Here is a 57671-nt window from a genome sequence, read left to right as displayed (position 1 = left end):
CATGGCGGCAACAGAAAGCTGATGCACGCCCACTTCAACAGGAGCACTTGCCGATGAGCCTGCCCCCGGCGATCCGCGTCGCCCTGGTCGATGACCACTCACTGGTGCGTGACGGCATCCGCGCCCTGCTGTCCGTCATGCCCGGCCTGGACGTGGTGGGCGAAGCCGAGAACGGCGCGCAAGCGATTGAAATGGTCGGTCGCTGCCAGCCGGACCTGCTGCTGATGGACATCAGCCTCAAGGACATGAACGGCCTTGAGCTGACCCGACTGCTGGGCAAGCAATACCCCAGCCTGAAGATCCTCATCCTGAGCATGTACGACAATCACGAGTACGTGAACGAGTCAGTGCGCTGCGGCGCCAGCGGCTACGTGCTCAAGAATGCGCCCTCGCGGGAAATCATCGCGGCCATCGAAGCGATCATCGGCGGCGGTACCTTCTACAGCGCCGAAATCGCCCGACGCCTGGCCACCGACCCGAACACCGATAACGAGCTTACGCCGCGAGAAAGCCAGGTCCTGCGCAAGATGGTCGAGGGGCTGAACAACAAGGAAATGGCCCGCGAACTGGACATCAGCGTGCGCACCGTCGAGACCCACCGCCTGAGCATCCGCCGCAAGCTCAACATCGATAAGCCTGCGGCCCTGGTGAAATACGCCATCGACCATGGGATCGTTTCACGCTAGCCCCCACACCACAGGTTATTCAGTTCAATCGGCGTGGTAATAGCCCGGCAACGCAAGATCATCCAACAACCCCGGGCCGCTAGGGGTCCAGCCCAGCAAAGCACGGGTGTATTCGCTGGACACCGCCATGTTCGCCCCCGCCATGTGGGCGAACCAGCCGAAATGCTCGCGCTCCCGGGATTCGACCTGCAACCCCAGGCCACGACCGATCGCCTGGGCAATGTCCTTGAACGGTACGGCCTCGTCAGCGACGGCGTGGTAGACCGATTGCGTCACGCCCTGCTCCAAGGCAAGCCGATAAACCCGCGCGGCATCCTGTCGATGCACACCCGACCAGCAATGGCTGCCATCGCCCGGATAAGCCGACACGCCGTGTTCCCGGGCGAGGCGAATCAGAATCGGCACGAACCCATGGTCGCCGAGGCCATGGACCGAGGGCGCCAGCCGCACCGTCGCCACGCGCACCCCTCGTTCGGCCAGGTCCCGGGCGGCGGCTTCGGACTTGCGGGGCGAGGCCGGGCTCACCACTTCCAGTTCATTCGCGCCGCGCGTCAATCCAAACAGACCCGACGTCACCAGCAACGGCCGGTCGGAGCCTCGCAACGCATCGCCCAACGTTTCAATGGCGCGGCGGTCCTGCTGGGCATTTTCGCCAAATCGGGAGAAGTCATGATTGAACGCCGTGTGAATCACCGCGTCCGCCGCCGAGGCTGCGTTGTGCAAGATCTCGAGATCATCCAAAGTGCCTGGAATCACCTTCGCGCCTGTTGCAGCCAGCGTGGCGCCTTTTTCTTCGCATCGGGCCAGGCCGGTGACCCGATGCCCGGCGGCGATCAGATCCTGTACCACGGACGCCCCAACCCAGCCCGTGGCACCGGTAACGAATACGTGCATAGCGACACTCCTGTTCTAAAAAACGAGACCGAAAATCTTCTATACCTCATCGAAGACTCAGGATTTGTATTGAACTTGTGCTTCCCGTCCCCTCAGCAGCATCAGGGCCACCCCGAAGGACAGCCCAACGGCAATGGCGCCGCCCAGGTAAACCGCACCGATACCCCAACCACTCGCCAACAAACCGGCCAGCGGACTGGTGATGCCCAGGGAAATATCAAGAAACGCGACGTAGGCCCCCATGGCGAGGCCGCGCGCCTGCGGTGGCGCACGCCGTACCGCTTCCACGCCGAAGCCGGGAAACGCCAGGGAATATCCGAAACCGGTGAAAGCTGCGCCCAGATAAGCCATGGTCGCGGTGTCGGCGCTCCAGATCAGCAGCAACCCAACGGTTTCGATCAATACGCAGACCAGCGCGACGCGGGCGCCGCCAATCTTGTCCGGAAGGTGCCCGAAAAGCAGGCGCGCAGCGATGAAAGCCACACCGAACGCCGTAAACGCCAAGGACGCGTTGCCCCAATCCCTGGCCGCGAACAACAGGGCAATGAACGCCGTGAGGACACCAAAGCCGACGCTGCAAAACGCCAATCCCATGCCCGGAACCCATACAGCACCGAGCATCGTATAGAACGGTGTACGCCGGGTCGCCGTAGGGGCGACAGCGCGCACGCCCGCGACAACCGCCAGGGCCAGCAGCGGAATGAACATCGAGGCCATGGCGATGCCGGTGAACCCCCAAGCGCTGTTGAACGCCACGCCCAACGGAGCACCCAATGCGTAGGCCCCGTACATGGCGATGCCATTCCAGGCCATGACCTTGCCGGCATGTTGCGCACCCACCAGGCCGATGCCCCACCCCAACGCACCGGTGACAATGAGGCTTTCGCCAATGGCCAGCAGCACTCGACCGCCCGACAAGAGCCAGACCGACGTGACAGGCGCGGCAACGAACGCCAGGGAAAGCAGATAGATCAGCCCTGAAACCGCGGTTGCCACCAGCCCGGTCATGACCGCGCGTTTACCACCGCGCATGTCAGCAAAATTGCCGGCCCAGGCCCGTGACAACAGCGCCGCGGCAAACTGTGCCCCGACCACCAGGCCAATCACCAGCGTGCCCATGCCCAGCGCGTCATGCAGATGGAGTGGCAAGACCGGCAGTTGCATGCCAATCGTGAGGAAACCGATGAATACGGTCAGTGTGAGCGGCAGCAGCTTGAGTGCCGGATTGGCCTCGACGGCTGCCTGAGGCGCTGAAGCAGCGCCAAGATGAATATTGTCTTGTGTCATAACCCTACCCACGGAAAGGGACGCGAAGTGAAGTTGAATACTGTTTGTGGCGACGACTAGAATGCGATCAATTCGTCGCATTCAAGATACGAATAATCCGTCGCATTTCCTATTCGCATTCCCTACCGAGGTTCACGCCTGCATGTCCGAACGCCCAAGCCCGCAGATTTCCTCGCGTAAACAGCCGAAACAGGCACGCTCCACCGAGCTCGTCGCAGCCGTTTTGCAAGCCGCTGTTCAGGTTCTGGCGACTCAAGGAGCGACACGCTTCACGGTGGCCCGTGTTGCCGAGCGAGCGGGGGTCAGCGTCGGCTCGGTATATCAATACTTCCCGAACAAAGCCGCGATCCTGTTCCGTTTGCAAAGTGGTGAATGGCGGCAAACCAGCGACATGCTGCGCGAGATTCTTGAAGACCACCTCAAGCCACCCTTCGAGCGGCTGCGTACCCTCGTGCGGGCGTTCATCCAGTCCGAATGTGATGAAGCCCAGATACGCGGCGCCCTCAACGACGCCGCCCCGCTCTACCGCGACGCCCCCGAGCACCATGTCGCGCGGATGTCGGTGCAACAGTCGGTGGACGCTTTCATGCTGCAAGCATTGCCAGACGCCCCGGCACAAACCCGGGCCCTGGCAGGTGACCTGGTCATCACCACGCTCAGTACCGTGGGTAAGCACTTTTCATCAGCGCCTCGCTCCCCCGTGGACATTGCCATCTACAGCGACGCCATGGCCGATATGTTCTGCGCCTACCTTGAAAGCTTGCAGCGACGCCCCTTTCAGACCGCTGTCTTCTGACAGTTCGTCAGCCATGCTCCAGTGACAGCCTGCCAACGCTTTTACTACACTCCCCGATCTTGTTTCCCTTCGCTACGAGACGTCCAATCCCTATGAAAACCCTAACAAACACGATGACGTTCTGTGGCCTGCTGGCGCTCTCCTGCGGCGCCTTGGCCGAGCCGGCACCTTCGCTGCTGGACCAGGTCCTGCAACGCGGCGAACTCAAGGTCTGCACCACCGGCGACTACAAGCCCTATACCTACAAGGCGCAAAGCGGCGAGTACGAAGGGATCGACATCGACATGGCGCGCTCGCTGGCCACGAGCCTGGGGGTCAAGGTGCAATGGGTCCAGACCACCTGGAAGACCCTGATGCCGGACATGCTCGCGGGCAAGTGCGACATCGGCATGGGCGGGATTTCCGTGACCCTGGAACGCCAGAAGAAAGCCTACTTCAGCAATACGCTGGACGTGGATGGCAAGATCCCGCTGGTGCGTTGCGAAGACCAGTCGCGTTACCAGACCCTCGAGCAGATCAACCAGCCTTCGGTGCGTCTGGTGGAACCGGCCGGTGGTACCAACGAAGCGTTCGTCCGTGCCTTTGTACCCAAGGGCCAGCTCGCCTTCCACGACAACGTGAGCATTTTCCAGGAGCTGCTGGACAAGAGAGCCGACGTGATGATCACCGATGCGTCGGAAGCGCTCTATCAACAGAAACTCAAGCCCGGCCTGTGTGCGGTCAACCCGACCCACTACCTGCAATACGGTGAGAAGGCCTACCTGCTGCCACGGGATGACATCTCCTGGAAAATGTACGTCGATCAGTGGCTGCACCTGAGCAAGGCGAACGGCAGCTATCAGAAGGTGATCGGCCAGTGGTTGGCGGTTCCCGACGCTCAGTGAATGGATTGACCCGATAGCGGCTCGCGGTTCCATCACCCGCCAGCCGCTTGAGCGAAAGTACAGCACAACTTCCTTAATTAACTAGCTACGCTGTTTGTGAGTGCCATGGCGCGCATCGACATGAGCAACTTGATAGACACTCAATTAAATTGAACTTTTCCGCACTTTTGTAACTTCGCAGCTCACACTGCAACTCCATGCCAGCGCCTCGACAATATACAGGCGCCACTCCGATGACACCCTTACTCTTACCAAAAAAACTCTGACGACAAGCGTCAGAAAACCGACAGTGCCATTAATATAATATTAAATAGCCTTCACATAGATATTTTTTATCTTAATAAACAGTTATAAATCAACAAATTACTGATACTAGCACGCCACCAGAACAGCACCCTATTTCGCTCTAAAACCCCTAGAAAATACAATCTTTGATACTTCACAATAATAAAACTTTGCGAAGTAAAAATTTAATGCTATTAATTTGACGGGGTAGATCGTAAGTGCGGCTACATCAGACTCCTGTAAGCCCGCCTCTGCCTGACTTCGGATTATCCAACTTTAACCGCTTGCCCGCCCAGTCATGTAATGTGCCTGGAGGGCAGTTGTGCGGCGCAGAAAGCTGCGCGAGGAAGACTGTCATCGCTACGCAAAACCCAAGGGGCAGGATCCTTTCGATCTTCGGTACCCGTCCGGAAGCCATCAAGATGGCGCCGCTGGTCAAAGCCCTCGCAGCCGAACCGGGCATTGAGTCGCTGATCTGCGTCACCGGTCAGCATCAAAGCATGCTCAAACAGGTCTTGGACCTGTTCGAACTCAAGGCCGATTTCACCCTTGACGTGATGACGCCACATCAAACGCTCAACTCGCTGACTGCCGCCCTCTACAGCGCCATCGACCCAGTCCTTGAACAGACCCGGCCGGACCGGGTATTGGTGCATGGCGACACCACCTCGGCCATGGTGGCTTCGATGGCCGCCTTTCACCGGCGCATCCCCGTCGGTCATGTGGAAGCCGGGCTGCGCACGGGTGATATCTACAGCCCATGGCCGGAAGAAATGAACCGTCGCTGCATCGACCTCAGCGCCGACCTGCTGTTTGCCCCTACCGGACAATCACGCGATAACCTGCTGGGCGAACGCTTGCAAGGCCGTTGCGTGGTGACAGGCAATACGGTCATCGACGCGCTGCAATTGACTGCCCGGCGCATCAATGACGACGCCGCGTTGCGCAGCGAACTGGACCACCAGTTCCCGTTCCTGCAAACCGGACGCAGGCTGCTGCTGGTGACCGGTCATCGTCGGGAGAACTTTGGCGAGGGCTTCCTTGATATCTGCAAGGCCTTGCGCGACCTGGCCCGGCGCACGGATATCCAGATCGTCTACCCGGTGCACCTCAATCCCAACGTGCTGGGGCCGGTGACCGAGCAACTGGGTGATCTGCCCAATGTGCATTTGATCAAACCCCTGGATTACCTGGCGTTCGTGCGCCTGATGCAACACGCCCACGTCATCCTGACAGACTCAGGTGGTGTGCAGGAAGAAGCGCCGTCCCTCGGCAAGCCGGTGCTGGTGATGCGCGACGTCACCGAGCGCCCCGAAGCCGTGGCTGCAGGTACCGTGCGCCTGGTTGGCACCTCTCCGGCCTCGATCATCGCTGGCGTGAACGCACTGTTCGACGACGAGGCCTTGTGGCATCGGACCTCTCAGGCGGTCAACCCCTATGGCGATGGCAAGGCCAGCCAGCGCATCGTCGACACCCTGATGGGACGCTCGGTCGATGACTTTGTCGCAGGCCAGGCCCAGTTGTCTCACCAACCGGTGCACGTGCCACTGTCCAAGCCGCGCGAGTTGCTCTGCGACCTCGCCTCATAACTGCTCCCACCCCTATCAGATCGAGATTTGCCTGTATGAAGTCTTCCGTTGCCGTCCCTACGGGCGCGCTCAGCGCCCTTGTCTGTGGCCTGAGCCTGCTCACGCTCCTGCCGAATTTTGCCCTGGCCGCGGATAGCCCGCTCACCCAGGCCATTCATCGACTTAACGCCGATACCCACCAGGAACGTGAAGTTCGCTTGCGGGACCTGGGCATCACTGCGCCGATCCTGCTGAGCGCCAGCGACGCGCGACGCGAACTGTATTTGCCTGTACCCGCCGGCGTGCCCCTGAACAATGCGACACTGCAACTGGACGCCAGCTATCTCAATGGCGAAGGCGGCCGCAACACCTTGCTGCTGTCGCTCGATGGCTACCCCGTGCGCGCGGAAGGACTCAGCGAGGCACAGGGCGATGCCAGCGTCAAACTGGGCGTAGACCAGGCCCCGCGGGATAACGGCCTGGTGCGCCTGGGCATTGCCTGGTCCTCGCAGGTCTCCCGGCCGCTGTGCGAAGAAGAACGGATCATCGGCAATGTGTTGCGCATTCAGCCTGACACCCGCCTGAACTACAGCTACGACGCCGGGCAACTGCAGGATGTTGGCACGGCCTGGGCGACGCTGCCCACCCGTCCGGGCATCCTGGTCGCGCCGGGCTCGCTGTCCGCCGGCAGCTACGATGCCGCCTGGCGATTGGGCGTGGCCCTGGCGCGCACCGGCAAGCAAAGCCACATCCTGCCCTTCCCTGCCGTGCAGGACAGCGTGGACCTGAGCAACCTGCACATCCCTGCCGAACTGCTTGGTATTCCCGCCTTCGCCAGCCTCAATGGCAAAGGTCAGCACACCCTGGCCAACCCGGCCGAGATCGGTGCGTTGCTGATGCTTGGCCAGACCGCGAACGTACAGGCCGACCTGGCAATCAACGACCCGGAACTGCTCAAGGCCATCAACCAGTCCCTGGATGCCTTGCAGGGCCAAATCCAAGGCGTCGACACTGCGGCGGTCGCGGCCTTGACCCAATGGCGTAACGAGCACGTCAACGCGGCCATGGTGAGTACCGGCCCTGACAACGTGCGTCTGGCGCTGCTCGGCACTCGCCCGGTGCTGATGATCGCCCCGGATGCAACCGGTAAAGCCTTGTCCTTGCTGGGTTCTGCATGGAACAAACTGGCGCGCAACCGCCAATTGACGGTGAACGAAGCACAAACGCCATTGAGCGACGATGGCCGTGTGGCCCTTTCGCGGCTGGGCGGTGCGCCCGGGACCTTCGATGTGGCATCGCGATTCGACTGGAGCACCTCGTTCCCACTGGGCAGCGTGGCGTACGACGGCCGCCTGCCCGTTACTGCGGTGGTCGACATCTCCGCTGCACCCGGCGCTTCTGACACCGCGCCGGTGGCTTCGCTGTTTTTCAATGACTTCCTGATCGGAGCCCAGCAACTGAGCACCGACGGCGAACCGCAACGGATCCAGGCTCACATCCCCCGCTACGCCTTGGGGTCGAAAAACGTATTGCGCGTTTCGTTCCAGCGCCAGCCGGTCAGCGACCGGTGCCTGGAAACACCCCAGGCGTTTCCGGTGTCCGTGCTGCCCACCAGTCACGTCGTGCTGGAAAAGACCTCGCTGGATGACGGTTTCCCCGGCATGGCCGCACGCTTCGCCATGGACACGCAGGTGCTCGTTCCTCAGGCGTACCTTGACCACCCGGCCAGCAGCCTGACCCAGGTGATTGCGGTGGCCGATGCCGCCGGTGTCTCGCCGCTGCGCGCGCAGCTGAAAGTCAGCGCCGATCCAAAAGCGGTCGTCAGCCCGGACAAAGCCTTCCTGGCCTTCGAGCTGCCACTCAAGGACAGCCACGAATCGGTCCAGGTCGATGAGCAGGGGCATCTGCGGATCAACCACAAGGACCAGGTGATGCTGGATGTGCAGCGCCTCAACCAACTGGCTTCATTGCAAGTGGTGCAGACCTCCGGCCAGCACGGCCTGGTCTATCGGGCACTGGGCGAGCAGCCCCCGAGCCTGGCCAAGCCGGTTGTGCTGACCCGAGGCGATGTGGCGATTCTGGGCGACAGCGGTGCGGTGGCGATCTTCGATACCCAGGATCCCAACGGCAACCAGTTGATCGACCGGGAAGAACCCAAGGGGCTGGCGGCCTGGCGCAAACCTTCACTGCTTTGGCTGATCCCGGGTGGCATTGCCTTGTTCCTCATCTTGTTGCTGGCCGGCCGTAGCGCCCGTCGCAATCGCCAGTAACGGTAACCTGTGATGACGTCGCTCTATTGGCCCTATTGGCTGGCCCACTACTATAACTACCTGGAAATCTCGACCATTGTGGTTGCGGTATTGATCCTGATCTCCAGCCTGGACGATCTGATCATTGACCTGTGGTACTGGGCTCGTCGCCTGTACCGCAAATTCACCGTGGGCCGGAAATACCGGCCGCTGACCGCCGAGCAGCTCCTGGCGCGGGATGAACAGCCTCTGGCAATCATGGTGCCGGCCTGGCTGGAGTACGACGTCATCGCGCCGATGATCGAAAACATGGTGTCGACGCTCGACTACCAGAACTACGTGGTTTTCGTCGGCACCTACGTCAACGACCCGCGCACCATCGATGAAGTCGAGCGGATGCGCCGGCGCTACAAGCAACTGCATCGCGTGGAGGTGCCCCATGCCGGGCCGACCTGCAAGGCTGACTGTCTGAACTGGGTGATCCAGGCGATTTTCCTGCACGAAAAGACCCATGGCATGACCTTCGCCGGGGTCGTGTTGCACGACAGTGAGGACGTGCTGCATCCGCTGGAGTTGCGCCTGTTCAATTACCTGTTGCCGCGCAAGGACATGATCCAGCTGCCGGTGGTCTCGCTGGAGCGCAACTGGTACGAATGGGTAGCGGGCGTCTATATGGACGAGTTTGCCGAATGGCACGGCAAGGACCTGGTGGTGCGTGAAAGCATGACCGACACCGTGCCCTCGGCCGGTGTCGGCACCTGTTTCTCCCATCGCGCCCTGCGAGTCCTGGCCGGCGAAACCGAAAACCAGCCGTTCAACACCGATAGCCTCACCGAGGACTACGATGTCGGCGCGCGACTGGCCAAGGTCGGCATGAACGCGATCTTCGTACGCTTTCCGGTGCAGTTCCGGGTGCTGCGCAAATCCTGGTTCCGCAAACCCTACGAATCGACGCTGACAATGCCGCTGTGCGTGCGCGAGTTCTTTCCCGACACCTTCCGCACCGCCTTTCGACAAAAGGCTCGCTGGACCCTCGGCATCGGCCTGCAAGGCTGGGAACAGATGGGCTGGAGTGGCTCGTTGGCCAACCGATACCTGCTGTTTCGCGACCGCAAGGGTGTGGTGACGGCGTTCGTCAGCATCATTGCCTATGTGATCCTGGTGCAACTGCTGGGCCTGATCATCCTGCGCAACAGCGGCTTGTGGGACGTTAACTTCCCGACGCCTTTTGAAAGCAACGGCGTGATCAAGTACCTGCTGGTGGCCAACGGAGTGGCGCTGGCCTGGCGGATCGTGCACCGCGTTTACTTCACCACGGTACTGTACGGCTGGCAACACGGCCTGCTGTCGATCCCGCGCATGCTGGTGGGCAACTTCGTCAACTTCATGGCCGCTTCCCGGGCCTGGCGCATGTTCCTGGTGGGCAAGGTGATGAACCGCAAGCTGGTCTGGGACAAGACCATGCACGACTTTCCGTCCACGGACCTGGTCGCCACCGCCCCCCGCCGCCTGGGGAGTGTATTGCTGTCCTGGCAGGCCATTACCGACACCCACCTGCAGAGCGCCCTGGACGAACAGCAGTCGCGCAATGTGCCGCTGGGTCGGATTCTGCTCAATAACGGCTGGCTGGACGACGAAACGTTGGCCGAAGCGATCGCGTTCCAGAACGACTTGCCTCGCGTCTTCGACGTGGCCGAGAAAGCTAAAACCTCAACGTCGTCACTGGGCAGCGAGTATGCGTTGCGCTGGCGCGCCATCCTCCTGGGACGCAATGGCGAAGGGCGTGAACAAATCGCCGTCGCCAACCCGCTTCCCGCTGAAGGACTGCAACAGATCAGCGCCGCTTTGGGCAGCGAGCCCGTGCAACTGATCGCCAGGGAAAGTGAAATTCTCGCGCTGTTGCGCCAGCTGCCTGCGAACAACGGCCGTGCCGTGCCAGATGCCCGTGCACCGCTGCTGGGCGACCTCTTGATCGAAATGGGCCTGCTCGATCGCAGTCAGTTCAGCGGCGCCATGCTGCACTATCGTCCACAGCATCACGGCAGGATCGGCGATTACCTGGTCGACAGCGGCGTGCTGCCCCGGGAAACGATTGAACAGGTGGTGGCACGTCAGCACAGCCTCTACCCAATGGAGCTTCCGGCATGAACCGCCCCCTTTTCACTCTCCTGGCTACGGGGCTGGGCCTGATTCCGGTGCTGGCGCCAGCCGAGACGTTACCGCTGCCCTTGACGGGGCCGGCCTACACCGCAGCCAACGAGGCCTACAGCGCCTACGAGCGCAAGGACTACGACCTGGCCATCGCCAAGGCACGCGAAGCGCTGCGCCAACGCGCCGACGTGACGCGCCTGAACACGCTGATCGAGTTGGCCGAACGGGACAAGAAGCTGCGCGACCAGCCGCAGACAGCACGCTCATCGCGCGCAGCCTCGCCGGCACCGGGCTTCGCTGCCGCGTCCCAGGGATTCAAGGCCTATGATCGCGAACAGTTCGACCTCGCCGCCCAATCGGCCCGCAAGGCAATCGCCCAGGCGCCACGTCGTCGTGAATACCGATTGCTGCTGATCGATTCCCTGCAGCGCCAGCAGCAACTGGACGCCGCCGATCAGGCCACCACCGATGCACTGGGGGCCTTCGCCAACGACAAGGCATTGTTGATGCGCCGTGCGGCGATCCGCCGTCAACTGGCGGCGCCGGTGGCGGCCCAGGGTTACCGTGCCCTTGAGCAAGGCAATGCAGACATTGCCGTTGAACAGGCCCGAAAAGCCGTGGCCTGGGCTCCAGACGCTTCCGCCAACCAACAGTTGCTGATCAGCGCCCTGCTCGCGGCCAAGGATTACCCCGCCGCCGAACAGGCCGCTACAAGCGCCCTGGCGCTGGACGACAGCAAGACCGCACCGTGGGTCCTGCGCAGCTATGCCCGCGAGCGACAGGGCAAGACGCAGATGGCCCAGGCCGACCTGAGCCGTGCCCTGGCCCTGCCTGGCGTCACGTCCGGCGAGCGCCAAGACATCCGCCTTTTTGCCGTCGACGCGGCGCTGGCCCGGGGCGAACCTCAGCAAGCGCTGGATCAATTGCAAGCCCTGGGCAACGACGCCAGTGATGACGTGACTCGTCGACGGGTCACCGCCCGAATGGCGCTGCGCCAGAAAGACAACGGCGTCGCCACCGCCGTCCCATTTGCGCCACCGGCCCTGGATTGCCAGGAAAGCGAGTTCGGCCTGACCTGTGCGATCTGGCCCGGCAGCGCCCATGATGCGGGCACGGCCCTGGCCTCCCAGGCCTACGCCGCCCTCGCGCGCAAAGACCCGGCAACCGCGGTCACCCTGACGAACCAGGCCATTGCCCGCGCGCCCCGGAATCCGTCCTACCGGCACCTGCTGGTCAGCGCCCTGATAGACCAGAAACGCCTGCCCGAAGCCATCTCGGCAGCCAGCCAAGGTTTGCAAGCCCAAGGTGATGACGCCCGACTGCTGGTCATGCGTGGACGCCTGCGCCAGCAGACCGGTGACGATGCCGGCGCCCGCGAAGACTTTACCCGTGCCCTGGCGCTGGGCACCCTGCCGGCGTCCGAAGAGGCCGGGCTGTATGCAGCGATCGGCCAGCGCCGCACGGCCCGCGAGCGCCTGCAAGAAGCACGTACCAGCGGCGAACTGGCCTCGGTCAGTGACCTGCAGCTCGCGTACCTCTCGATGCAGGCCGGCGACGACGAGGCGGCCCACGAGGCGTTCCGCAGGGCCGACGCCACCACGCCACTGGCCCCGTCAGCGGCTCAGGACGCGGCCTACAACGCCATGCGTGTCAATGAAGACGAAGAAGCCGTGGCGTATTTCAAGCGTGTCATCGACGGACAGAAAACCACCGAGTCGCCGATGCCCGCACAGCCGATGTTCGACACTCGCCGCGCCGTGGCCGACGTCTCGCGCACCTGGGGCCTGGTCAGCACCACCAGCTACCGAGGCAACAGCTCCAGTGGCCTGAGCGCCGCCCCGAGCACTGGAGGAAGCGGGAGCCAAAGCAACGACTTGCTGCAAAACAGCACCGAGCTGTCCTGGCGTCCGTTGGGTTATCGCAATGCCCGCTTTGTCGAACTCTACGGACGCATCACCGACACCCTCTGGAGCAAGAACAGCGATTCGGACACGGGCGCGGATGCCTTGCAAGGGGCGCTCGGCGTACGGGTCAAGCCGTTCAGCACCGTCAACGTCATGGCCGCCCTTGAACGCACGTTCCCTCTCGGCTCTTCCAACGTCGACGGCGACTGGCTGGCGCGCCTGGGCTACGGTTCGAGCATCGGTACCGATCTGCGGGTCGATGCGCCGAGTTGGTGGACCTCGCAGTTGTATGCCGAGGTCGGCCATTACATCAACGACTCGCGGGATTACTTCAACAGCGAATGGCAAGTGGGACGCAGCTATGCGATTGGCGGCACCGGCTCGCGCTGGGTGACCTTCCCCCATATCGTGGCGGCGATCGACTACGATTCGAAAATGAAGAGCGAATCCGACGGTGGTTTTTCGTCCGGCGAGGCCGGGGGCCTGGGGATAGGAAACAACGTCCGGTATTGGTTCCGGGAAGATGCCTACAACGCCCCACGCTCCTACGTGGACCTTTCCCTGCAGTACCGGGCCAGGGTGTTTGGCGAGGAGCGCGCCAAAGGCGTGTTCGCCCGCCTGACCTATTCCTATTGAGGGCCTTGACGTGACAAGGGATTCATCGCTACGAAAAGCGTCTCGACCGGCCGATCCGCGACTAGACTGCACCGGAAAGGGGCTTGTTTGAAAAGCTTCGTCCATGCAGTCAATCGCAAGATCGCCGCGGCGCTGTTACTGGTGGCGGCCATCGGCCTCGGTACAGGGACGTATTGCATAATGACCACCACAGCACCTGTGAACATCGTCGGCATCGTCTGGCAGCCTGACAACCCCACCATCGGCATCAACGGCACCTGGGAAAAACTCGGGGTGCACGAGCTGCTGGTGCAGTGGACGGTGGTGGACGATCAGGCGTTCGTTCCCGGTACCGGGTTGCCCAGCGTCCCGGTGCAGCCGGATTGGGCACGCATCGCCAAAGCGCCTTGGGCCCAGGATGTCATCCTGGGCCTGGCCGGCTATTTCAGCGAAAACCGCTCGCGGGATAATATCGAGCAATTGGCCGCGGTGTCGGAGCGCATTGCAGGCTTGCCAACGCCGCTGCATGTCACCGGTTGGTACTTTCCCGCCGAAGTCGACCCCAGTTGGTCCCGTGCCACAGAGCTACCCGCCTTGCTGGCCAAGCTGCCACGCCCGCTCTGGATCAGTGTCTACGACGGCGCCAATATCGGTCCGGCCGCCACCGCCGACTGGCTCAAGCAATGGCTGCCGGACGACATTGGCGTGTTTTTCCAGGATGGGGTCGGCGTCTACGCCCGCACGGCGCCGGTCGCTCGACACTACGCCGACGCCCTGCGTGATCGCCTGGGCAAGCACCGCGTGCGGATCATCGTCGAGGCCTTTCGTCCCAAGTACGGCGGGGGCTTTCGCTCAGCCACCGTCGCCGAACTCAAGCCGCAACTGGCGGCCTATGAAGGTTATCCGCTCTACCTGTTCGACGGGCCGCATTACATGACGCCTGCGTTGGTGGACGCGCTGAAGCAAACCCTCGCCAACCCTTGATCAGGGCTTGATGTTTTTCAGCTCATTGAGCAGCACCAGCAGTTGCTGCATTTTTTCCTCGCCGAACTGCGCTTCGATCCGCCGGTAGTTGCCCTCCATCCCTGCGCTCATCGACACGAAGCATTGCTGGCCGCGTTCGGTCAGGCTAACGAATACCCGACGCTGGTCCTGGCTGGATTTCTGTCTGCGCACCAGGCCATCGCGCTCAAGGCGGCTGAGCACGCCGGTCATGCTCGGCTTGAGGATGCAGGCCTGCTGGGCGAGCTGGTGGCTTTCCAATTCACCCTGCTGATGCAGGATGCGGATCACCCGCCATTGCTGCTCGGTCAGGTCGTGCTGGTTCAACGCGGGGCGGAAAAAAGCCATGGCGGCTTCGCGGGCTTGCAACAGGGTCAGCGTCAGCGAGGGTCTGGGGTTGGCCATGTTCGGACTGCTTGGATGGACGAGTGGGCAGCTTAGTGGCGCCGACAAGTCGCTGCAACAAGCACAGCCCCTTGGTCGACCTCGCCACAAAAGGTATTCAATAGAACGAGCGCTCAGCGCAACCCTGACTGCCGCTGGCGATACTCCCCCGGGGTGAGCTGGGCATAACGCTGGAAGAACCGGCTGAAATAGGCCGGATCCTTGAACCCGAGCTGGTAGCAGATTTCATTGGCCGAGCTGCCGGTAAACAACAGCAGGCGCTTGGCCTCCTGCATCAGCCGCTCCATGATCAGCCGCTTGGAAGGCAGGTCGGCGATGCGTCGGCACACGTCGTTGAGGCGCGCTTCGGTCACCCCGATCCCTTCGGCGTAACGCGACAGCGGCCAGTGTTGCAAATAGTGGGCTTCGATCAGCTCGTTGAAACGGTGAAAGATCTTCAGGTCTTCATGCCGCGCCGGCCTGGCCTCCAGGGAATTGGAGCACAGCCGCAGCAGGCTGATCATGATCAACCGCGTCAAACCGTCCAGCGCCACGCTGCGCCCCGGTCGCCCGGCTGTCACCTCCTCGCTCACTTCCTCGAACAGGTATTCCAGCCGCTGCACTTCCCCGGCCTGCTCCGGCCCCAGTTGCGCCAGCGCCACACAGGCTGCGGGCAGTTGCATACCGGCTGGCAGCTCCTACTGCCAGGTCCTCAACCGCACGGAGTATCCCGATGCCTGAATCTCGCGCCGTGATGATTACCGGCGCAGGCACCGGCATCGGCGCCGCCTGCGCCCGCTTGCATGCCGCCGAGGGCGCCCACCTGGTCTTGATCGGCCGACGCCGCGAGCCCCTGGAGCAACTGGCCGGGGAAATCGGTGGCCTGGTGCTGGTGGGCGATGCGGCGCGTCATTGGCGGCGGGGCCCGAGGTCTGCGGCTACACCACTGCCAAGCACGCGCTGTTGGGTCTGAACCGCTCCCTGGCGCGGGACTACGGTCCCAAAGGCGTACGGGTCAACGCCGTCTGCCCCGGCTGGGTGCGTACGCCGATGGCGGATGAGGAGATGCAGGTGCTGATGCAGTTTCATGGCGAAACACTGCAGCAGGCCTATGACCGGGTCTGCGCCGATGTGCCGTTGCGCCGACCGGCCAGCGCCGAGGAAATCGCCCAGGTCTGTCGCTTCCTGGCCTCCAGGGACGCGTCGATCATCACCGGCGCGACGCTGGTGGCCGACGGCGGTTCCAGCATCGTCGACGTGCCGACCCTGGCCTTCTGTCGAATGGAGACATCCCATGCGTGATGATCTGGATTTCAGCGGTAAAACGGTGCTGGTGACCGGCGGCGCCCAAGGCATTGGCCGCGCCATCGTCGAAGCCTTCGCCTGGCACGGGGCCCATGTGGTGATTGCCGACATGGGCTTGGCGCGGGCCGAGGCACTTGCCGGTGAGTTGACTGCCGACGGTTATCAAGTGGAAGCGGTGGGCGTCGACCTCGCTGACGCCACGGCGATCGCCGCGATGACGGCCGAGTTGGAGCAACGCCGGGGACGGCTGGATGTGCTGGTGCACAACGCCGGCTACTTTCCGCTGACGCCTTTTGCGCAGATCACACCGGCGATACTGGAGCGAACGCTGGCGGTGAACCTGTCGGCGCTGTTCTGGCTGACCCAGGCGGCGCTGCCGATGTTCCGGCGCCGGGGCCAGGGCTGCGTGCTGGTGACGTCATCGGTCACCGGCCCGCGGGTGGCGTATCCAGGGCTCAGCCATTACGCCGCGTCCAAGGCCGGGGTCAATGGCTTCATTCGTAACGCGGCACTGGAGTTAGCCGCTGAGAATGTCCGCGTCAACGGCGTCGAACCGGGCATGATCGCGACACCGGCCATGGCCAACCTCGGCGATGATGACCTCAACCAGGACATCGCCCGGCGGGTCCCTTTAGGGCGACTGGGCAAACCGACCGACATCGCTGGCGCCATGTTGTACCTGGCCTCGGACCTGGCCGCTTATGTGACCGGGCAAACCCTGGTAGTGGACGGCGGCTCGACCCTGCCGGAGGTTTGAGAGAGGCCCGTTGCGTGGTGGCAGCACCACCGCCATCGCGAGCAGGCTCGCTCCCACATTTGAAACGCATTCCCCCTGTGTGCGAGCCTGCTCGCGATGGCGATCCATCTGTCACAGGGAGATTGGATGTTGTCCAAAACCAAACCCTCCCGCAGACTTTGCTTCCCGCAAAACGCTGCCAGGTTCCCGCCGTGAATGAATGCCAACAAGTCATCAAAGCCAGGATCGAAGCCGCAGTGGCCACCCGCAAATCCGACACCATCGACTATCAGTCAGAGTGGACCGGCTACATCCCATTCGGGGTCTATCACTGGGTAGAGTGCCAAGGCGAATGCGTTTCCAGCGACTTCCCCTTCGGATGGTCCCTTGAGGACCTGGCGGCCCTTGAACAGATCGGGTTCCTGCAAGTGCTCGAAGCCTACGAGAATCCCGAAGACAGATTCGATCGCCAGATCAAATATCTCGTCTGTGGCAAGACCACGGTTTGAAGCTGAACTTCGCCAAGACACGGCAGTTCTTCTAGTCGGGACAACCGTTGGTCGGGACAGGACCCGCCCAATAAACCACACAAACTTCATGGTCTAGTATCAACGCAGGTTCAGCTGGAGATACACCATGTCGTTGGCTGAGGAACGCAAACCTGAACGCCGCAAGGAAACCCGGCTATTCGTTTTTCTTGTGGTCTGCCTGTTTCCCCTGCTCTCAGTCGCCATCGTAGGCGGCTACGGTTTTCTCGTCTGGTTTTTCCAGATGCTGTACGGCCCGCCCGGTCCCCCCAACTGACGGATGGCTTTTTCTTAAAGGCTATGGAGCCCGTTCATGGACGAAGCCCTGCACATTGCCAGTCTTGTCGTACTCGCCCGACCGTCGCTGCTCGATGCAGTCAAGGCGAACCTGTGCCTGTTGGATGGCCTGGAAATTCATCAGCAGAGTCCTGCCGGAAAACTGGTGGTGGTGCTGGAAGCCGTGGATGAAAACCGGATTCTTCAGCGCATCGAACAGATCAACAACCTGCCCGGCGTGCTTAACGCTGCGCTGATCTATCACGAACGCCTCGAGCCCGAAGGAGATACCGAATGAGCCTGACCCGCCGAGAATTCGTCAAGTCCCAGGCCGCCGCCATTGCCGCCGCCGCGGCCGGCCTGCCGATCGTGACGTCCGCCAGCAACCTGATAACCGAAGCCGACATGGTCACCCTGGACTGGAACAAGGCGCCCTGCCGCTTCTGCGGCACCGGCTGCAGCGTCATGGTCGCGACCCGTGGCAACCGCGTGGTCGCTACCCATGGCGACGTCAAGGCCGAGGTCAATCGCGGGTTGAACTGCGTCAAGGGCTATTTCCTGTCGAAAATCATGTACGGCGCCGACCGCCTGACCCAACCGTTGCTGCGCATGAAAAACGGTCAGTACGACAAGCAGGGCGAATTCCAGCCGATCAGTTGGGAGAAAGCCTTCGACATCATGGAGGCGAAATTCAAGCAAGCCTTGAAGGCCAAAGGTCCCGGGTCGGTTGGCATGTTCGGGTCCGGACAATGGACAGTATGGGAAGGCTACGCCGCCAACAAATTGATGAAGGCCGGCTTTCGCTCCAACAACATCGACCCCAATGCCCGTCATTGCATGGCCTCGGCGGTGATGGGCTTCATGCGCACGTTTGGCGCGGACGAGCCGATGGGTTGCTACGACGACATCGAAGCCACCGACGCCTTCGTACTCTGGGGCTCGAACATGGCCGAGATGCACCCGGTGCTGTGGAGCCGGGTCACCGACCGGCGCCTCAGCCAGCCGAATGTGAAAGTGGCGGTGTTGTCCACCTTCGAGCACCGCAGTTTCGAACTCGCCGACATCCCCATGGTGTTCAAGCCGCAAACCGACCTGCTGATCCTCAACTACATCGCCAACCACATCATCGAAAGCGGTGCGGTCAACCAGGACTTCATCAGCAAGCACACCCGCTTCGCCAAAGGCGCGGACGACATCGGCTATGGCCTGCGCCCCGACGATCCACGGGAAAAGAACGCCGCCAATGCTGCCAAGGCCAATACCTGGACGGATATCTCGTTCGAGCAGTACGCCGCCTTCGTCAAACCCTACACCCTGGAGCGCACCGCCAAGGAAACAGGCGTGCCCGCCGAGCGGCTGAAAAGCCTGGCCGAACTGTACGCCGACCCCAAGCGCAAGGTCGTCTCGTTCTGGACCATGGGGTTCAACCAGCACACCCGCGGCGTCTGGGCCAATAACCTGATCTATAACATCCACCTGCTCACCGGCAAGATCAGCGAACCGGGCAACAGCCCCTTCTCGCTGACGGGCCAGCCGTCAGCCTGCGGTACCGCACGGGAGGTCGGCACGTTCTCCCATCGCCTGCCCGCCGACATGCTCGTGGCGAACCCCGAGCACCGCGCCACCGCCGAGAAAATCTGGAAGCTGCCGACCGGCACGATCCAGGAAAAACCCGGTTTCCATGCGGTCGAGCAGAGCCGCATGCTCAAGGACAGCGTGCTCAATGTCTGCTGGACCCAGGCCAGCAACAACATGCAGGCCGGGCCGAACATCATGCAGGAAGTCCTGCCGGGCTGGCGCAACCCGGATAATTTCATGATCGTCTCCGATGTCTACCCGACCGTTTCCGCCCAGGCCGCTGACCTGATCCTGCCGAGCGCCATGTGGGTGGAAAAGGAAGGCGCCTTCGGCAACGCCGAACGGCGCACGCAGTTCTGGCATCAACTGGTGACCGCGCCGGGCGACGCCCGGTCGGACCTGTGGCAACTGATGGAATTTTCCAAGCGCTTCACCACCGATGAAACCTGGCCCGCCGAGCTGCTCGCCCAGGCGCCTGAGCACAAGGGCAAGACGCTCTTTGACGTGCTGTTCAGAAATGGCCAGGTCGACCAGTTCCCTGTCGATCAGATAGACGCCGGCTACAAGAACGATGAAGCCAAGGCTTTCGGGTTCTATCCGCAAAAAGGCCTGTTCGAAGAGTACGCCCAATTCGGTCGCGGCCACGGCCACGACCTCGCCACGTTCGAGCGCTACCACAGCGAACGCGGCCTGCGCTGGCCGGTGGTCGAGGGCAATGAGACCCGCTGGCGCTATCGCGAGGGCCTCGACCCTTACGTGGAGAAAGGCAGCGAGGTGCAGTTCTACGGTTACCCGGACAAGAAGGCGATCATCTTCGCCCTGCCCTATGAGCCACCCGCCGAAGCCCCGGACGCTGACTACCCGTTCTGGCTGTCCACCGGCCGCGTCCTCGAACATTGGCACACCGGCAGCATGACCCAGCGTGTCGAGGAGCTGCACAAAGCCGTGCCCGATGCGCTGGTCTACATGCACCCCGATGACGCCAAGGCCTTGAAGGCACGGCGCGGCAGCGAAGTGAAACTGATCAGTCGACGCGGGGAAATCCGTGCCCGCATCGAAACCCGCGGCCGCAACAAACCGCCCCAAGGGCTGGTCTTCGTGCCGTTTTTCGATGCCAACAAGCTGATCAACAAGGTCACGCTCGACGCCACCGACCCGATCTCCAAGCAGACCGACTACAAGAAATGCGCGATACGCATCGAGTTGATCAGCGTGGCCTGAGGAGAACCGTCATGTTTTTTCGAATCTTGCCGTTGCTGCTGCTCGCAGCCCTTGGCGTCGCGATCGCCGCCGAAGTCGACTACCCGCTCGATGCACCGGCGCCAGACGGGCGCCGTCCCGGGGGCGTCCTGACCCAGAACCGGCCTGCGCCGCCCATTGCCGAGGAAGAAAACAAGGACCTCAAGCGCGAGCGCAATTACCCCGACCAGCCGCCGACCATTCCTCACACCATCCGTGGCTACCAGATCGACAAGAACGGCAATAAATGCCTGGCCTGTCACAGCCGCGCCAACAGCGCGCGGACCCAGGCGACGATGATCAGCATCACCCACTACATGGACCGTGACGGCCAGGCGCTGGCCGCCGTGGCGCCGCGCCGTTACTTCTGTAACCAGTGCCATGTGCCGCAGACCGACGCCAAGCCGCTGGTGGAAAGCACGTTCGAGAACATCGACAGAATCCTGCAAGACGACGCCAATGCGGCGGCGCGCAAGAGGCCCTGAGGAGGCAACATGAAAGCACTGTTCGCCCTGCTCAAGGACTACTGGGGTGTCCTGCGTCGTCCAAGCCTCTACTACAGCCTGGGCTTCCTGACGCTCGGGGGCTTTATCGCCGGGATCATCTTCTGGGGCGGTTTCAACACTGCGCTGGAGGCGACCAACACCGAAACGTTCTGCGTGTCGTGCCATGAGATGCGCGACAACGTCTTCGTCGAACTCAAGGACACGATCCATTACACCAACCGCTCCGGCGTGCGCGCCAGTTGCCCGGACTGCCACGTCCCCCACGAATGGACCCATAAGATCGCGCGCAAGATGCAGGCGTCGAAGGAGGTCTGGGGCAAGCTTTTCGGCACCATCGATACCCGCGACAAATTCCTCGCCATGCGCCGTGAACTGGCCGAACACGAATGGGACAGGCTCAAGGCCAACGATTCGCGCGAATGCCGCAACTGCCACAACTTCGAGTACATGGACTTCACCCGTCAGGGCAAGCGTGCAGCCGCCATGCACTCGACCTCACTGGCCAACGGTGAAGCGACCTGTATCGACTGCCATAAAGGCATTGCCCACAAACTGCCGGACATGAGCGGCGTCAAGGGCTGGTAGGCATCAAAAGATGCGCAAATCCTGCCCGGGAGCCAGTACCCTATACCGAGGAATTCTGCGACGATAAGCAAAAAACGCCAGGGACACAGGCTTTACGATTCAAACCTATGGCGGCCTACGATGTATTTCTCTTCCTTTAAAAGTTTACGGGCGCGATTCGCAGTCGCTTTGGCGTCGGTCGTGCTGGTGCTCAGCTGTCTGTTTGGCGCTGCCATTGGTGAGTCCTCCATCTCCAGGCTCAAGGAACACAACGGGCTCCAGTTGAGTGAGTTTGCGTACTCGATGATTGATCGCCTGGATCGGGACATGAATAGCCGGTCAAAGGAACTCACGGTCCTTAGTCAGCTGGAAGCCTTGCGCGACCCGGCGGAGACAGCCGAAGCCCAAGCGCTGCTCAATCACCTCAGCGATCAGTTCCCGAGCTACTCCTGGATTGGCCTGACTAACGCGCGCGGCACGGTGGTTGCCGCCACCGACGGAGTGCTTGAAGGCGCAGACATCTCGCCGCGGCCGGTCTTTACCCAGGCCCAGGAAACGACCTTTATCGGCGACGTGCACGACGCGGTGATGTTGGCGAAGTTGCTGCCCAACCCCTCCGGCGAAGCGATGACGTTTGTCGATATCAGCATGCCGGTCCGGGACCAGACCGGCCATCTCGTGGGCGTGCTCGCCACGCACCTTTCGTGGAAATGGGCGGCCGAAATTGGCCGGTCCTTGTTCGAGCCCCTGCAGAAGCGCCTGCCTGGCCTGGAATTCCTGGTGGTCAGCAAGGACGGCACGGTGCTGCTGGGCCCCAAGGAAATGATCGGCAAACCCCTGGGCATCAGGCTCGATCAGGGCATCGGGCAAAACTGGTCGGTGGAGCGCTGGCAGGACGGTAAGCTGTATCTGGCCGGCTTTGCCCAAAGCGTCGGCATTGACGATTATCCTGGCCTGGGCTGGACGATCATCACCCGACAACCTGCCGAGCTGGCCTTCGCCGAAGCTCACCAGCTGCGCAATGAAATACTGGTCTGGGGCAGCGTCTTCTCCATCGTATTTGCGCTGCTCGGCTGGTTTGTGGCGGGCATCATTACCGGCCCCGTGAACCAGATCGCCGACGCTGCCGCCCGCCTTTCCGAAGGGGCTGACGTACGCATCCCCTTGCTCCAGGGCAGCCGCGAGGTCGAAACGCTGAGTCTCGCGATTCGCCATCTCGTCGACAGCCTGACCCGCAAAAGAAGCCAACTGGCCGTGGTCGAAGGCATTGCCTACCGCGATATCGTCACCGGGTTGCCCAACAGGGCGGCGCTGGATCAATACGTCGCGGCAGTGGCCAGCGAAAGCGGCAGCCAATCCGATTTCGGCGTCCTGTGCCTGGACCTTGACGGGTTCAAGCCCGTCAACGACCGCTTCGGCCATGCCGTGGGCGACGCGCTGCTGCATGAAGTCGGCAATCGGCTCCTGATGGCGGTGCGTGAAGGCGACATTGCCGTGCGCCACGGCGGCGATGAGTTCGTGCTTCTGCTGCGCCTGCGTACGGGAGAGTCCCTGACCAACGTACAAGGCGCCGCCCAACGCATCGTCGCCAAGCTGGCCGAACCGGTCGTGCTGGCCGGGGAGTCAATCCAGATCGGCTGCAGCATCGGCGGGGCATTGTGGGCCGGTGGCGCGTTTGCCGAAGCGTTGGCCCAGGCTGACGAAGCGCTTTATCGCGCCAAGCGTGCGGGTAAATCCCAGGCGAAATTTCATGAGACGTTGGGGGCTGCGATGGCAAGCGTTGAGGCTGAGACCCAGAGGCTGTAAGGGTTTGTGTGTTCTGCTGGGATCCGCTTAACTGACTGGGACTAACTTGCCTGCCGAGGAGGCCGATCCCATGACTGATTCACTGCAGCGTTTCGTCCAGGCTCAAGCCTCCACCTTTGAAACCGCCATGAGAGAACTTGAGCACGGACGCAAGCAGAGCCACTGGATATGGTTCATCTTTCCCCAGCTACGCGGCCTGGGTCACAGTGAAAACGCCGCCTACTATGGCCTGCGAGACCTTGAAGAGGCTCGCGATTATCTGCAGCATCCACTCCTGGGACCGCGCCTGGAGCAGGCGACCCGCGCCGTGCTGGATTCGCCAGTGCCGATCCAGCAATTGCTGGGGGAGCTGGATGCGATGAAATTCGCGTCGTGCATGACGCTGTTTTCCATCGCTGCAGGAACGGACTCCTTGTATGCACGGGCGCCGGAAGGCAAGGTGAGTGTCGATTTACGAACACTGGAGATGCTTCAGAAGCAGAGCAACGATATCTAACTTCGAAGCGCGGACGTTAGGGACTCTGTAGGATCGAAAGCACAAACCGACATTCACCCTCGGCCTTGTCGCCAGCAGCCAGTTTCTCAGGCCTGAACCCGCACCGCTCAAGCACCTTTCTTGAACCCACGTTTTCGGTATAGACGTAAGCCACCAACTGCGTCAGCTTCCAACGCCGCCCTGCCTCCTGGATCAGGTGTCGCAAGGCCAATGTCGCCAGCCCCTGCCCGCAGGCTTGTTGGCCGATCCGGTAGCCCACCTCCGCGCAATCGCGCGGTGAGTGGATGTTCTTCAGGTTTGCTCGACCCACGATTCGTCCGCTGGAGTCCTCAATGACCAGCAGATGCCAGGCGCCCAGTGCAAAATCGGACAGGTAGCCCTCTATGTGCTCCGCCACGCCTTGCATTGAGTAGAAAGAAGGGTCGCGGGGATCGATATGGGATTCGAACCAGACGCGGTTATCGACTTCGAATGCCAGCAGCGCTTGAGCGTCGGTCATTTTCAGCTCGCGAATATTGATCGGGTTCACGGATGACCTCTCCTTAGGTTCGGGTGGCAATCGTAAGGGCGAATGTAGGGTTATGGCCAGTCAATATCCTCCTTGGCTGATCCATCGCCATCGCGAGCAGGCGCCCTCGTCACGGGTCCATGGTCAGCCCTGACGAAAATGCCCCGTACCTTTCGATACGGGGCATTTTTTTGCAGCGGGAAACGCTACCTATCTGTTACCAAGCCCTTCAGGGCTGCTGGTTCCAGGGACGGTCTCCGTGCTCATCCTTGATGCGGGTCGGCAGGCCCATCACGTCCAGCGCCTCGAGGAACGCCTCGGCTGGCAGCTCCTCGACGTTGACCATGCGCTGCACGTCCCACTGGCCACGGGCGACCAGCAACGCGGCGGCCACGGGTGGCACGCCGGCGGTGTAGGAAATGCCCTGGCTGTCGGTTTCGGCAAACGCTTCCTCGTGGTCGGCCACATTGTAGATGAACACTTCGCGCGGCTGGCCGTCCTTGACACCCTTGACCAGGTCACCGATGCAGGTCTTGCCGGTGTAGCCCGGCGCCAGCGAACTCGGGTCAGGCAGCACGGCCTTGACCACTTTGAGCGGCACGACTTCCAGGCCTTCGGCGGTCTTGACCGGTTGCTCGGAGAGCAGGCCGAGGTTGCGCAGCACGGTGAACACATTGATGTAGTGCTCGCCGAAGCTCATCCAGAAACGCACGTTGGGCACGTTGAGGTTCTTCGACAACGAATGCACTTCGTCGTGGCCGGTCAGGTACAGGTTCTGCGAGCCGACGACCGGCAGGTCATCGGTGCGCTTGACTTCGAACATGGTGTTGCTGGTCCACTGGCTGTCTTGCCAGCTCCACACCTGTCCGGTGAACTCGCGGAAATTGATTTCCGGGTCGAAATTGGTGGCGAAATACTTGCCATGGGAGCCGGCATTGACGTCGAGGATGTCGATCGAATCAATGCGGTCGAAATGTTGTTGCTGCGCCAGGGCTGCGTAAGCGTTGACCACACCCGGATCGAAGCCGACGCCGAGAATGGCGGTGATGTTCTTCTCCTGGCACTCTTGCAGATGGTTCCACTCGTAGTTGCCGTACCAGGGCGGCGTCTCGCAGACCTTGCCCGGTTCTTCGTGGATGGCGGTGTCCAGGTAGGCCACGCCGGTGTCGATGCAGGCGCGCAGCACCGACATATTGAGAAACGCGGAGCCGACGTTGATGACGATCTGTGACTCGGTTTCGCGAATCAGCGCCTTGGTCGCTTCGACGTCCAGGGCGTTCAGTGCAAAGGCCTTGATGTCGGCGGGTTGCTTGAGGCTACCCTTGGCCTTGACGCTGTCGATGATGGCCTGGCATTTGGAGATGTTGCGCGACGCGATAGCAATACGACCGAGTTCGTCGTTGTGCTGCGCGCACTTGTGGGCCACCACCTTGGCGACACCTCCTGCACCAATGATAAGTACGTTCTTCTTCAATTTCTTCAAGTCTCCTGCTGTCCGCTCAAGAGAGGCTGGACAGGTAGTCGTCGTAAACAAATTCGCGAACCACTTCGACGCTACCGTCGAGTTGTTTCACTACGATGGACGGCATTTTCAGGCCGTTGAACCAGTTCTTCTTGACCATGGTGTAGCCCGCTGCGTCGATGAACGACAGCCGATCGCCGATGGACAGCGGACGATCAAATTGATACTCGCCGAAGATGTCCCCAGCCAGGCAGGATTTGCCGCACACCATGTAGGTGTGTTCGCCCTCGCTCGGTGCCAGCTTGGCGTCCAGGCGGTAGATCAACAGGTCGAGCATGTGCGCTTCGATGGAGCTGTCCACCACGGCCAGGTGCTTGCCGTTGTAGAGCGTATCGAGCACGGTGACTTCCAGCGAGGCGCTCTGGGTGATCGCCGCTTCGCCCGGTTCCAGGTAGACCTGCACGCCGTACTTCTGCGAAAAGGCCTTGAGCCGCGCGCAGAACGCGTCAAGGGCATAGCCCTCACCGGTGAAGTGGATGCCGCCGCCGAGGCTGACCCACTCGACCTTATGCAATAGATGACCAAAGCGTTCTTCGATCGTGCCAAGCATCTGGTCGAACAGGCCGAAATCGCCGTTCTCGCAGTTGTTATGGAACATGAAGCCGGAGATCTGCTCGATGACTTGCTCGACCTTCACCGGGTCCCATTCGCCCAGGCGGCTGAACGGGCGCGCCGGGTCGGCCAGCAGATAGTCCGAGCTGCTCACTTGCGGGTTGACCCGCAAGCCACGGACCTTGCCGGCCGACGCTTGGGTGTAGCGTTGCAACTGGCCGATGGAGTTGAAGATGATCTTGTCGCAGTTGGCGAGCATCTCTTCGATCTCGTCGTCGGCCCAGGCGACGCTGTAGGCGTGGGTCTCGCCGGCGAATTTCTGCCGGCCGAGCTTGAGCTCGTAGAGCGACGACGACGTGGTGCCGTCCATGTATTGCTGCATCAGGTCGAACACCGACCAGGTGGCGAAGCATTTGAGCGCCAGCAAGGCCTTGGCCCCGGACTGCTCACGCACGTAGGCGATCTTCTGCATGTTCGCCAGCAGCTTCTGTTTGTCGATGAGGTAGTACGGCGTCTTGATCATTTTCGCGGCCTCCGGCAAGGCGAGCCAAAAAAGGATGCGCATTGTGCCTTCACTGACTGCATATCGAAAGAGCGAAAAGCCCCGTTCGCGCAATCACCCCGCTTGAAGCGAAGATGACCGTCACGCACATGTAACAAATTGCGACTAGCGTCGGGTTCGCCCTCCACCACGCGAGTGTCATCATGACGAACCCGACCCTGGCCATGGACTCACCGACTGCCATCGCCCACAGTTCCAGGCCGCAACTCAACCGCAAGCCGAGCGTGATCACCCTGGTGGTGTTTTTTGCCGTGCTGGGCAGCGGCCTGCTGTTTACCGCCTACAGCCTGATGCACGACATGCACGAACTCGGCACGGTGGTCACCACCTGGACGCCGTTCCTGTTATTGGGCGTAGCCCTGCTGATTGCCTTGGGCTTCGAGTTCGTCAACGGTTTCCACGACACTGCCAACGCGGTGGCGACGGTCATCTACACCAACTCCATGGCGCCGAATTTAGCGGTGGCGTGGTCGGGGTTCTTCAACTTCCTCGGGGTGCTGCTCTCCAGCGGCGCGGTGGCTTTCGGCATCATTGCGTTGCTGCCGGTGGAGCTGATCCTGCAAGTCGGTTCCTCCGCCGGTTTCGCCATGATCTTCGCCCTGCTCATCGCCGCCATCCTCTGGAACCTGGGCACCTGGTGGCTGGGCTTGCCGGCGTCTTCGTCCCACACCCTGATCGGTTCGATCATCGGTGTCGGCGTCGCCAACGCGCTGATGCACGGCCGTGACGGCACCAGTGGTGTGGACTGGGCCCAAGCGACCAAGATCGGCTACGCATTGCTGCTGTCGCCACTGGTGGGGTTCGGTTGCGCCGCGTTGCTGCTCCTGGCGCTGCGCGCCTTCGTCAAGAACCGTGCGCTGTACAAAGCCCCCGAGGGCAACACGCCGCCACCGTGGTGGATTCGCGGCATGCTGATCCTGACCTGCACTGGCGTGTCGTTCGCCCACGGCTCCAACGACGGCCAGAAAGGCATGGGCCTGATCATGTTGATCCTGGTCGGCACCTTGCCGATGGCCTACGCGCTGAACCGCGCCATGCCTGCCGATCAGGCGCTGCAATTCGCCGCCGTGGCAGAAGTCACTCAACAGGCCCTGGTCAAGCACTCACCGGTGCAGGCCCCGGCTGATCCACGCGCGATCCTGACCACCTACGTCAGCAGCAAGCAAGCGACGCCACAGCTGGTACCCGCGCTGGCGGCCTTGACTGGCAGCATCGGCGCCGAGGTCAAGAGCTACGGCTCATTGGCCAGGGTGCCGGCCGAAGCCGTGGGCAACGTGCGTAACGACATGTACCTGACGAGCGAAACCATTCGCCTGATGGACAAGAACAAGGTCGGCAATTTCGACGCCGACACCGGCGCCAAACTGCAATTGTTCAAGCAACAGATCGACAACTCGACGCGGTTCATCCCGCTCTGGGTAAAAATTGCCGTGGCCATCGCCCTCGGCCTGGGCACCATGGTCGGCTGGAAACGCATCGTCGTGACCGTAGGCGAGAAAATCGGCAAGAGCCATCTCACCTACGCCCAAGGCGCCTCGGCGGAAACCGTCGCCATGCTGACCATCGGCGCCGCCGACATGTTCGGCCTGCCGGTGTCCACCACCCACGTATTGTCGTCCGGTGTGGCCGGTACCATGGTCGCCAACGGCTCCGGCCTGCAGATGCGCACGATCCGCAACCTGGTGATGGCCTGGGTCCTGACACTGCCTGCCGCGATCCTGTTGTCCGGTAGCCTGTACTGGTTGTTCACCAAGCTGTTCTGATGCATGGATCGCTGAGGGTGCCGGTCAGGTCATGGTCAAGGCCTGCCGGCCCCTTCGATCACCGCCCGGCATCAAGGCGATGTTCGAGCATGGCCCAGGCCTCGGGAGTGAAGCGGTAGGTCTTGTCAGCCTGAAAAACCATCGGTTCGGCCAGGCATGCCTGGCCGACAACTGCTCAGGATCACCGGACGCGCGATCAGACCCTTTCCAGCAACGCCCCCTGCTCATCCGCTGCGCCCTGCAACAGCTCGATCACCCAATCGATAAACACCCGCACCCTCGGCGACAGTTGTCGATGGGGCGGGTACACCGCCGAGATCGGCCACGAGGGTACGCGACAGTCCCTCAGCACCTGAACCAGCCGCCCCTCGGCCAACTGCTGCTGGACGTGATAACGCGGCACTTGAATCAAGCCGAACCCCGCCTCGCAGGCCGCCACGTAGGCATCGGCATTGTTGACGGTGAGTTCGCCCGGCAGCGGCCACTCGCGCACCTGCCCCGCCACCTCGAATTCGAGCGGGAAAAATCGTCCATTGCCGGAGGCAAACCGGATGACCTGGTGCCCCGCCAGGTCCTCCAGCACCTGGGGCGTGCCCGAGCGGGCGAGGTACCCAGGGCTGGCGCACGTCAATTGCTGCAAGCGCACAATCGGCCGCGCCACCAACCCCTGGTCGACGACGTTGCCCGCACGGATCGCGCAATCCACACCCTCGCGTTGCAGATGGACTTGATGGTCGTGGAAGCCGATGTCCAGTTGCAACGCCGGATAGCGCCGATAAAACGCTGGCAGGCGCGGCACGATCCAGGCGCAGCCAAAGGCGATGGGCATGTCCACCCGCAAGGTGCCGCGGGGTTGGCTGCGTTGCACCGACAACGAACTTTCCAGGTCTTCAAGGTCATCCAGCAGTTGGCCGCTGCGCTGGTAGTACGCCTGGCCGTCGAGTGTCGCGCGCACCTGCCGCGTGGTGCGTTGCAGCAGTTGCACACCGAGGTGAGCCTCCAACTGCTGGATCAACAGGCTGACCGTGGCGCGGGGCAGCTTGAGGTCGTCGGCCGCCTTGCCAAAACCGCCCAGCTCGACGATGCGCCTGAACACCTGCATTGCCTGAAGTCGGTCCATGGCTCAGCTCACTATTAAGAAATCACGAACAGTTAAACCAATAATCCTGGATTTATCCACCCAACCGTTTACTGGAGACTGAACCCGTCATTCAATTTCCAGGAGTCATCACCATGAACACCCGCCAACTCGGCCTTCGCGGCCCTCACGTTTCCGCCATCGGCCTGGGCTGCATGGGCATGTCGGATTTCTACACCACCGGGGCGGACGAACAGGAAGCGATCGCCACGCTCCACCGCGCCATCGAACTGGGTGTGACCCTGTTCGACACCGCCGACATGTACGGGCCGCACACCAACGAAACCCTGCTCGGACGAGCCCTGCGTGGCAAGCGTGAGGGCATCTACCTGGCGAGCAAGTTCGGCCTGGTGCGCAGCAGCGATCCCCATGCCCGGGGCGTCAACGGCCGCCCCGAGTACATCAGGCAAGCCATCGATGGCAGCCTCAAGCGCCTCCAGACCGACTATCTGGATCTCTACTACCAACACCGCATCGACCCACACGTGCCGGTGGAAGAATCCGTCGGCGCCATGGCTGAGCTGGTCAAGGCCGGCAAGGTCCGCCACATCGGCCTTTCGGAAGCCAGCGCCGACACCCTTGAACGGGCCCACGCCGTGCATCCCCTGGCGGCCGTGCAAAGCGAATATTCGCTGTGGTCTCGCGAACCGGAACGCAACGGCGTGCTCGCTACCTGTCGGCGCCTGGGCATCGCCTTCGTTGCGTACAGCCCGCTGGGTCGGGGCTTCCTGACCGGTGCGCTGAAGTCTGTGCAGGATTTCGCCGCCGATGACTACCGGCGCTCCAGCCCGCGTTTCCAGGGGGACAACTTCAACCGCAACCTGGCGCTGGTGGAACGGGTCAAGGCATTGGCGACAGACAAGGGCATCAGTGCGTCGCAATTGGCCCTGGCCTGGGTCCTGGCGCAGGGCGACCACGTCATCCCGATTCCCGGCACCAAGCAGCGCAAATACCTGGAGAGCAATGTGGCGGCGGTTTCGGTTGTGCTGAGCGCTGGCGAACTGGCGCAGCTGGATGAGATCTTCGCTGCCGAAGGCGCCGTGGCGGGCGAGCGTTACGCTGCGCAGACCATGGCGCTGCTCGACGGCTGAGCCTGCCGATCAAGCACGGTCCGGCTTGGGCAGCGGTCCTTTCCATCAGGCTCAAGCCGCTGCCATTCCAGCCGATAACCCTATAAGTGATGAGTGATAACGCCCAAGCCTGGCCGGGCTCTGCTGGTTATATAGGGTATAGATCGATGCTTTTCGTGCTCAACCGCTTACTGTGTGGTGTCCTGATGTTCCTTGCTGCGAGCACCTACGCGGCCGAGGCCCCGCTGCGCATCGTGACCGAGGAACTGCCGCCCTTCAACATGACGCAGAACGGCCGAGTGACGGGCATGAGCACCGAGGTGGTCCAGGCCGTACTCAAGGAAGTCGGCGTGGACGCGCCGATTTACTCCATGCCTTGGGCTCGCGCGTATGAACTGGCGCTCAATGAAAGCAATGTGCTGATCTATTCGATCGTCCGCACACCCGAGCGCGAATCGCTGTTCCAATGGGTGGGAGCCATCGCCCCCACGCAGTGGTACATCTACTCACTGGCCGACCGCCCGGTAAAACTCAATTCACTGGCCGACGCCCATGGTCACCAGATCGCCACCGTCAATCAGGACGTGGGCGAACAGTATCTGGTTTCCAAGGGGTTCCGCGTCGGTGAAGAATTGCAGTCGAGCACCCGGTACGAGCACAACTACCGCAAGCTCAAGGTCGACCACGTCGAGCTGTGGATTTCCAACGAACTCAATGCCATGTACCTGACTCGCCAGAACGGCGAAGATCCCGACAAAGTGCTGATCCGCTCCCTGCCGCTTCCGGAACTGAGCGGTGCAGAAGGCTTCAGCATGGCGTTCAGCCGCAAGACGCCGGTCGAGACGGTCGAGAAGTTCCGTGCAGGCCTGCAAACCATCCGGCGCAACGGTGTATACGATGCCATCGTTCGCAAATGGCTGTGACATGACCGGCGACTTCAAGGCCGCGTCCGACCCGCAATCTCGGGCCAAGATATTCAGTTCCCTGGGGCGTCGCCTGGTGCTCGCGACGCTGTTGTTCAGCCTGATCTTTACCCTGGCGATGGTCACCTGGCGCACCTGGCTGGCATGGGAAAGCAATCTGGCGGAAATGAATTCGGAGCTGGCCCTGATCGACCAGGTGTTCCAGAACACCCTGGCCCATGCCATCTGGGAAATGGACCGTGAATCCCTCGACCAGCAGATCGCCAGCGTCGCGAAGGCTGCCCCGGTGGGGCGCGTGGTACTCAATATTGTGCGTCCGGGACAACCGCCGGAAGTCATCGACATGAATCGCTACACCATCGAAACAGCCGGCGCTGCGCCGATACTGCATCGCCAGCTCGTCGCGCAACCCTACGCCGGGGCTCATGAGAAGGTGGGTGAGCTGACCATCGAAGGCGACAACCATCTGCTTTGGCAACGCCTTTGGGATGAGGCCCGCAGCATCGTCATCACCCAGGTCATCCAGTCATTGCTGCTGGCCGGATTGGTCATGACCATGTTCAACCGCCTGGTGACCGTGCATGTGGTTCACATCGCCCGCCACCTGGGTGAAGTCGCACCGCAAACCCTCAAGCGCCACCTCAGGCTACAGCGGGCGTCCCACCGCCAGGACGAACTGAGCCTGCTCGAAACCCAGGTGAACGAACTCCAGGATAATCTCCACGTCCACCTGGAGCGCCAGCGCTCCGATGAACTGGCGCTCGCCGCCAGCCGCGATCAATTGGCCGAGCTGGTCGAGGCGCGGACCGCTGAACTCAAGGCGGCCAACCAGGCGCTCGAAGCCCTGTCCCGTCACGACGCCCTGACAGGCCTGGCCAACCGGCGCTATTTCGACGAACTCAAGGAAGTCGAGTTTCGCCGAGCCATTCGCCACAAGACCCCGCTGACCGTACTGATGTGCGACGTCGATTTCTTCAAGATCTACAACGACACCTATGGGCACATGCAGGGCGACCAATGTTTGAAAGAGATCGCAGACACCCTGCGCACTGTGTTCGGCCGCCCCGGTGAGCTGACCGCGCGCCTGGGCGGTGAAGAGTTTGCCGTGATGCTGCCCAACATCGACGCCAGACAGGCCCACGGCGCCGCTCACCGGCTGCGGGCCAGCCTGGCGGAACGTGCACTGCCCCACAGCGGTTCCAAAGTGTCGCGCTTCGTCACCCTGAGCATCGGCATCGCCGAGCTGGATCCCGAGGCCATGGACCATTTCGATCAACTGCTGCAGCGCGCTGACCAGGCGCTGTACCGGGCCAAACACCAGGGACGCGATTGCGTCGCTGTCTGAACCACGCGTCCAATGAGGTCCGTATGCCCTACCGCCCGACGCTCTGCATCTGCCTGTTCCTCGCCCTCTTCAGCCTGCAAAGCCAGGCCACGGACATCGAGGTCGTGACCGAAGACTCCCTCTACGCCTATCTGCGCGAGAACAAGGTCGTCGGGCCTGGCACGCTCATCGCCGAAGAAACCCTCAAAGGCGCGGCGCTGACCGACTACAACGTGCTGCTTTACCCCTGGGCCCGCGCCTACGAAAAGGCGCTGCGCGAACCCAATGTGCTGATCTTCCCCCTGGATCGTACGCCGGCCCGCGAGCAGTCGTTCAAATGGGTCGGGGAAATCATTCAGGTGCCAAGCAAGCTCTATAAGCTGCGTGGGGATGACAGCATCGCCGTCAAGACCCTTGAGGATGCCAAGCAGTACAGCATGGGCGTGGTGCGCAACGACGCCAAGCAGATCTACCTGCAGCAGCGCGGTTTCACCCGGCTGGTGATATCGGCGGATAACCACGATAACTTCCAGAAACTGCTGAATCATCAGATCCAGTTGTTGCCCATACCCGAGAACACCGCGCGCCTGATGAGCCAGGATGCCCAGGTGGATTTCAGCACGCTGGAAGAGGTCTATTCCCTCGACGAACAACCCCACCGGGTCTACCTGGCCTTCAGCCTGAGCACCCCGGATGACATCGTCGCCAAGGCCCAGCGCTCGTTCGAACAACTCAAGACTTCCGGTGAAGTGGCGCGAATCATGAACGAAAAGCGCTAAGCTCTCGGGATCGGCACGCCTGGCGTGCCAACCACCCAGGAGGTCTCCCATGAGTAAAGCGTCCTACGTTCCACCCAGAGTCTGGACCCATGAAGCCCCGTCTGGCGGCCAGTTCGCCAGCATCAACCGCCCCGTCGCCGGCCCCACCCACGAAAAGACCCTGCCAACCGGCAAGCATCCCCTGCAGCTTTACTCCCTGGCCACGCCCAACGGCGTCAAGGTCACCATCCTGCTGGAAGAACTGCTGGCGCTGGGGCACACCGGTGCCGAATACGACGCCTGGCTGATCCGCATCGGCGAAGGCGACCAGTTCTCCAGCGGCTTTGTCGAGATCAACCCCAACTCAAAAATCCCGGCCCTGCTCGACCGCAGCGTCGAGCCGCCGATTCGCGTGTTCGAATCCGGCTCGATCCTGCTGTACCTGGCGGAAAAATTCGCCGCCTTCCTGCCCACCGACCCGGCCGGGCGCACCGAAACGCTGAACTGGCTGTTCTGGCAAATGGGTGCAGCGCCCTACCTGGGTGGCGGCTTCGGACACTTCTACGCCTACGCGCCGGAAAAATTCGAATACCCCATCAACCGCTTCACCATGGAAACCAAGCGCCAACTCGATGTGCTGGATCGCCGCCTCGCTGAAAGCCAATACCTGGCCGGCGACCACTACACCATCGCCGACATCGCCGTCTGGCCCTGGTACGGCCAACTGGTGCGCAATAACGTCTACTCGGCGGCTGAATTCCTGGATGCACAGCGCTATACCCATGTGCAGCGCTGGGCGCAGGAGATTGCCCAACGTCCGGCTGTGGCGCGTGGGCAGCGTGTGAACCGGACGTGGGGGGATGAGGCGAGTCAGGTGGCGGAGCGGCATGGGGCAGAGGATTTGGGCTGACGCTCTTTGGTGGAGATCCCGCCCAATGAAAAAACGGCCTGCCGAATACGCTTGCCCCCATGACGTCCAATCAACGCGCCGGGCGCTCGTTGATCGTGCTCGCGGCCTGGAACAGGATCCTGGCGACGAAGTCGATTTCCTGTTCGGTGATGATCAACGGCGGCAAGAAGCGGACGGTCGCACCGTGGCGCCCGCCCAGTTCAACGATCAACCCGTGCTGCAGGCAAGCCTGCTGGAAAGCCTTGGCCCGGGCCGTGTCCACCGGGGGGTGGCCCTGCACATCGACGGCGCCCTGCGGGTCGACGATTTCCATGCCGAGCATCAGGCCGCGTCCGCGCACATCGCCAATCCAGGCGAACTCGCTTTGCAGTGCCTGTAGCTGTTTGCGCAAATGAGTGCCTGCCGTTTCGGCGTGCTTCACCAGGCCTTCGTCGCGAATAAAGCGCAAGGTCGCGGTGCCGGCCGCCATTGCCAATTGATTGCCGCGGAAGGTGCCGGCGTGGGCACCCGGCTGCCAGACGTCCAGCGAATCGTGATAGACCATGACCGACAGCGGCAAGCCACCGCCGATGGCTTTGGACAGGGTGATGACATCCGGGGTGATACCCGACTGTTCGAAGCCGAACATCCGGCCGCTGCGAGCGATGCCGCACTGGATCTCGTCGACGATCAACGGAATGCCGTGGGCCTGGGTCAATCGGCGCAACTCCTGCAGCCAGCGGTCCGGCGCGGCAATCACCCCGCCCTCCCCCTGGATCGGTTCCAGGATCATCGCCGCCGGCGCGGTCACTCCGCTTTCCGGGTCGTTGAGCAGATGTTCCAGGTAGCGCACGTTCAACGTCACCGCCTGATCACCGGCCACCCCGAACGGGCAACGGTAGTCGTGGGGGAACGGCAAGCGCTGCACGCCCGGCATCAACGCACCGAGGGCATTTTTCGGCGACAGGTTGCCACTTATGGCCAGCGTGCCCAACGTCATCCCGTGGTAAGCCCCTTCAAACGCCAGTACCGAGTGGCGTCCGGTGGCGGTGCGGGTGAGCTTGAGCGCAGCTTCCACCGCATCGGCCCCGCTGGGGCCGCAGAACTGGATGCGTGCATGGCGAGCGAACTCGCTGGGCAGGCACGCGAAAATTTCCTGGACGAAAGCGTCCTTGACGGGTGTCATGAGGTCCAGAGTGTGCATGGGCACGCCGGCCGCCATGACCTGGGTAATGGCTTCGATGATCACCGGGTGGTTGTGGCCCAGGGCCAAGGTTCCGGCCCCCGCCAGGCAGTCAACGAACACTTGCCCCCGGCTGTCCTGCACATAGATGCCATGAGCCCTTTCGAGCACCAGCGGAATGCGCCGCGGGTAACTGCGGGCATTGGATTCCTGCTGTTGCTGGCGTTCCAGCAGCGGCGTCGGATCGAGGCAGTAAGGATTTGACAGACCGGTATGCAACAGGCGTAGCTGTTGCGCGCCACCCGCTGTGACATTCGAAAAAACACTCATGATTTTCCTCCATGGAGGCTGGGTTTGAATGGAACAAACAGCCTGGAAACACACATCGCCGACAGCGCAAACGGGCGCGGGGAGATTGCCCCCTCGCGCCCTCGTGGTTTACATGTCGTAACGCAGGATCATGCCCACCGTGCGCGGTGCGCCGACATCGATAACGTCGTCGCTGCTGTTGTTGGTGATGTATTCCTTGTCGAAAGCGTTTTTCACGTAGGCGGATACGGCGACGTTCCTGGTGACTTTGTACTCGGTATTGAAGTTCACCAGCACATAGGCGTCGCTCTTACGCTCACCATTGACTTTGCCGTTTGAGTCGAACTCGTACTCCGAAGGCGCGGTACTCTGATAAACAATGTCCGTGCCAAATATCAGGCGATCGTCGAAGCGATAGACACCCCCTACCGAGGCCTTGTATTTAGGCGAGTAGAGGAACGACTCGCCGCTCCTGTCCTGACCATTGTCAGACACGAAGTCCTTGTATTTGCTATCGGTAATGGCGCCGCCAAGGTTCAGGGTCAGTTGTTCGGTGATGTCTTTTTCGACAAAGACTTCCAGGCCCTTGATCTCACTGCGACCAGCGTTGTAGATATCAATGACGTTGCTACCGGTCTGCCGTACGCTGACCTGTTGATCTTTCCAGTCGGTGTAGTACAGGTTGGCGCGGGTGCGCAGGGTCTTGTCGAAGAACGAACCGCGGTAGGAAAACTCGTAGTTGGTGGTGTATTCCGGGTCATAGGCTTGGTGGCCGCTACCGGAGCGCAAGTTGACGCCACCGCCGCGATAACCCTTCTGCACCGTGAAACCGAGGAACTGGTCCGTTGCCAGTTCGTAGTTGATGCCGAGTTTCGGCAGCACGGCATCAAACGACTTCTTGATTTTCTCAGGAACGAAGCGGCCGTCCGCCTCGATGTCGGTATCGTTCGTTTCGTGGTCGTAACGCAGGCCGGTGATCAACGTCCAGCGCGGCGCGAACGTCCAGTTGACTTCACCGAACACCGCCTTGTTTTCAATTTTGGTATCGCCTTTTACGGTGCGAACCAAGACGTTATCGAACAACAGCCGATCATGAAAATTGTTGGTGTTATGACCGTAGTAGGCACCGACGAAGCTCTTCACTGTGTCCGAGTCGTAATTCAGACGCAGCTCCTGACTGAACAGGTTACCGTCCTGCTTACGTAGAACGACCTCGTTGTCGACGGCATTCTGGTCGAAGTCCAGACGGTTGCTGTAGTCAGTACTGGTATTGGCGGTCATGCTCGTCAGCGACCAGGCATCGTTCAGGCGGTAATCCACCTTGGCGCTGAGGGTGTCCTGCTTGAGGTTGTCGAAGGCCTCGGTGTTGGACCCGATGTCGTAATAGCTGGGCTTGCCGTCGGCGCCGCGCATCGTCGAGCGATCACCTTGACGGTGTTCGTTGTGGGCGTAGGTCAGCAGGACGTCAGTGTCGTCATTGGGCAGGATCAGCAATTTGCCGCGGGCATTGCTGGTGCGGTGCGGGTTGGCGTCCTTATCAAGGGTGGTGTTGCGGATGTAGCCGTCACCGTCGGAATAATCCACGGCAATACGACCGGCGATCTTGTCGTCGACGATGGCGCCACCCCCTGCGACCGCGGCCCCGTGCTCACCATAATTACCGACGTTGGTTTGCGCCGAAAAGCTCGGCTCGAAGGTTGGATTTTTGGTCCGGATAACAACTGCGCCGGCCAGGGAGTTACGGCCCTGGGTGGTAGATTGCGGCCCCAGGAAAATCTCGACCTGCTCGGCGTCCCATAGCGGGACCGGGCTGAGGGTCAGCGCGCGGTTCGGCTGCACGGCGCCGTCGACATACACCGAAACCGCACCATTGAGGGCTGCGGGCCCCTGGTCGTCGAAACCGGAAACCGGTACACCGCGGATCCCCCAGTTTTCGTTGCCGGCCTGGCTGTAGACGCCAGGGGTGCGGGCAAACACATCCACCAGGTTCTTGTCGCCGTGTTCACGCAGGTTCTTGTCGGTGACCACCACCACGCTGGACTGAGTCTTCTCGAGGCTGCGGTCGATTTTTTCACCGGTCACGGTGATCGGAGCGATCTCCATCTTGCCGGACTCTTCAGCCGCCCACGCGCCGCTACCCAGGCCCAAGGCCGACCCCACCGCCAACGCCACTGTAGTCTTTTTGAAATTCACGCCCCGCTCCCCTGCGACAGATATTTTGGTTTTTTTTGAGCTGGCAGAAGGCTGTTTGGCGCCAGCGGAGCGGAGTCTAATCCAAAAAAATAATTAAATAAATAGTATTGATAATCTCTCTCATTTGCACCTAATATGCCGTCTTGTATTGTGTTGCATACATTTACAGATCCGTCCTACACCGCCGACCACTGCCCGCTTTCACGGTCGCATGACGAGTCAGAAAAGATAAAAGAGGATGCGCAAGGATGACCTCAATCGAACACCTGAACAGGCGTTCCGAGCCTTTATCAATGGCTTCCACGGATGGCAGCGAACAGTTGTTACCCCTGCGGGTGCAGGCGTCACCGGGCCAGTCCATCCACGATCTGGAGGCGTCGATCCGCGATCGTCTGCCGCACCTCCTGGCGACCGTTGGCGGCGTCTTGTTTCGCGGTTTTACCGTTGCCACCCCCATCGACTTCAAGCGCTTCGCCGCCAGCTTCGGCGCACCGCTGGCCAGTTACGAGTTCGGCTCCACGCCGCGCAGCAAAGTCTTCGCCGGCGTCTACAGTTCCACCGAATACCCGGCCCATCAGTTCATTCCCCTGCACAACGAGCAGGCCTATACCCGGCCCTGGCCTTCGCGCATCTGGTTCCACTGCATCAAGGCCAGTGACACCGGCGGTGAAACTCCGATTGCCGACAGTCGACTGATCTACCAGCGCATGCCCGCCGAGATCCGTGAGTTGTTCGCCAGCCGCGAGTTGCTTTACGTGCGCAACTACAGCAGCGCCCTCGATCTGCCCTGGGAGAAGGTCTTCAACACCCAAGACCGCGCCCAGGTCGAACGCTACTGCCAGGACAACGACATCGAGTGGGAATGGAAGGCCGACGGTGACCTGCGCACCCGCCAGCGTTGCGCGGCAGTGCAGCAGCATCCCGATACCGGCGAGTGGGTCTGGTTCAACCAGGCGCACCTGTTCCACGTGTCGGCGATCGAGCCGAGTGTGCGCGCCAGCCTGCTGGCGGCGGTGGGTGAAGCGAACCTGCCGCGCCATGTCTACCTCGGCGACGGCGCGGCCATCCCCGACGCCATGCTCGACACCGTGCGCGAGGTTTATCGCCAGACGGCCATCAGCTTCCCCTGGCAGCCCGGCGACGTCCTGATGCTCGACAATCGACTGGTGGCACACGGTCGCAATCCTTATACCGGTGACCGCAAGGTCATCGTGGCCATGGCGTGAACTGCAGATGTTTTCATTCAAACAGTGGATCGAAGTGCTGGAAACCAATGCCCTGCACTTCCCGGAGCGTGCTGCCCTGCACTTCTTGCCGGACGGCGTCGAGATCGGCGAAACCCTGACCTTTTCCCAACTGCACGAGCAGTCCCGGTCCCTGGCGGCCGCGCTGCAATCGCGCTACGCGCCAGGTGATCGCGTATTGCTGATGCTGCCCAGCAGCCTCGACTACGCCCGGGCATTCTGTGCCTGCCTCTATGCCGGCATGATCGCCGTGCCGTTGTTTCCACCGCCGTCGCGAAAACCACGTCACCTTGAACGCGTGCGCAATGTGGTGGTAGACGCCGAGCCGGCACTGATTCTCGCCCCGGCGGAGCATTGCGAGGGCTTGCTGGAACTGGTGGAGAATCGCGTCGACGTGCTGACGGTGCAGCACCTCGGCACGCCACCGGCCAGCCAGTGGCAACGCCCGACGATCGATGGTTCGACCGTGGCCTTCTTGCAATACACCTCGGGTTCCACCGGTTCGCCAAAAGGCGTCGAGGTACGCCAGCGCAACCTGATCGCCAACGTCGATCTGATGCGCCAGGCGTACGGTTTCGATGAGCGCGGTGCCATGGTCAACTGGCTGCCGCTGTACCACGACATGGGTTTGATCGGCGGCCTGCTGGCGCCGATCTACAGCGGCATGCCCTGCTACCTGATGGCTTCGCAGACCTTCGTCAATGCGCCGTCGACCTGGTTGCAGGCGTTGAGTCGCTACCGTGGCACCGTCAGTTTCGCGCCGAATTTCGCCTATGCCCTGTGCAACCGGGTGGTCAGCGATAACCTGATCGCCCAGCTCGATCTGAGCGCCTGGAAACACGCCATCAACGGCGCCGAGCCGATCCACCCCGGTACTCTGGAAACTTTCGCCCAGCGCTTTGCCGCCTGCGGCCTCAACCCCTTGGCGATCAGCCCCGGTTATGGCCAGGCCGAGGCAACGCTGTGTGTCAGCGCCACACCGGAAGATGCGCTGCCGGTGGTGCTGCGCCTGGACAAGGCAGTACTGCAAAGCGGTCGCGTCGCACTGGCCGCCGCCGATGCCGCCGCCGTGGAGTTCGTCGCCTGCGGCTTCCCGCAGGCTTTGCACAGCATTGCCATCGTCGACCCGCAAAGCCATGAACGCTGCGCCGCCGACCGCATCGGTGAAGTCTGGCTGCGGGGCCCGAGCAACGCCGAATCCTATTGGAAAAACCCCGAGGCCACCCGTGAAGCCTTTGAAGCGCGCATTGTCGGCTCAGCCGACCACTACCTGCGCTCAGGCGACCTGGGCTTCATGCACGAAGGCCAGGTGGTCATCTGTGGGCGGCTCAAGGACCTGCTGATTCTCAACGGACGCAACCTGTACCCCCACGACATCGAATTTGCCATCACCGATGCCGAGCCGGGCATTCGCACCGGGCGCATCGCCGCGTTTTCGGAAATGGACCCGGTCCTGGGCCGGGAGAAACTGGTGATCGTCGCCGAGCCCCAGCGTAAGTTCGTCGATCCGGCGCGGCACCCGGCGCTGTTCGCCTCGATGCAGAACGCCGTGCGCGAGGCTGCCGACTGTGGCATCGACCAAATCGTGCTGGTGGAAGCCGGCACCATCCCGATGACCACCAGCGGCAAGATCGCCCGTCAAGGCGCACGCAAGCAGCTGGCGGCGGGCACGTTGAGCATCATCGCCCAGAGCGGTGGGCAGGTTGCCGCCAGCGGCGAAACCCTTGATCTCAGCCAATTCAAGAAACGTGTGCAAGCCTCGACGCACGACGCCCAGGCTGCTTGCCGGCAATGGCTCGGGCAGACCTTGCACGCGGTGAATCCGTATCGGGTAGCAGACTTCGAACGCAGCCTGATCGGTCAAGGCCTGGACTCCATCGGCGTCGCCGATTTCGCCGCCTGCCTGCACAGGGACCTGGGCTGGAACCTCGATACCCAGCGCCTGTTCGGCGAGCAGACCCTGGCGCAATGGGCGCAGGACCTGCTGGATTTCCTGATTGAGCCACCCATGGCCGCCAGCCCTTCGGCCGAGTGTGCAGACGTCAGTGAGAGTCGACAATCCTTCGCCCAGCGTCGCCTGTGGTTCCTGCGTCAACTGAACCCGGAGGACACCCGCCACAATCTGGTGTTGCACCTGGGCCTGCAGGGTCCGTTGGACGTCGAGGGACTGGCCGAGCGCCTGAACAGCCTCGTCCATCGCCACAGCGTGCTGCGCACGGTCTATCGCGATGGTGTGGACGGCCCGCAACAACAGGTTCTTCCGGCGACGCCTGTGCCATTGAACTGGCACGGTCAGACCGAGCAGCAAGCGCTGCGCGACTGTCTGGCGAGTGAGCACGCCACCCCGGTGGATCTGGTCAACGGACCGCTGCTGCGGGCGCAACTGCTGAGTAGAGATGAGCAGCACGACCTGTTGCTGACTCTGCATCACATCGCTTTTGACGGTCGTTCGGCGCAAGTGCTGCTGGCGGAACTGGCGGGCTCGGCGAGCACTGAATGGCCGGTGCAATACCTCGACTTTGCCCAATGGGAAGCTGCGCACTGGAGCGAACAGCGGATCGCCACCGAGCAGGCCTTCTGGCGTGAACATTTAATGGGCATGCCACAGACACTTGAACTGGGCGGCAGCGGCCAGGCTCCGGGCGAGCACAGCCTGAACTTCAGCATGCCCCAAGCCATTTGCGAACAGCTTGCAGCGCTGGCCCGCGAACGCGGCATGACCTTGTTCATGCTGTTGCTCGCCAGCTATCAACTGGTGCTCAAGCAACTGGGCGGCCAGCAACGATTCCTGCTGGGCACTGACGTCAGCGGTCGTCCACGGGCGGAGCACAGCGACGTCATCGGCTTCTTCGTCAACCAGCTGACGTTGCGTTGCGACCTGCACGGCGAGCCGACACTGGCGGCTTTCCTTGAGCGTGTTCGCGATGAGGCGCGCCTGGCCTATGCCCATCAAGGCCTGCCTTTCGACCTGGTGGTTTCAGCTCTGGCGCCGCAGCGCCTGCCGGGTCACTCACCGCTGTTCCAGGTAAAGCTCAACTATCAGCCGTCCCGCGTCACCCCGACCACCATTGCCGGCGCACACCTGCAGACCCTGGAGGTGGCACAGGCGCCGGGGGATTTCCATCTGGTGCTCGACCTGGTGCATGGCGCCGAAGGCCTGGACGCAACCCTCAAGTACCGCGGCGAATATTTCGATCAGGATCGCGCCGTGCGCCTGCAGCACCTGTGGATACGCCTGCTGGAGGAAGCCCGCCTGCTGCTCGGCGAGCCATTGCCGGCACTGGCCGCGCGCATCGACGCCTGGGACCAGGCCTTCCAGCGCGAGCGCCAACAGGCCCAGGCGCTGGCCGGTCGCAGCCAGATGCTGCAAGTCAAACGTCGCTCAATGCCCCTTTAACCGAGTCGGATGCCGTTATGTCTATCGTGCCCCCATCGCCCCGCGCCCTTGGCGCCGTGCGCCGCAAAGCCATGAACGTCTCGGAACGACAACTGGTCACCGAGCGCCTGCTCGGCCCGGAACATGCCTTGCCACTGGTGATCGAACCGGCAGTCAGCGGCGTCGATCTGGTCGCCTGGGCCGCCAGTGAACGCGAGTCCCTCGAGAAAAAACTGCTGCATTATGGCGCCCTGCTGTTTCGTGGTTTCAACGTGGCGTCTGTCGAGCAGTTCGACCAGGTGATTGGCGCCCTCTCCCCGGGTGCGCTGGAATACATGTTCCGCGCCTCGCCCCGGACCCGAGTCGGCGGCAACATCTACACCTCGACCGACTACCCGGCCGACCAGATGATTTTTCCCCACAACGAACACTCCTATTCGCCGCGTTTCCCGCTGCGCCTGTTCTTCTATTGCCAGCTCCCCTCCAAAACCGGTGGCGAAACCCCGATTGGCTCGACCCGTGCGGTCAAGGCCGGTATCAGCCCGCAGATCGAAGCGAAGTTCCGGGAAAAAGGCGTGCTGTACGTGCGCAACTACGGCGACGGCTTCGGCCTGCCGTGGCAGAGCGTGTTCCAGTCCGAAGAGCGCGGCGAAGTCGAAGCCTACTGCGCCAGCGTCGGCATCGAAGTGGAATGGAAAGACAACAACCGCCTGCGCACTCGCCAGCGCGGACCGGCCGTGGTGCGCCACCCGCATACCGGCGAAGAGGTGTGGTTCAACCACGCGACCTTCTTCCACATCAGCACACTGCCGCCGCGCATCCGCGACTCACTGCAGAGCAACTTCACCGACCTGGACTTGCCCACCAACACCTTCTACGGCGACGGCGAACCGATCGAGCCTCAGGTACTGGCATCGCTGCGCACGGCCTACCTCGACTCGCTGGTGCGTTTCAGTTGGCAGCAGGGCGACGTGCTGTTCATCGACAACATGCTTGCCGTCCATGGTCGCGAACCCTTTACCGGCAAGCGCGCAATCATGACCGGCATGGCCGAAGCCCTGCTGTCGAGCGACGTCGCCGTTTGATTTCCAACGGGTGCACCCGCCGTTTGCCAGCGGGCGTGTCGTCGCCCGATCCAAGCCCCATTTCCAGTCGAGTTGAACATGAACGGACTTCAAGGTTTTCGTATTTCGCCGCAACAGGCAGCGCTGTACCCTCACATCAACGGCGTCGCCGCGCACCCCTTCGGCTGTCATCTGCAGTGGTCGCTGTCCGGCCCGACGGACGTGGCGGCGCTGGACAGGCGGCTGCGCTCGTTGATGGCTGGCTGTGAAATCCTCCGTACGCGACTGGTGCCGGTACCCGGCCTGCACCACCCCGTGCAGGTGATCGATGCAGACGGCACGCTGACGGTGGCGTTGCTGGATCTGCGCCAGCACGGCCCCGCCGAGCAGGACGCCGAGCTGACGCGCCTGACGACTCAGTCCCGGGACTGGGCCACACCGCTGGCCGTGACCCTGGTGCAGCTGTCGGATGAACAATCCGTGCTGGACCTGGCCGGCGCCAGCAGCCATTTCGACCTGGCCAGCCTCAAGCTGCTGGCCGATGCGCTGCTGCAAGAGGCCACACCGGATCTGTCCGAAACCCTGCAATACGCCGACTACGCCGAATGGCGCTGGAGCCTGGTGGAAGACGAACCGGACCATCCAGGCACCTGCTTCTGGAAAACCCTCGGCGAGACCGAGCAACCAACCTTGCAACTGTCCCTGGAGTCCTCTGGCGGCACCGGCTTCGCACCGGCCCGACACGCGCTGACATTGCCCGCCGAGCTTGCCCGGCACCCGACCCTGACCTCGCAGTTGATGCTGGCCGCCTGGGCGGCGGTGCTCGGCCGGCTGGCGGGCCAGCAACAGGTCCCGGTCACGCTGATCCATGAAAGCCGGGGCCTCGAACTGGAGAACGCCCTCGGTCTGTTCGAACAATGCCTGCCCCTGAACATCGACCTGGACAGCCAGGCGACCTTGGTCCAGCAAAGCCAGCAGGTGCGCGCCCTCGTGGAGCGCACCGCTGGCTGGCAAGACTATTACACCGGGTATTGCATCCGCGGTTATGCCTTCGCCTGGCGTGCGGGCGATGCTCGGGACCGTTACGCCGGCGCGCTGATGAACCCGGTGAAAGCCTGCCTGAACGTGCGCCAGTGGCCCGACCGCCTGCACGCGGACCTGACCTACGACCGCAACACGCTGAGCGCCGATGCCGCCCGCTGCCTGGGCGAGCAATGGCTGCAATTGCTGCTGGGCGCGCTGGCCGAGCCTCAGCAAGCCTGGACGCAACTGCCACTGGGCGGGCCGCTTCAATCGCAGATCCTTGGCGCCGGTGCCGGCTTGCCGATGATCGAGCCCGTGACGCTGGTTGAGTTGATCGCCCGTCAGGTACGCCAACGACCGTACGCCATCGCCCTCAGCGACGCCGACGGCGACCTGAACTATGCCCGTCTCGATGCCTGCGCAACGCGTCTGGCTCATCAACTGGTGGCTGCCGGCATCGGCCGCGACGTGCCGGTCGGCATCCTGTTTCCCCGCAGCAACGCCGCCATCGTCGCCATGCTGGCGGTGTTGAAAGCCGGTGGCGCCTACGTGCCGATTGACCCGACTTACCCGGCCGAACGCCGCGCCTACATGCTCGCCGACAGCGCCATCGCCCACATTGTCGTCAGCGCCGGGCTGGCCGACAGCGTGCCGGCCAGCCTGCAACGCTTCGTCCTCGACGAGCTTGGTGAAGCGGACACCTGCGACTTGCCGCCACTGCCGCTGCCGGAGGCGGACGCCCTCGCGTACCTGATCTACACCTCCGGTTCCACCGGCGCGCCGAAAGCCGTGGAAATCAGCCACGGCGCCCTGAGCCTCTCGACCCAGGTACGCATGGCCACCTATGAAACGCCGGTGCGCGCCTACCTGCTGTTGTCATCGTTTGCCTTCGACAGCTCGGTCGCCGGGATTTTCTGGACACTGGCACAAGGTGGCCGGCTGGTGCTGCCGGCGCCGGGGGAAGAACTGGAGATGCCGCGCCTGGCCCAGTTGGTTGCCCGGCATCAGGTCAGCCACGGCCTGTCGTTGCCATCGCTGTATCAGGCCCTGCTCGATCAATTGCAGCGTGCGGGCGGTACCGCCAGCCTGGAATGCTGGATCGTCGCCGGTGAAGCCTGCCCTGCGACGCTGATTGCCCAGCACAGCAAAACCTTGCCGCAGGCTCGCCTGGTGAATGAATACGGCCCCACCGAAGCCACGGTCTGGGCCAGTTACGAAGTGCTGGACCCGAGCCGCAACGTCAGCATCGGCCGCCCGATTGCCGGCATGGACCTGCGCCTGCTGAACGAGTTCGGTCACCCCAGCGGCATCGGTGAACCGGGAGAAATCGTTCTCGCCGGGCCGACCCTGGCGCGCGGCTACCGCAACAAACCCGAAGAAACCGCCAAGGCTTTCGTCACCCTGGGTGACGGCACCCGCGCCTACCGCACCGGCGACCTGGCGTGCTGGCTGGCCGACGGGCGCCTGGCGTTCCTCGGCCGTAAAGACCATCAGGTGAAAGTGCGCGGCTACCGCATCGAACTCGGCGAAATCGAGCGACAACTGTGCAACCACAGCGATGTGCGCGAAGCGGCGGTGATCGTCCAGGAACACGCCGCCGGCAAGCGCCTGCTCGCCTACATCATCGCCGCCCACGGTTACGCACCGGACTCGGAAGCGCTCAAGCGCTTCCTCGGTGAACGCCTGCCGTCGTACATGGTGCCGACCCGGGTGTTGACCCTGGCGACCTTTCCGCGCACGCCCAACGGCAAGCTCGATACCCGGCAATTGCCCGACCCGGATCAATTCGATGAAAACGCCCACGTGGCGCCACGCAACGCAATGGAAACCGCGCTGCAAGCGATCATCGCCAAGGTCTTGAAACTGGCATCGGTGAGCGTCACCGACAACTTTTTCGCCATTGGCGGCGACTCGATCCTCAGCCTGCAAGTGGTGGCCCAGGCCCACGAACAAGGCATCGCCCTCTCGGCCAAGCAAGTCTTCGAGCGCCAGACCGTCGCCGCGATGGCCGAGGTCGCGCAACGGGCCGAAGCCGCCGTCGAGCCGGTCGCAGACAGTGCCGAGTTCAGCGCTTCGGGCCTGTCCGATGACGAAATGCAAGCGCTGATGGCCGAACTGGACCAGGCCGGCCTGTGAGCGGGTCCTTCCGTTGCCAGGCCATCACCGTCGCCCCTTTTTACGCAGGACGCTTTCAATGACCACCGAAAAAACCACCGGCAATCCGATCGAAGACGTTTACCCACTGTCGCCGCTGCAGCAAGGAATGCTCTTCCACTCCCTGCTCCACGAAGATTCCGGCGTGTACCTGATGCAGGACCGCTACCGCATCGGCGGGGCCATCGACGAGGGGCTGTTCCTTGAATCGTGGCGCCAGGTGGTGGCGTTGCACCCGTCCTTGCGCGCCAGTTTCCAATGGAAAAGCCAGAAGCAACCGGTGCAGGTGATCCATCGCGAGGTCAAGGTGCCGCTGGACACCCTCGACCTGCGCGGGCTCGCCGCCCATGAGCAGGAGGCGCGCATCCGCAGCCTGCTGGAAGATGAGCAGAAAGTCGGTTTCAACCTGTCGAAGCCGCCCCTGATTCGCTTCCGGCTGGTGCGCCTGGCCGACGACTCCTATGAATTCATCCGCAGCTTCCATCACATCCTGATGGATGCCTGGTGCATTTCCCTGGTGACCGTGGACTTCCTCAAGGTCTACGAGGCGCTGTGCAACGACCGCACCCCGGAACTGAAAAGCCCCCGGCCATTTCGCGACTACATCCAGTGGCTGCAACGCCAGGATGCCGGTAAGGCCGAGCAATTCTGGCGCGGCCAACTGCAAGGCCTCAACGCACCCACGCCGCTGACCGTGGACAACGGCGTAGCCCGCGATCGCTACACCGATGCAGTGCGGGTGGACGACCAACTGATTCACCTGAGCGCAGAGCAAACCCAGGCGCTGGCCGCGTTCTGCCGTAGCCGGCGGATCACCCCGAACACGTTTTTCCAAGGGGTCTGGTCATTGCTGCTGTCGCGCTACAGCGGGCAACGGGACGTGGTATTCGGCGTCACCGTGGCCGGTCGCCCGGCGGACCTGACCGGCGTTGCGCAAATGATCGGCCTGTTCATCAACACGTTGCCGCTGCGGGTGTCGGTGGACCCGGACGCCGCGCTCGGCAGTTGGCTGGGTGCCCTGCAAGGGCTCAACGTCGACATGCGCGACTTTGAGCACACGCCGCTGACCGACATCCAGGGCTGGAGCGATTTTCCCCGGGGTGAAACCCTGTTCGACAGCATCCTGGTGTTCGAAAACGCGCCCATCGACGAGCAGATCCTCGAAGGCGGTTTCCAGTTCAGCCTGGAAGGCATGGACCACAGCGTGCACACCCACTACGGCTTGACCGTGGTAATCCTGCCTGGCGAACAGCTGGGCATTCGCGTGTCCTATGACCGCGAACGCTTCGAAGCGTCCACCGTGGAGCGCCTGCTGGGCCATATCGCCAGTCTCGTCGAAGGCATGCTCGCGGCGCCGGATGCACCGTTGGGCAGTTTTGAACTGTTGGCCGTCGAGGAGCGCCAACAACTGCTGGGTGATTGGGCGGTCAACCCTCACGATTTCCCGCTGGACCAAAGCTACGCGCAGCTGTTTGCCGCCCAGGTCGCCCGGCGCGGCGGGCAAATCGCCGCAGTCTGCGACGGTGAGTCCCTGACCTACACCGAGCTGGACCAGCGCTCCACGCGCCTGGCCCACGCCTTGCGCGAGGCTGGCGCCGGTGAAGACCGACTGGTTGCCCTGGTCGCCCCCCGTGGCCTGGCGCTGTTGACCATGATGATCGCCGTGTTCAAGACCGGCGCGGCGATGCTGCCCCTGGAAGTCAATCATCCGCCCGAGCGCCTGCGGGAAATCCTCGGGCTGGCCCGCTCGCCGTTGCTGGTCGCCAGCGAAGCGTGCAGCGGCCTGCTCGATCCGTTGCTCAGCGGTTTCGAACAGCCCCCCGTGGCGCTGTCCGCCGAAGCCTGCTGGACATCCGCGAACGACTCGCCGCTGCCCCTTCTCGGCCGCCCGGACAGCCTCGCCTACGTGCTATTCACCTCGGGTTCGACCGGTACGCCGAAGGGCGTGATGATCGAACAGCGCGGCATGCTCAACAACATCTTCGGCAAGGTCCCGGCCCTGGGCCTCGGCGTCGATGACCGGATTCCGCAGACCGCGTCGGTGGCCTTCGACATCTCGGTATGGCAGTTCCTCGCCGCGCCGGTGCTCGGTGCCACCGTGCAGATCCTGCCGGATGAAGTCGCCCATGACCCGCAGCGCCTGCTGCAAGTGCTCGCCAGCGAACGCCTGAGCGTGCTGGAGATCGTCCCGAGCCTGATGCGCACCCTGCTCGCGCTGTGCCCGTGCGACTTGCAACTGCCGGACCTGCGCTGGGTTTTGCCCACCGGTGAAGCCCTGCCGCCGACCGTGGCCCGGGACTGGTTTGCGCGCTTCCCGGACATCCCCTTGATGAACGCCTACGGGCCAGCCGAATGTGCCGACGATGTGGCCTTCCAACCGATTTTCGAAGCGCCGCACGCCAACGTCAGCCACATGCCCATCGGCCAGCCGACCGCCAACAACCGCCTGTATGTGCTGGACGAATACCTGCGCCCGCTGCCCGTCGGCGTGGCCGGGGAAATCTGCGTCGGTGGCGTCGGTGTCGGCCGTGGCTACCTGCACGATCCGCAGCGCAGCGCCGAGGTCTTTATCGACCACCCTCAGCTTGAAGGGCGCGTGTACCGCACCGGCGACCTGGGACGTTGGCGTGCAGACGGGGTGATCGAATACCTCGGCCGCCGCGACCAGCAGGTGAAACTGCGCGGTCACCGGATCGAACTGACGGAAATCGAACACCGTCTCGCGCAGCACCCGAACGTGCGCGAAGCCGCCGTGCTGCTACGGCAAAACACCGTCGGCGAGGCCTGGCTGGTGGCGTACTGGTCGGCTCATGACCAGGCCCTGGGCAGCGAGGGGCTGAGCGAACACCTGCGGGCGCAACTGCCGCCCTACATGGTGCCGGCCGCCTTCGTCTGCCTGGACCGCCTGCCGCTGAACAACAATGGCAAGGTCGATCGCAAGGCCCTCGCTGCCCGGGAACTGGACTGGCAGGCCGACACCCAAGCCAGCATCGCGCCGCGCAACGCACTGGAAGCCGCCACGGCGACCATCTGGGCCGAGGTGTTGGGACGCGACACCGTCGGTGTGGAAGACAACTTCTTCACCCTCGGCGGTCACTCGCTGCTGGCGACCCAGATCGTCGCCCGGCTGCGCAGCCATTTCAAACTCGAGCTGCCACTGCGTACGCTGTTCGAGCAGCCTACCGTGGCGTTGCTGGCCCAAGCCATCGCCGCGCGCCAGGCTGACGCTGTCATCCCGCAAGCCGCCATCCTCAGCACTGCAAAAGCCTTACCGCGCCCGGCCCTGTTGCCACTGTCGTTCTCGCAGCAACGCCTGTGGTTCATCGAGCAACTGACCCCGGGCACGATGCTGTTCAACATCCCGTTCGCCCTGCACCTCAAGGGCGAACTCAACGTCGAGGCGCTGCACGCCAGCCTGAATGACCTGCTGGTGCGCCATGAAGTCCTGCGCACGGGCATCCACAGCACCGACGGCGTACCTTACCAGCGCATCAGCGAGTCTCTGGACATCGCCTTGCCCTTCGAGGACCTGTCGGGCCTGGCCGCCACCGCCCGCAAAGGTGCGCAGTTCAACGCCCTGCAAGACACCTTCGAGCAACCGTTCGACCTGACCTGCCCACCGCTGCTGCGTGTGCGTTTGCTGCGCCTGGCGCCGCAAGAACACGTGCTGGGCATCGCCTTGCATCACCTGGTCTCGGACGCCTGGTCGGCGACCATTGCCCTGCGGGAACTGGCCCTGGGGTATGAAGCCCGCTGCAACGGCGCCGCCGCCGAACTACCGGCGTTGCCCGTGCAATACGCCGACTTCGCCCTTTGGCAGCGCGACCACCTGCAAGGCGCCGAACTCCAGCGCCAGCTCGATTACTGGACCACCACCCTGGATCGCCGCGACAGCGAAGGCAGCCCGTTACTGGCGCTGCCCACCGATCGCCCACGGCCCCCGGTGCAAAGCTACCGCGCCGGGATCGTCCAGCGTGAACTCAGCGCCGAACTCAGTGGGCGGGTGCAGAGCTTTGCCAGTCGCCTCGGCACCACACCGTTCACGGTACTGTTCGCCGGTTTCGCCGTGCTGATGCACCGCTTGAGCGGGGATGCCACCGTGCTGGTCGGCACCCCGGTCACCCACCGCGAGCAACCGGGCACCGAAGGCCTGCTCGGCATCCTGTTGAACAACCTGGCGATCCGCGCCGACTTTGCCCCGCAAGCGGACTTCACTGCTCTGGTGCAACAGGTCGCCGAGCGCCTGCGCAGCGGCCTACTGCACCAGGACCTGCCTTTCGAGCAACTGGTGGACAGCCTGCAACTGCCCCGCAGCCTCAGCCATGCACCGCTGTACCAGGTGATGGTGGCCCAGCAGCTGGCCATGGAGTCGCGCTTGCGCTTCCCCGGCCTGGAGCTCGAAGCCCTGGACACCCCGCTCCGTCATTCGGAGTGCGACCTGGATCTGCACGTGCTGTGTCCGGCCAATGCGCCGATCCAGCTGGAGCTGATGTATGCCCTGGACCTGTTCGCCGCCGACAGCGCCCGGCAGACCCTGGCCCGCCTGGAACATTTGCTCGGGCAGATGCTCGCCGAGCCACAACGCCCGGTGGCGGCCCTGCCGTTGCTGATGGAGGCGGACGTGGTGGAGTGGAACCGCACCAAGGTGCCGGTGCCCACGCACCAGACCTTCGCCCAGCTGTACATTAAAGACGCACCGGACGCGATAGATCCGCCACGCAGCGCTGCCGAACAACAACTCGCCGGCCTGTGGTCGGAGCTACTCAAGGTGCCGTTAACGCAGATCGGCCGCGGCAGCCATTTCTTCTACCTCGGCGGTCACTCGCTGCTGGCGGCGGTGCTGTTTGCCCGCCTGCGCCAACAGTTCGCCACGGTGCCGCCACTGCGGGCCGTGTTCGAGCACCCGACCCTTGAGGCCCTGGCTGCGCTGCTGCGCGATCCATTGCAAGCGCCCGCCGCGACTTTCATCGCGGGGCCACGCCCGACACGCCTGCCGTTGTCGTTCGAACAACAACGCCTGTGGTTCCTCGAACAACTGAGCGCCGGCGGTGGCGAGTACAACGTCGTCAGCGCCGTGCAACTGGACGGCGAACTGGACACCCGCGCCCTGCAAGCAGCCCTGGACAGGGTGGTTCAACGCCACGAAATCCTGCGCAGCCGCATCGTGCGCGAGGACGATGGCGAGTTGGCACTGGTCATCGACCCGCAAGTCGACACCACTTTGCAGCTGACAACCTTGGAAACGATCAGCGACGAACACTGGCAGCAGCTGACCGACGACGCCATCCAGGCAGAAACCGGGCGCCGTTTCGACCTCGCCCGCCAGGTGCCGATCCGCGCCACCCTGCTGCTGCGCAGTGGCCGCGCCCAGTCGTTACTGTTGCTTACCGTGCATCACTGCGCCACCGACGACGCCTCCAGCCAGAACCTGCTGGATGAACTGGGCCGCTGCTACAGCGCCCACTGCCAGGGTACGGCGACCACTTTGCCGGACCTGGTCCTGCAATACCCCGACTACGCCCTCTGGCAACGCGAGCCTGCTCAACAGACTGCGTTCAGCAGCCAGTTGGAATACTGGCGCAATCATCTGGACGACGGCGACTACCTGTTGGACCTGCCCACCGAACAGGGCCGTCCCAACCAGCTCGCCCCTGCGGCGGGTGCGGTGCAACTGCAACTGCCGCCAGCCCTGGTGGGACGCCTGCGCCAGTTTGCCCAGCAACGCGGCGCGACCTTGTACATGCTGATGCTGGCTGCCGCGCAACTGCTGTTGGGACGCTACGCCAACCAGCGCGACGTGCGGGTCGGCAGCCCGGTGGCCCAGCGGCCGTTCGCCGAGCTGCAACCGCTCATTGGTTGCTTCGTCAACACCGTGGTGATGCGTGCAGACCTTGATTCGAGCCTGGATTTCGAAGGCTTGCTGAATCAGGTCCGCAACCGCGTACTGGACGCCCAGCAGCATCAGGAAGTGCCATTCGACCAAGTCGTCGAGCACCTCAAGCCGCCCCGCAGCCTCGGCCAGACACCATTGTTCCAAGTGCTGTTCGCCATGCAGAACGCCGATCCGTCGCGTCAGCAATGGCAACAACTGCACGTCAGCGAACGCGCCGTCAGTGCCCAGGCCACCAAGTACGACCTGAACTGGGAAGTGCACGACGGTGAGGTGCTGTCGGTGCTACTGGAATACCGTGCCGCGCTGTTCAGCGAAACCACGGCCCGTCGCTGGCTGGAGCAATGGCAGCAACTGCTTGAAACCATGCTCGACGCACCCCAGACCCGCCTTGCGGACTGGTCACCGTTGGCGGCGACCGAGCGTCAGCGCCAACTGGTGGAGTGGAACGCCACCGAACGCCGTTACAACAGCCCGAACGACTTGCACACCGCCCTGAGCCAACAGGCCGCCCTCAGCCCCGACGCCACGGCGCTGGTGTTCGAAAACCAACGCCTGAGCTACGCCGAGCTGGACCAGCGCGCCCAAACCGTCGCCCGGGCCCTGCGTGCGGCCGGCATCGGCGCCGACGCCATCGTGCCGGTGTGCATGGAGCGTTCCGTGGACATGGTCGTCGCCCTGCTCGGCATCGTCCATGCCGGCGCGGCCTGGCTGCCGCTGGACCCGGAACTGCCCGCCGCGCGCCTGGCCTTCCTGATCGAAGACGCCGACGCCAAGGTCACCTTGACCCAGGCGCAATGGCTGCCGCGCCTGCCCACTGACCATCAGGCCTGGACCCTCGACGCCCTGCCCCCGGCACCGGCGTTCGAGCCGATCAGCGTCGCGGCCAATGACCTGGCCTACGTGCTCTACACCTCCGGTTCCACCGGCCAACCGAAGGGCGTGATGAACGAGCACGGCGCCCTGATGAACCGCCTGTACTGGATGCAGGACGCCTTCCCGATTGGCCCGAACGACCGGGTGTTGCAGAAAACCCCGTACAGCTTCGACGTGTCGGTGTGGGAGTTCTTCTGGCCGCTGATCACTGGCGCCACCCTGGTGGTGGCGCGCCCTGATGGTCATCGCGATCCGGCGTATCTCAGCCGGTTGATCCAGCAGGAACAGGTCACCACGTTGCACTTCGTGCCGTCGATGCTGCGTGCCTTTGTCGAGGAACCGAGCCTGGTCGACTGCCGCAGCCTGCGCCAGGTGTTTGCCAGTGGCGAAGCGTTGCCGGTGGACCTGGTGCGACGCTTCATGACTCAACATCCAGCGGCGCTGGTCAACCTGTACGGCCCGACCGAAGCGGCCATCGATGTCTCGGTGTGGCGATGCTCGGCGGACGACGTGATCGTGCCCATCGGCAAACCCATCGCCAACCTGCGCCTGTACATCCTCGATGAAAGCATGCAACCGCTGCCCATCGGCAGCATCGGCGAGCTGTACATCGGCGGTGTCGGCGTGGCGCGCGGTTACCTCAAGCGGCCGGACCTGACCGAGGAGCGCTTCCTCGCCAGCCCGTTCATCGCCGGGGATCGCCTGTACCGCACCGGCGACCGTTGCCGCTTCCTGGCCGATGGCAACATCGAATACCTCGGGCGCCTGGATCACCAGGTGAAGTTGCGCGGCCAGCGCATCGAGCTCGGTGAGATCGACGCTGAGCTGCTGGCCCAGGGCGGTGTCCGCGACGCCGCGACCCTGCTGCTGGACCAGCGTCTGGTGAGCTTCTGGTGCGGCGACGCCGACGAGGCCGCCATTCGCAGTGCATTGAGCGACAGCCTGCCCTCGCACATGCTGCCGAGTCGCTTCGTGCAGCTCGACAGCCTGCCGCTGAATAGCAACGGCAAGCTCGACCGCAAGGCCCTGGCCGCCACACCGCTGCCGGAAAACCACAGCGAGCGCACGCACACCGCACCGCGCAATGCCATGGAGACCGCGCTTTGCGAGTTGTTCAGCGAAGTGCTGGAGTGCACCGGCGTCGGTATCGACGATCACTTCTTCCAACTCGGCGGCCATTCCTTGCTGGCGACTCGCTTGGCCAGCCGGGTCCGTGAACGCCTCGGGGTCTCCCTGCCGTTGGCGCTGGTGTTCGAACGCCCGACGGTCGCAGCCCTGGCCGATTATCTGGGCATGGCGACAGCGGACGAATCGATCACCGCCCAGCCGCGTCCGGCGGTATTGCCACTGGGTCTGGCGCAGAAACGCTTCTGGCTGCTCAGCCGCCTGGTGCCGGATTCCCGCGAGTACCACATGCCGTTCGCCCTGACGTTGCGCGGCGAGTTGCAGGTCCGCGTCTTGCGTGAGGCGTTCGAACAGCTCAGCCAACGCCACCTGGTGTTGCGCAGCCGTATTGTCGATGTCCAGGGCGAGCCGCAGTTGCTGATTGACGACCATGGACCGGCACTCGCAGTGACTTCAGCCACCACAGCCGACTGGGCCGCAACCTGCGCCAACGCGCAGAACACGCTGATGGCGCCGTTCGATCTCGCCGCCGCCGCGCCTTGGCGTGCACAGCTGCTGCAACGCCAGGGCAGCGACGAAAACCTGTTGCTGGTGTGCCTGCACCACAGCGTCACCGACGGTTGGGCCATGCAGTTGCTCATCGACGAATTGACCCAGGCCTACGCCGCCGGCCTGAACGGGCAGTCGCCGGCCTGGGCGCCACTGGAGATCGACTACGTTGACTTCGCCCTCTGGCAACAGCACCCGGACACCCAGGCCCGTCGTAGCGAGAGCCTGGACTACTGGAAAAACCACCTGGGCCAGGACGACTATCAACTCGACCTGCCCGTCGACCATCCACGTGGCGCCGAAGCGGATCGGCGCGCCCAACAGCTGATCGTCAGCCTCGGCGCCCCACGCGCCGAAGCCATCCGCCAGTTCGCCCGGCAGCGCGGCACCACCACCTACGTGGTGCTGGCCACGGCCCTGAGTGCGCTGCTGGCGCGTTACAGCGGTCAACGCGAAATTCGCCTCGGCACCCCGGCGGACCAGCGTGAACAACCGCAGACCCAGGCGCTGCTGGCCTGCCTGGTCAACACCCTGGTGATCCGCAGCGAAGTCGACCAACGCGCCCCGATCGAACAGTTGCTGACCAGCCTCGAAACCGACCTGCGCGCAGCCCAGGCCCACGCCGATCTGCCATTCGCCACCCTGGTCGGCGCTGTCGCCCAACACCGCGACCTGAACCGCACGCCGCTGTTCCAGGTCCTGCTCTCCCTTAACTATGGTCGCGTGGACAGCAGCCAATGGCCGGGACTGGCTGTCGAAGAACAAGCGCTGCCAGTGATCGATGCCAAGTTCGAACAGAGCTGGGAAGTCCAGGACGACGGCAGCGACATGACCCTGGCGCTGGAATACCAGTCGGCACTGTTCGACGCGTCGACGATGCAACGCTGGAGCACGCAATGGTGTGCACTGCTGGATGCGTTGGTGGCGGCGCCTGCGCGGACACTGATCGAACTGTTCCCGCAGCAGCAGGACCAGCAGCAACTGGACCGCTGGAACGCCACCGAGCGTCATTACAGCGGCCCGAACGACTTGCACACCGCCCTGAGCCAACAGGCCGCCCTCAGCCCCGACGCCCCGGCGCTGGTGTTCGAAAACCAACGCCTGAGCTACGCCGAGCTGGATCAGCGCGCCCAAACCGTCGCCCGGGCCCTGCGTGCGGCCGGCATCGGCGCCGACGCCATCGTGCCAGTGTGCATGGAACGCTCCGTGGACATGGTCGTCGCCCTGCTCGGCATCGTCCATGCCGGCGCCGCCTGGCTGCCGCTGGACCCGGAACTGCCCGCCACGCGCCTGGCCTTCCTGATCGAAGACGCCGACGCCAAGGTCACGTTGACTCAATCACAATGGTTGTCACGCCTGCCGAGCGGTCATCAGGCCTGGACCCTCGACGCCCTGCCCCAGGCACCGGCGTTCGAGCCGATCAGCGTCGCGGCCAATGACCTGGCCTACGTGCTCTACACCTCCGGTTCCACCGGCCAACCGAAAGGCGTGATGAACGAGCACGGCGCGTTGATGAACCGCCTGTACTGGATGCAGGACGCCTTCCCGATTGGCCCGAACGACCGGGTGTTGCAGAAAACCCCGTACAGCTTCGACGTGTCGGTGTGGGAGTTCTTCTGGCCGCTGATCACTGGCGCCACCCTGGTGGTGGCGCGTCCTGATGGTCATCGCGATCCGGCGTATCTCAGCCGGTTGATCCAGCAGGAACAGGTCACCACGTTGCACTTCGTGCCGTCGATGCTGCGTGCCTTTGTCGAGGAACCGAGCCTGGTCGACTGCCGCAGCCTGCGCCAGGTGTTTGCCAGTGGCGAAGCGTTGCCGGTGGACCTGATGCGGCGCTTCATGACTCAACATCCAGCGGCGCTGGTCAACCTGTACGGCCCGACCGAAGCGGCCATCGACGTCTCGGCCTGGCGTTGCTCGGCGGACGACGTGATC

General features: G+C 62.9%; 38 protein-coding genes and 2 pseudogenes (1 of these 40 cut by a window edge). 30 read left to right on the top strand and 10 right to left on the bottom strand.

Annotation, left to right across the window (positions count from 1 at the left end; all coding sequences use genetic code 11):
- A protein-coding gene (locus J7E36_RS10725; protein WP_215002616.1) for a cache domain-containing protein crosses the window boundary here: on the top strand, nt 1–22 show its final stretch. It extends 1340 nt beyond the left edge of the window; the window shows 22 of its 1362 coding nt (coding positions 1341–1362); the start codon falls outside the window, past its left edge; the stop codon is at nt 20–22.
- A 31-nt stretch (nt 23–53) separates the two neighbouring features.
- Nucleotides 54–686, top strand: a complete 633-nt coding sequence (locus J7E36_RS10720; protein ID WP_215002614.1) for a response regulator — start codon at nt 54–56, stop codon at nt 684–686.
- Between the two features lie 24 nt (nt 687–710).
- On the opposite strand, the gene J7E36_RS10715 is transcribed toward J7E36_RS10720, so the two are convergent.
- Nucleotides 711–1580, bottom strand: coding sequence for an SDR family oxidoreductase (locus J7E36_RS10715; protein WP_215002612.1), 870 nt, complete (start codon nt 1578–1580; stop codon nt 711–713).
- A 57-nt stretch (nt 1581–1637) separates the two neighbouring features.
- A complete protein-coding gene (locus tag J7E36_RS10710) occupies nt 1638–2867 on the bottom strand; it encodes an arabinose transporter (RefSeq protein ID WP_215002610.1) in 1230 nt (409 codons plus the stop codon).
- Between the two features lie 142 nt (nt 2868–3009).
- Between J7E36_RS10710 and J7E36_RS10705 the strand changes: the two genes are divergently transcribed.
- The 7 genes from J7E36_RS10705 to J7E36_RS10675 all read left to right on the top strand — a co-directional run bounded on the left by J7E36_RS10705 (nt 3010) and on the right by J7E36_RS10675 (nt 14303).
- Nucleotides 3010–3663, top strand: coding sequence for a TetR family transcriptional regulator (locus tag J7E36_RS10705; protein ID WP_215002608.1), 654 nt, complete (start codon nt 3010–3012; stop codon nt 3661–3663).
- A gap of 92 nt (nt 3664–3755) precedes the next feature.
- Nucleotides 3756–4547: a transporter substrate-binding domain-containing protein gene (locus J7E36_RS10700; protein WP_215002606.1), complete on the top strand. Its 792-nt coding sequence runs from the start codon at nt 3756–3758 to the stop codon at nt 4545–4547.
- A gap of 641 nt (nt 4548–5188) precedes the next feature.
- Nucleotides 5189–6421, top strand: a complete 1233-nt coding sequence (wecB, locus tag J7E36_RS10695; RefSeq protein ID WP_215002626.1) for a non-hydrolyzing UDP-N-acetylglucosamine 2-epimerase — start codon at nt 5189–5191, stop codon at nt 6419–6421.
- 35 nt (nt 6422–6456) lie between these two features.
- Nucleotides 6457–8670, top strand: coding sequence for a hypothetical protein (locus J7E36_RS10690; protein ID WP_215002604.1), 2214 nt, complete (start codon nt 6457–6459; stop codon nt 8668–8670).
- 12 nt (nt 8671–8682) lie between these two features.
- The gene (locus J7E36_RS10685) at nt 8683–10797 is read left to right on the top strand and encodes a glycosyl transferase family protein (RefSeq protein WP_215002602.1); all 2115 of its coding nucleotides are present in this window, start codon (nt 8683–8685) and stop codon (nt 10795–10797) included.
- Nucleotides 10794–13340 carry a bacteriophage N4 adsorption protein A gene (locus J7E36_RS10680; protein WP_215002600.1) on the top strand — a complete coding sequence of 849 codons (2547 nt, stop codon included), beginning with the start codon at nt 10794–10796 and terminating at the stop codon, nt 13338–13340. The genes J7E36_RS10685 and J7E36_RS10680 overlap by 4 nt, the downstream gene beginning before the upstream one ends.
- A 180-nt stretch (nt 13341–13520) precedes the next feature.
- The gene (locus J7E36_RS10675) at nt 13521–14303 is read left to right on the top strand and encodes a hypothetical protein (protein ID WP_231286363.1); all 783 of its coding nucleotides are present in this window, start codon (nt 13521–13523) and stop codon (nt 14301–14303) included.
- On the opposite strand, the gene hpaR is transcribed toward J7E36_RS10675, so the two are convergent.
- Both hpaR and J7E36_RS10665 read right to left on the bottom strand, forming a co-directional pair.
- A complete protein-coding gene (gene hpaR, locus J7E36_RS10670) occupies nt 14304–14726 on the bottom strand; it encodes a homoprotocatechuate degradation operon regulator HpaR (RefSeq protein WP_215002596.1) in 423 nt (140 codons plus the stop codon).
- A 113-nt stretch (nt 14727–14839) separates the two neighbouring features.
- Nucleotides 14840–15397, bottom strand: a pseudogene (locus J7E36_RS10665) (helix-turn-helix domain-containing protein); the annotation flags it as partial.
- Nucleotides 15398–15438: 41 nt separating this feature from the next.
- Between J7E36_RS10665 and J7E36_RS10660 the strand changes: the two are divergent.
- The 10 genes and pseudogenes from J7E36_RS10660 to J7E36_RS10615 all read left to right on the top strand — a co-directional run bounded on the left by J7E36_RS10660 (nt 15439) and on the right by J7E36_RS10615 (nt 23738).
- Nucleotides 15439–16007, top strand: a pseudogene (locus J7E36_RS10660) (SDR family NAD(P)-dependent oxidoreductase).
- On the top strand, nt 16000–16767 hold the full coding sequence (locus J7E36_RS10655) for an SDR family oxidoreductase (RefSeq protein ID WP_215002594.1): 768 nt from the start codon (nt 16000–16002) through the stop codon (nt 16765–16767). Before J7E36_RS10660 ends, J7E36_RS10655 begins: the two are co-directional and overlap by 8 nt.
- Before the next feature lie 191 nt (nt 16768–16958).
- Nucleotides 16959–17255 (top strand): hypothetical protein, encoded by a 297-nt coding sequence (locus tag J7E36_RS10650; protein WP_215002592.1) that lies wholly within the window; start codon nt 16959–16961, stop codon nt 17253–17255.
- Between the two features lie 127 nt (nt 17256–17382).
- A complete protein-coding gene (napE, locus tag J7E36_RS10645; protein ID WP_215002590.1) occupies nt 17383–17550 on the top strand; it encodes a periplasmic nitrate reductase, NapE protein in 168 nt (55 codons plus the stop codon).
- A 36-nt stretch (nt 17551–17586) separates the two neighbouring features.
- Nucleotides 17587–17847 carry a chaperone NapD gene (locus J7E36_RS10640; RefSeq protein ID WP_215002588.1) on the top strand — a complete coding sequence of 87 codons (261 nt, stop codon included), beginning with the start codon at nt 17587–17589 and terminating at the stop codon, nt 17845–17847.
- Nucleotides 17844–20348 carry a nitrate reductase catalytic subunit NapA gene (gene napA / locus J7E36_RS10635; RefSeq protein WP_215002586.1) on the top strand — a complete coding sequence of 835 codons (2505 nt, stop codon included), beginning with the start codon at nt 17844–17846 and terminating at the stop codon, nt 20346–20348. The genes J7E36_RS10640 and napA overlap by 4 nt, the downstream gene beginning before the upstream one ends.
- An 11-nt stretch (nt 20349–20359) precedes the next feature.
- Complete coding sequence (locus J7E36_RS10630) at nt 20360–20851, top strand: nitrate reductase cytochrome c-type subunit (RefSeq protein WP_215002584.1); 492 nt, start codon at nt 20360–20362, stop codon at nt 20849–20851.
- A gap of 9 nt (nt 20852–20860) precedes the next feature.
- Nucleotides 20861–21457: a cytochrome c3 family protein gene (locus tag J7E36_RS10625; protein ID WP_215002582.1), complete on the top strand. Its 597-nt coding sequence runs from the start codon at nt 20861–20863 to the stop codon at nt 21455–21457.
- A gap of 306 nt (nt 21458–21763) precedes the next feature.
- Nucleotides 21764–23242, top strand: a complete 1479-nt coding sequence (locus tag J7E36_RS10620; RefSeq protein ID WP_231286362.1) for a diguanylate cyclase domain-containing protein — start codon at nt 21764–21766, stop codon at nt 23240–23242.
- 70 nt (nt 23243–23312) lie between these two features.
- A complete protein-coding gene (locus tag J7E36_RS10615; protein ID WP_215002578.1) occupies nt 23313–23738 on the top strand; it encodes a DUF1810 domain-containing protein in 426 nt (141 codons plus the stop codon).
- A 16-nt stretch (nt 23739–23754) separates the two neighbouring features.
- On the opposite strand, the gene J7E36_RS10610 is transcribed toward J7E36_RS10615, so the two are convergent.
- The 3 genes from J7E36_RS10610 to J7E36_RS10600 form a co-directional block, all read right to left on the bottom strand.
- Entirely contained in the window at nt 23755–24267 is a 513-nt protein-coding gene (locus J7E36_RS10610) for a GNAT family N-acetyltransferase (RefSeq protein WP_215002576.1), read from the bottom strand.
- 208 nt (nt 24268–24475) lie between these two features.
- Nucleotides 24476–25720: a saccharopine dehydrogenase family protein gene (locus J7E36_RS10605; protein ID WP_215002624.1), complete on the bottom strand. Its 1245-nt coding sequence runs from the start codon at nt 25718–25720 to the stop codon at nt 24476–24478.
- A 25-nt stretch (nt 25721–25745) separates the two neighbouring features.
- Nucleotides 25746–26843 (bottom strand): carboxynorspermidine decarboxylase, encoded by a 1098-nt coding sequence (locus J7E36_RS10600; RefSeq protein WP_215002622.1) that lies wholly within the window; start codon nt 26841–26843, stop codon nt 25746–25748.
- 182 nt (nt 26844–27025) lie between these two features.
- Here J7E36_RS10600 and J7E36_RS10595 point away from each other — a divergent pair, with 182 nt between their 5' ends.
- Entirely contained in the window at nt 27026–28645 is a 1620-nt protein-coding gene (locus J7E36_RS10595; RefSeq protein WP_215002574.1) for an inorganic phosphate transporter, read from the top strand.
- A 196-nt stretch (nt 28646–28841) separates the two neighbouring features.
- Here J7E36_RS10595 and J7E36_RS10590 read toward each other — a convergent pair whose 3' ends face one another.
- Nucleotides 28842–29765, bottom strand: a complete 924-nt coding sequence (locus tag J7E36_RS10590; RefSeq protein ID WP_215002572.1) for a LysR family transcriptional regulator — start codon at nt 29763–29765, stop codon at nt 28842–28844.
- A 113-nt stretch (nt 29766–29878) separates the two neighbouring features.
- On the opposite strand from J7E36_RS10590, the gene J7E36_RS10585 reads away from it, so the two are divergent.
- The 5 genes from J7E36_RS10585 (at nt 29879) to yghU (ending at nt 34768) form a co-directional block, all read left to right on the top strand.
- Nucleotides 29879–30874 carry an aldo/keto reductase gene (locus J7E36_RS10585; protein WP_215002570.1) on the top strand — a complete coding sequence of 332 codons (996 nt, stop codon included), beginning with the start codon at nt 29879–29881 and terminating at the stop codon, nt 30872–30874.
- A gap of 185 nt (nt 30875–31059) precedes the next feature.
- Nucleotides 31060–31776 (top strand): substrate-binding periplasmic protein, encoded by a 717-nt coding sequence (locus J7E36_RS10580; RefSeq protein ID WP_435304168.1) that lies wholly within the window; start codon nt 31060–31062, stop codon nt 31774–31776.
- Nucleotide 31777: 1 nt separating this feature from the next.
- On the top strand, nt 31778–33121 hold the full coding sequence (locus tag J7E36_RS10575; RefSeq protein WP_215002620.1) for a GGDEF domain-containing protein: 1344 nt from the start codon (nt 31778–31780) through the stop codon (nt 33119–33121).
- A 23-nt stretch (nt 33122–33144) separates the two neighbouring features.
- Nucleotides 33145–33879 carry a substrate-binding periplasmic protein gene (locus J7E36_RS10570; protein ID WP_215002566.1) on the top strand — a complete coding sequence of 245 codons (735 nt, stop codon included), beginning with the start codon at nt 33145–33147 and terminating at the stop codon, nt 33877–33879.
- Between the two features lie 49 nt (nt 33880–33928).
- Nucleotides 33929–34768, top strand: coding sequence for a glutathione-dependent disulfide-bond oxidoreductase (gene yghU / locus J7E36_RS10565; protein WP_215002564.1), 840 nt, complete (start codon nt 33929–33931; stop codon nt 34766–34768).
- 70 nt (nt 34769–34838) lie between these two features.
- Here the strand turns inward: yghU and J7E36_RS10560 are convergent, their stop codons facing one another.
- Together J7E36_RS10560 and J7E36_RS10555 are read right to left on the bottom strand one after the other, a co-directional pair.
- Complete coding sequence (locus J7E36_RS10560) at nt 34839–36260, bottom strand: diaminobutyrate--2-oxoglutarate transaminase (protein ID WP_215002562.1); 1422 nt, start codon at nt 36258–36260, stop codon at nt 34839–34841.
- A gap of 108 nt (nt 36261–36368) precedes the next feature.
- Nucleotides 36369–38432: a TonB-dependent receptor gene (locus tag J7E36_RS10555; RefSeq protein ID WP_215002560.1), complete on the bottom strand. Its 2064-nt coding sequence runs from the start codon at nt 38430–38432 to the stop codon at nt 36369–36371.
- Between the two features lie 248 nt (nt 38433–38680).
- On the opposite strand from J7E36_RS10555, the gene J7E36_RS10550 reads away from it, so the two are divergent.
- From J7E36_RS10550 to J7E36_RS10530, 5 genes are all read left to right on the top strand, one after another.
- Nucleotides 38681–39658: a TauD/TfdA family dioxygenase gene (locus J7E36_RS10550; protein WP_215002558.1), complete on the top strand. Its 978-nt coding sequence runs from the start codon at nt 38681–38683 to the stop codon at nt 39656–39658.
- A 7-nt stretch (nt 39659–39665) separates the two neighbouring features.
- A complete protein-coding gene (locus J7E36_RS10545; RefSeq protein ID WP_215002556.1) occupies nt 39666–43073 on the top strand; it encodes a condensation domain-containing protein in 3408 nt (1135 codons plus the stop codon).
- 17 nt (nt 43074–43090) lie between these two features.
- Nucleotides 43091–44137 (top strand): TauD/TfdA family dioxygenase, encoded by a 1047-nt coding sequence (locus J7E36_RS10540; RefSeq protein ID WP_215002554.1) that lies wholly within the window; start codon nt 43091–43093, stop codon nt 44135–44137.
- 78 nt (nt 44138–44215) lie between these two features.
- On the top strand, nt 44216–47275 hold the full coding sequence (locus J7E36_RS10535; RefSeq protein ID WP_215002552.1) for a non-ribosomal peptide synthetase: 3060 nt from the start codon (nt 44216–44218) through the stop codon (nt 47273–47275).
- A gap of 58 nt (nt 47276–47333) precedes the next feature.
- The coding region (locus tag J7E36_RS10530; RefSeq protein WP_231286361.1) for a non-ribosomal peptide synthetase at nt 47334–57671 on the top strand (10338 nt) is incomplete at its 3' end.

It is taken from the genome of Pseudomonas fluorescens (assembly GCF_018614775.1).
Taxonomy (GTDB): domain Bacteria; phylum Pseudomonadota; class Gammaproteobacteria; order Pseudomonadales; family Pseudomonadaceae; genus Aquipseudomonas; species Aquipseudomonas fluorescens_BY.
Note: the sequence above shows the minus strand (reverse complement) of the source record. Positions and strands in the feature narration are given on the sequence as shown.

Bases quoted from the DNA above. Each gene is read 5' to 3' on its own strand.
- J7E36_RS10585 (WP_215002570.1), top strand. From the start codon at position 29,879: ATGAACACCCGCCAACTCGGCCTTCGCGGCCCTCACGTTTCCGCCATC.
- yghU (WP_215002564.1), top strand. From the start codon at position 33,929: ATGAGTAAAGCGTCCTACGTTCCACCCAGAGTCTGGACCCATGAAGCC.
- J7E36_RS10540 (WP_215002554.1), top strand. From the start codon at position 43,091: ATGTCTATCGTGCCCCCATCGCCCCGCGCCCTTGGCGCCGTGCGCCGC.
- J7E36_RS10710 (WP_215002610.1), bottom strand. From the start codon at position 2,867: ATGACACAAGACAATATTCATCTTGGCGCTGCTTCAGCGCCTCAGGCA.
- J7E36_RS10595 (WP_215002574.1), top strand. From the start codon at position 27,026: ATGACGAACCCGACCCTGGCCATGGACTCACCGACTGCCATCGCCCAC.
- napE (WP_215002590.1), top strand. From the start codon at position 17,383: ATGTCGTTGGCTGAGGAACGCAAACCTGAACGCCGCAAGGAAACCCGG.
- J7E36_RS10715 (WP_215002612.1), bottom strand. From the start codon at position 1,580: ATGCACGTATTCGTTACCGGTGCCACGGGCTGGGTTGGGGCGTCCGTG.
- J7E36_RS10535 (WP_215002552.1), top strand. From the start codon at position 44,216: ATGAACGGACTTCAAGGTTTTCGTATTTCGCCGCAACAGGCAGCGCTG.
- J7E36_RS10675 (WP_231286363.1), top strand. From the start codon at position 13,521: ATGACCACCACAGCACCTGTGAACATCGTCGGCATCGTCTGGCAGCCT.
- J7E36_RS10590 (WP_215002572.1), bottom strand. From the start codon at position 29,765: ATGGACCGACTTCAGGCAATGCAGGTGTTCAGGCGCATCGTCGAGCTG.
- J7E36_RS10690 (WP_215002604.1), top strand. From the start codon at position 6,457: ATGAAGTCTTCCGTTGCCGTCCCTACGGGCGCGCTCAGCGCCCTTGTC.
- J7E36_RS10720 (WP_215002614.1), top strand. From the start codon at position 54: ATGAGCCTGCCCCCGGCGATCCGCGTCGCCCTGGTCGATGACCACTCA.
- J7E36_RS10550 (WP_215002558.1), top strand. From the start codon at position 38,681: ATGACCTCAATCGAACACCTGAACAGGCGTTCCGAGCCTTTATCAATG.
- J7E36_RS10685 (WP_215002602.1), top strand. From the start codon at position 8,683: ATGACGTCGCTCTATTGGCCCTATTGGCTGGCCCACTACTATAACTAC.
- J7E36_RS10655 (WP_215002594.1), top strand. From the start codon at position 16,000: ATGCGTGATGATCTGGATTTCAGCGGTAAAACGGTGCTGGTGACCGGC.
- J7E36_RS10640 (WP_215002588.1), top strand. From the start codon at position 17,587: ATGGACGAAGCCCTGCACATTGCCAGTCTTGTCGTACTCGCCCGACCG.
- napA (WP_215002586.1), top strand. From the start codon at position 17,844: ATGAGCCTGACCCGCCGAGAATTCGTCAAGTCCCAGGCCGCCGCCATT.
- J7E36_RS10545 (WP_215002556.1), top strand. From the start codon at position 39,666: ATGTTTTCATTCAAACAGTGGATCGAAGTGCTGGAAACCAATGCCCTG.
- J7E36_RS10580 (WP_435304168.1), top strand. From the start codon at position 31,060: ATGTTCCTTGCTGCGAGCACCTACGCGGCCGAGGCCCCGCTGCGCATC.
- J7E36_RS10700 (WP_215002606.1), top strand. From the start codon at position 3,756: ATGAAAACCCTAACAAACACGATGACGTTCTGTGGCCTGCTGGCGCTC.
- J7E36_RS10630 (WP_215002584.1), top strand. From the start codon at position 20,360: ATGTTTTTTCGAATCTTGCCGTTGCTGCTGCTCGCAGCCCTTGGCGTC.
- hpaR (WP_215002596.1), bottom strand. From the start codon at position 14,726: ATGGCCAACCCCAGACCCTCGCTGACGCTGACCCTGTTGCAAGCCCGC.
- J7E36_RS10680 (WP_215002600.1), top strand. From the start codon at position 10,794: ATGAACCGCCCCCTTTTCACTCTCCTGGCTACGGGGCTGGGCCTGATT.
- J7E36_RS10705 (WP_215002608.1), top strand. From the start codon at position 3,010: ATGTCCGAACGCCCAAGCCCGCAGATTTCCTCGCGTAAACAGCCGAAA.
- J7E36_RS10615 (WP_215002578.1), top strand. From the start codon at position 23,313: ATGACTGATTCACTGCAGCGTTTCGTCCAGGCTCAAGCCTCCACCTTT.
- J7E36_RS10620 (WP_231286362.1), top strand. From the start codon at position 21,764: ATGAATAGCCGGTCAAAGGAACTCACGGTCCTTAGTCAGCTGGAAGCC.
- J7E36_RS10560 (WP_215002562.1), bottom strand. From the start codon at position 36,260: ATGAGTGTTTTTTCGAATGTCACAGCGGGTGGCGCGCAACAGCTACGC.
- J7E36_RS10570 (WP_215002566.1), top strand. From the start codon at position 33,145: ATGCCCTACCGCCCGACGCTCTGCATCTGCCTGTTCCTCGCCCTCTTC.
- J7E36_RS10625 (WP_215002582.1), top strand. From the start codon at position 20,861: ATGAAAGCACTGTTCGCCCTGCTCAAGGACTACTGGGGTGTCCTGCGT.
- J7E36_RS10600 (WP_215002622.1), bottom strand. From the start codon at position 26,843: ATGATCAAGACGCCGTACTACCTCATCGACAAACAGAAGCTGCTGGCG.
- J7E36_RS10575 (WP_215002620.1), top strand. From the start codon at position 31,778: ATGACCGGCGACTTCAAGGCCGCGTCCGACCCGCAATCTCGGGCCAAG.